The sequence below is a fragment of the Rhodococcus sp. R1101 genome, assembly GCF_000278445.1.
In the GTDB taxonomy this organism is placed as follows: domain Bacteria; phylum Actinomycetota; class Actinomycetes; order Mycobacteriales; family Mycobacteriaceae; genus Rhodococcus; species Rhodococcus gordoniae.
The window spans coordinates 1-42,424 of record NZ_AJVB01000004.1 but is presented as its reverse complement, the minus strand read 5'-3'; the positions used below and the strand labels follow the sequence as shown (position 1 = coordinate 42,424).

44 protein-coding genes and 1 pseudogene are annotated in these 42,424 nt (G+C 67.6%); 25 read left to right on the top strand and 20 right to left on the bottom strand.

Annotated features, from left to right (window positions below; genetic code table 11):
- The 10 genes from R1101_RS0101035 to R1101_RS0100990 form a co-directional block, all read left to right on the top strand.
- Window positions 1-1,923: CaiB/BaiF CoA-transferase family protein (locus tag R1101_RS0101035; RefSeq protein WP_016931633.1), on the top strand; the 1,923-nt coding region annotated here is incomplete at its 5' end.
- 2 nt (window positions 1,924-1,925) lie between these two features.
- Window positions 1,926-3,185, top strand: a complete 1,260-nt coding sequence (locus R1101_RS25620) for an acyl-CoA dehydrogenase family protein (RefSeq protein ID WP_037221872.1) — start codon at window positions 1,926-1,928, stop codon at window positions 3,183-3,185.
- A gap of 38 nt (window positions 3,186-3,223) precedes the next feature.
- On the top strand, window positions 3,224-4,327 hold the full coding sequence (locus R1101_RS0101025) for an acyl-CoA dehydrogenase family protein (protein WP_016931631.1): 1,104 nt from the start codon (window positions 3,224-3,226) through the stop codon (window positions 4,325-4,327).
- A gap of 22 nt (window positions 4,328-4,349) precedes the next feature.
- A complete protein-coding gene (locus tag R1101_RS0101020; protein WP_026002752.1) occupies window positions 4,350-5,135 on the top strand; it encodes an SDR family NAD(P)-dependent oxidoreductase in 786 nt (261 codons plus the stop codon).
- A gap of 154 nt (window positions 5,136-5,289) precedes the next feature.
- On the top strand, window positions 5,290-6,579 hold the full coding sequence (gene dctP / locus R1101_RS0101015; RefSeq protein WP_016931629.1) for a TRAP transporter substrate-binding protein DctP: 1,290 nt from the start codon (window positions 5,290-5,292) through the stop codon (window positions 6,577-6,579).
- Window positions 6,580-6,612: 33 nt separating this feature from the next.
- A complete protein-coding gene (locus R1101_RS0101010; protein WP_016931628.1) occupies window positions 6,613-7,500 on the top strand; it encodes a DUF6282 family protein in 888 nt (295 codons plus the stop codon).
- Between the two features lie 31 nt (window positions 7,501-7,531).
- Entirely contained in the window at window positions 7,532-8,371 is an 840-nt protein-coding gene (locus R1101_RS0101005) for a mycofactocin-coupled SDR family oxidoreductase (protein WP_016931627.1), read from the top strand.
- A gap of 20 nt (window positions 8,372-8,391) precedes the next feature.
- The gene (locus tag R1101_RS0101000; RefSeq protein WP_016931626.1) at window positions 8,392-9,150 is read left to right on the top strand and encodes an SDR family NAD(P)-dependent oxidoreductase; all 759 of its coding nucleotides are present in this window, start codon (window positions 8,392-8,394) and stop codon (window positions 9,148-9,150) included.
- Between the two features lie 152 nt (window positions 9,151-9,302).
- A complete protein-coding gene (locus tag R1101_RS0100995; protein ID WP_016931625.1) occupies window positions 9,303-10,523 on the top strand; it encodes a CaiB/BaiF CoA transferase family protein in 1,221 nt (406 codons plus the stop codon).
- A 202-nt stretch (window positions 10,524-10,725) separates the two neighbouring features.
- A complete protein-coding gene (locus R1101_RS0100990; RefSeq protein ID WP_037221878.1) occupies window positions 10,726-11,001 on the top strand; it encodes a WhiB family transcriptional regulator in 276 nt (91 codons plus the stop codon).
- Window positions 11,002-11,003: 2 nt separating this feature from the next.
- Here the strand turns inward: R1101_RS0100990 and R1101_RS0100985 are convergent, their stop codons facing one another.
- Window positions 11,004-11,696 carry an SDR family NAD(P)-dependent oxidoreductase gene (locus R1101_RS0100985; protein ID WP_016931623.1) on the bottom strand — a complete coding sequence of 231 codons (693 nt, stop codon included), beginning with the start codon at window positions 11,694-11,696 and terminating at the stop codon, window positions 11,004-11,006.
- A 114-nt stretch (window positions 11,697-11,810) separates the two neighbouring features.
- On the opposite strand from R1101_RS0100985, the gene R1101_RS0100980 reads away from it, so the two are divergent.
- Genes R1101_RS0100980 through R1101_RS0100970 form a run of 3 tightly spaced genes read left to right on the top strand, consistent with a single transcriptional unit; the run spans window position 11,811 to window position 15,583 of the window.
- The gene (locus tag R1101_RS0100980) at window positions 11,811-12,524 is read left to right on the top strand and encodes a dienelactone hydrolase family protein (RefSeq protein WP_016931622.1); all 714 of its coding nucleotides are present in this window, start codon (window positions 11,811-11,813) and stop codon (window positions 12,522-12,524) included.
- A 57-nt stretch (window positions 12,525-12,581) separates the two neighbouring features.
- The gene (locus R1101_RS0100975; RefSeq protein ID WP_016931621.1) at window positions 12,582-14,516 is read left to right on the top strand and encodes a 2-oxoacid:acceptor oxidoreductase subunit alpha; all 1,935 of its coding nucleotides are present in this window, start codon (window positions 12,582-12,584) and stop codon (window positions 14,514-14,516) included.
- Window positions 14,513-15,583, top strand: a complete 1,071-nt coding sequence (locus R1101_RS0100970; RefSeq protein WP_016931620.1) for a 2-oxoacid:ferredoxin oxidoreductase subunit beta — start codon at window positions 14,513-14,515, stop codon at window positions 15,581-15,583. The genes R1101_RS0100975 and R1101_RS0100970 overlap by 4 nt, the downstream gene beginning before the upstream one ends.
- 75 nt (window positions 15,584-15,658) lie before the next feature.
- Here the strand turns inward: R1101_RS0100970 and R1101_RS0100965 are convergent, their stop codons facing one another.
- The 4 genes from R1101_RS0100965 to R1101_RS0100950 form a co-directional block, all read right to left on the bottom strand.
- Window positions 15,659-16,129: a hotdog fold domain-containing protein gene (locus R1101_RS0100965; protein WP_016931619.1), complete on the bottom strand. Its 471-nt coding sequence runs from the start codon at window positions 16,127-16,129 to the stop codon at window positions 15,659-15,661.
- Between the two features lie 26 nt (window positions 16,130-16,155).
- Window positions 16,156-16,785, bottom strand: coding sequence for a TetR/AcrR family transcriptional regulator (locus R1101_RS0100960; RefSeq protein WP_016931618.1), 630 nt, complete (start codon window positions 16,783-16,785; stop codon window positions 16,156-16,158).
- A gap of 113 nt (window positions 16,786-16,898) precedes the next feature.
- Window positions 16,899-18,293: an amidohydrolase family protein gene (locus R1101_RS0100955; protein ID WP_016931617.1), complete on the bottom strand. Its 1,395-nt coding sequence runs from the start codon at window positions 18,291-18,293 to the stop codon at window positions 16,899-16,901.
- Entirely contained in the window at window positions 18,290-19,513 is a 1,224-nt protein-coding gene (locus tag R1101_RS0100950; protein WP_016931616.1) for a CoA transferase, read from the bottom strand. Before R1101_RS0100950 ends, R1101_RS0100955 begins: the two co-directional genes overlap by 4 nt.
- A 58-nt stretch (window positions 19,514-19,571) precedes the next feature.
- Here R1101_RS0100950 and R1101_RS0100945 point away from each other — a divergent pair, with 58 nt between their 5' ends.
- Both R1101_RS0100945 and R1101_RS0100940 read left to right on the top strand, forming a co-directional pair.
- Window positions 19,572-20,621 carry an enoyl-CoA hydratase/isomerase family protein gene (locus R1101_RS0100945; protein ID WP_026002749.1) on the top strand — a complete coding sequence of 350 codons (1,050 nt, stop codon included), beginning with the start codon at window positions 19,572-19,574 and terminating at the stop codon, window positions 20,619-20,621.
- 43 nt (window positions 20,622-20,664) lie between these two features.
- Window positions 20,665-21,078, top strand: a complete 414-nt coding sequence (locus tag R1101_RS0100940) for a hypothetical protein (RefSeq protein WP_016931614.1) — start codon at window positions 20,665-20,667, stop codon at window positions 21,076-21,078.
- Between the two features lie 69 nt (window positions 21,079-21,147).
- Here R1101_RS0100940 and R1101_RS25615 read toward each other — a convergent pair whose 3' ends face one another.
- On the bottom strand, window positions 21,148-22,215 hold the full coding sequence (locus R1101_RS25615) for a MaoC family dehydratase (RefSeq protein ID WP_016931613.1): 1,068 nt from the start codon (window positions 22,213-22,215) through the stop codon (window positions 21,148-21,150).
- A gap of 5 nt (window positions 22,216-22,220) precedes the next feature.
- On the bottom strand, window positions 22,221-23,072 hold the full coding sequence (locus R1101_RS0100930) for an HpcH/HpaI aldolase/citrate lyase family protein (RefSeq protein WP_016931612.1): 852 nt from the start codon (window positions 23,070-23,072) through the stop codon (window positions 22,221-22,223).
- Between the two features lie 240 nt (window positions 23,073-23,312).
- On the opposite strand from R1101_RS0100930, the gene R1101_RS0100925 reads away from it, so the two are divergent.
- Genes R1101_RS0100925 through R1101_RS0100915 form a run of 3 tightly spaced genes read left to right on the top strand, consistent with a single transcriptional unit; the run spans window position 23,313 to window position 25,718 of the window.
- Window positions 23,313-24,464 (top strand): acyl-CoA dehydrogenase family protein, encoded by a 1,152-nt coding sequence (locus tag R1101_RS0100925; RefSeq protein ID WP_016931611.1) that lies wholly within the window; start codon window positions 23,313-23,315, stop codon window positions 24,462-24,464.
- Between the two features lie 26 nt (window positions 24,465-24,490).
- Window positions 24,491-25,237 (top strand): GntR family transcriptional regulator, encoded by a 747-nt coding sequence (locus R1101_RS0100920; RefSeq protein ID WP_016931610.1) that lies wholly within the window; start codon window positions 24,491-24,493, stop codon window positions 25,235-25,237.
- A 28-nt stretch (window positions 25,238-25,265) separates the two neighbouring features.
- Window positions 25,266-25,718: a MaoC family dehydratase gene (locus R1101_RS0100915; protein ID WP_016931609.1), complete on the top strand. Its 453-nt coding sequence runs from the start codon at window positions 25,266-25,268 to the stop codon at window positions 25,716-25,718.
- Between the two features lie 3 nt (window positions 25,719-25,721).
- On the opposite strand, the gene R1101_RS0100910 is transcribed toward R1101_RS0100915, so the two are convergent.
- The 4 genes from R1101_RS0100910 to R1101_RS0100895 all read right to left on the bottom strand — a co-directional run bounded on the left by R1101_RS0100910 (window position 25,722) and on the right by R1101_RS0100895 (window position 28,920).
- Entirely contained in the window at window positions 25,722-26,831 is a 1,110-nt protein-coding gene (locus R1101_RS0100910) for a PQQ-dependent sugar dehydrogenase (protein WP_026002748.1), read from the bottom strand.
- Between the two features lie 56 nt (window positions 26,832-26,887).
- The gene (locus R1101_RS0100905; RefSeq protein ID WP_016931607.1) at window positions 26,888-27,325 is read right to left on the bottom strand and encodes a MaoC/PaaZ C-terminal domain-containing protein; all 438 of its coding nucleotides are present in this window, start codon (window positions 27,323-27,325) and stop codon (window positions 26,888-26,890) included.
- Window positions 27,322-27,768 (bottom strand): FAS1-like dehydratase domain-containing protein, encoded by a 447-nt coding sequence (locus R1101_RS0100900; RefSeq protein WP_016931606.1) that lies wholly within the window; start codon window positions 27,766-27,768, stop codon window positions 27,322-27,324. Before R1101_RS0100900 ends, R1101_RS0100905 begins: the two co-directional genes overlap by 4 nt.
- Window positions 27,769-27,858: 90 nt before the next feature.
- Window positions 27,859-28,920, bottom strand: a complete 1,062-nt coding sequence (locus R1101_RS0100895; RefSeq protein WP_016931605.1) for a D-TA family PLP-dependent enzyme — start codon at window positions 28,918-28,920, stop codon at window positions 27,859-27,861.
- 72 nt (window positions 28,921-28,992) lie between these two features.
- Between R1101_RS0100895 and R1101_RS0100890 the strand changes: the two genes are divergently transcribed.
- The 4 genes from R1101_RS0100890 to R1101_RS0100875 are packed head-to-tail and all read left to right on the top strand — an operon-like array spanning window position 28,993 to window position 32,815.
- Complete coding sequence (locus tag R1101_RS0100890) at window positions 28,993-30,837, top strand: N-acyl-D-amino-acid deacylase family protein (protein WP_037221869.1); 1,845 nt, start codon at window positions 28,993-28,995, stop codon at window positions 30,835-30,837.
- Window positions 30,834-31,475 (top strand): TetR/AcrR family transcriptional regulator, encoded by a 642-nt coding sequence (locus tag R1101_RS0100885; protein WP_016931603.1) that lies wholly within the window; start codon window positions 30,834-30,836, stop codon window positions 31,473-31,475. Before R1101_RS0100890 ends, R1101_RS0100885 begins: the two co-directional genes overlap by 4 nt.
- The gene (locus R1101_RS0100880) at window positions 31,462-32,337 is read left to right on the top strand and encodes an alpha/beta fold hydrolase (protein ID WP_026002747.1); all 876 of its coding nucleotides are present in this window, start codon (window positions 31,462-31,464) and stop codon (window positions 32,335-32,337) included. Before R1101_RS0100885 ends, R1101_RS0100880 begins: the two co-directional genes overlap by 14 nt.
- Before the next feature lie 4 nt (window positions 32,338-32,341).
- On the top strand, window positions 32,342-32,815 hold the full coding sequence (locus R1101_RS0100875) for a nitroreductase family deazaflavin-dependent oxidoreductase (RefSeq protein ID WP_016931601.1): 474 nt from the start codon (window positions 32,342-32,344) through the stop codon (window positions 32,813-32,815).
- A gap of 7 nt (window positions 32,816-32,822) precedes the next feature.
- Here the strand turns inward: R1101_RS0100875 and R1101_RS0100870 are convergent, their stop codons facing one another.
- From R1101_RS0100870 to R1101_RS31475, 6 genes are all read right to left on the bottom strand, one after another.
- Window positions 32,823-33,593, bottom strand: a complete 771-nt coding sequence (locus R1101_RS0100870; RefSeq protein ID WP_368500838.1) for an ABC transporter permease — start codon at window positions 33,591-33,593, stop codon at window positions 32,823-32,825.
- Window positions 33,594-33,640: 47 nt separating this feature from the next.
- Window positions 33,641-34,813, bottom strand: coding sequence for an ABC transporter substrate-binding protein (locus R1101_RS0100865; protein WP_016931599.1), 1,173 nt, complete (start codon window positions 34,811-34,813; stop codon window positions 33,641-33,643).
- A complete protein-coding gene (locus R1101_RS0100860; protein WP_026002746.1) occupies window positions 34,810-35,550 on the bottom strand; it encodes an ABC transporter ATP-binding protein in 741 nt (246 codons plus the stop codon). Before R1101_RS0100860 ends, R1101_RS0100865 begins: the two co-directional genes overlap by 4 nt.
- Window positions 35,526-36,575 (bottom strand): acyl-CoA dehydrogenase family protein, encoded by a 1,050-nt coding sequence (locus R1101_RS0100855; protein WP_016931597.1) that lies wholly within the window; start codon window positions 36,573-36,575, stop codon window positions 35,526-35,528. The genes R1101_RS0100860 and R1101_RS0100855 overlap by 25 nt, the downstream gene beginning before the upstream one ends.
- A gap of 7 nt (window positions 36,576-36,582) precedes the next feature.
- Window positions 36,583-37,098, bottom strand: a complete 516-nt coding sequence (locus R1101_RS0100850) for a DUF4242 domain-containing protein (RefSeq protein WP_016931596.1) — start codon at window positions 37,096-37,098, stop codon at window positions 36,583-36,585.
- 117 nt (window positions 37,099-37,215) lie between these two features.
- Window positions 37,216-37,266: a hypothetical protein gene (locus R1101_RS31475; RefSeq protein ID WP_425451625.1), complete on the bottom strand. Its 51-nt coding sequence runs from the start codon at window positions 37,264-37,266 to the stop codon at window positions 37,216-37,218.
- Between the two features lie 96 nt (window positions 37,267-37,362).
- Between R1101_RS31475 and R1101_RS0100845 the strand changes: the two genes are divergently transcribed.
- Window positions 37,363-37,980, top strand: coding sequence for a TetR/AcrR family transcriptional regulator (locus R1101_RS0100845; protein ID WP_016931595.1), 618 nt, complete (start codon window positions 37,363-37,365; stop codon window positions 37,978-37,980).
- Between the two features lie 26 nt (window positions 37,981-38,006).
- On the opposite strand, the gene R1101_RS0100840 is transcribed toward R1101_RS0100845, so the two are convergent.
- Window positions 38,007-39,125 carry an energy-coupling factor ABC transporter permease gene (locus R1101_RS0100840; RefSeq protein ID WP_016931594.1) on the bottom strand — a complete coding sequence of 373 codons (1,119 nt, stop codon included), beginning with the start codon at window positions 39,123-39,125 and terminating at the stop codon, window positions 38,007-38,009.
- Between the two features lie 134 nt (window positions 39,126-39,259).
- On the opposite strand from R1101_RS0100840, the gene R1101_RS0100835 reads away from it, so the two are divergent.
- Window positions 39,260-40,486 carry an acyl-CoA dehydrogenase family protein gene (locus R1101_RS0100835; RefSeq protein WP_016931593.1) on the top strand — a complete coding sequence of 409 codons (1,227 nt, stop codon included), beginning with the start codon at window positions 39,260-39,262 and terminating at the stop codon, window positions 40,484-40,486.
- 167 nt (window positions 40,487-40,653) lie between these two features.
- Complete coding sequence (locus tag R1101_RS0100830) at window positions 40,654-41,406, top strand: TetR/AcrR family transcriptional regulator (RefSeq protein WP_232284638.1); 753 nt, start codon at window positions 40,654-40,656, stop codon at window positions 41,404-41,406.
- A 16-nt stretch (window positions 41,407-41,422) separates the two neighbouring features.
- On the opposite strand, the gene R1101_RS0100825 is transcribed toward R1101_RS0100830, so the two are convergent.
- Both R1101_RS0100825 and R1101_RS25610 read right to left on the bottom strand, forming a co-directional pair.
- Window positions 41,423-42,220: an alpha/beta fold hydrolase gene (locus R1101_RS0100825; protein WP_016931591.1), complete on the bottom strand. Its 798-nt coding sequence runs from the start codon at window positions 42,218-42,220 to the stop codon at window positions 41,423-41,425.
- A gap of 22 nt (window positions 42,221-42,242) precedes the next feature.
- Window positions 42,243-42,424 (bottom strand): annotated as a pseudogene (locus R1101_RS25610) (ABC transporter ATP-binding protein); the annotation flags it as partial.

The following is a 42,424-nucleotide window of genomic DNA, read 5'->3' as shown; positions in this document are numbered from 1 at the left end:
GGTCCGATCTTCATGGGCCACCCCACCGTTTCGTACGGCACCGCCTTCGTCACCACAATCGGAATCCTGTCCGCACTGCGCGCGCGCAAGTTCAACGGCACCGGTCAGAAACTCGACACCTCGCTCCTCGACGGCATGCTCGCGATCTCGTCGATGAACTGGTGGTGGAACGAGAAGGACATCTCGTACCTCGCCCGCAGCGGCAACCAGAAGGGCTTCGGCAGTAAGCGCCTCATCACCGACCCCTTCGAATGCGCCGACGGCAAGTGGCTGATTCCGCACACCGGAGGCCCCGGGGCCTACAAGCGCATGATGGACCTCCTCGGTTTCGGTGAGCAGACCCGGACGGTCGACGGCCCTGAGATGGCCGTGCCACTCGACGACGTCGAACTCGACATCGCGCGCAACAAGGTGCCGCAGGCGTTCAAGCAGCGCAATCGCGACGAGTGGCTCGAACTGCTGCACGCGGCCGACATCGCCGCGCTGCCTCTCAACCGTCCCGAGGACGTCTTCGAGGACGATCAGGTGCAGCATGCCGGTGTGGCCATCGAACTGCCCGACGACGAACACGGCACGATCCGGCAGATCGGCCCCGTGATCCGCTTCGAGAAGTCGGCACCGGCCGTTCCGGCACCCGCACCGAAGGTCGGTGAACACAACGCGCGCATAAGTGAGATCACCCGTTCGCAGCTGTGGGCACCGAGGCCCGAGCGCGACGAGACGGTGACCACCCCTCTGCAAGGCGTGCGGATCCTCGACTTCAGTTCGTACTTCGCCACCGGATTCGGCGCCCGGTTGCTGTCGGATCTCGGTGCCGAGGTCGTCAAGGTCGAGCCACTGATCGGCGACCAGATGCGTCCTCTCGGAGACCTTTTCGAGGGTGCGAACCGTGGAAAGCGCAACATCGCTCTCGACCTGCGCAGCCCCGAAGGCCAGGAGATCGCCCACCGGCTGGTGGCGGGCGCGGATGTCGTCATGCACAACTACCGTCCGGGTAAGGCCGAAAAGATCGGCCTCGGCTACGAGCAGCTGAAGCAGATCAATCCCGATCTGATCTACGCATACCTGCCCGGATTCGGCTCCACGGGGCCGAAATCCGGACTGAAGTCGTTTGCCCCGCTGGTCTCCGGCATGGTCGGACTGAACTTCGAAGGCGCCGGCAAGGGCAATGCGCCGATCCGCCGGGTCATCGGCAATGAGGATCTGTACAACGGATTTCTCGGCGCCGTCACCGTACTGCTGGCGCTGCACCATCGGCTCAACACGGGTCAGCCCCAGTACGTCGAGAGCCCGCAACTGCATTCGAGTCTGTTCGTTGTCGGGGAGCACTCCGCCACGCTCGACGGACGCGCCGTTCCCGCACATGAACTGGATGCCGAGCAGACCGGCTGGTCGCCGCTCTACCGTCTCTACCGCACCTCCGACGGCTGGATCGCCATCGCGGTCTTCGGAGACGCCGCGTTCACCCGTCTCGCGGAGGCCTTCGGACACTCGACTCTGACGACCGACGCGCGTTTCGGCACGGAGGCCGGTCGCACCGCCCATGCGGACGACCTCGCGGCGATTCTGTCGTCGGTGTTCGCCGAACTCGACAGCGCCGCCGCATTCAAATTGCTCGACGAGAGCGATGTACCCGCAGAGATCCCGCTCGACTACCCGATCATGCCGGAGCTGCTGTGGGAGGAATGGGCTCTCGAATCGGGCCGCGTCGTCGAACATCATCACGCCGAGTACGGCTGGTGCAGGGAGGTCGGCATGGTTATGCACCTGTCCGACACCCCCGGCCGTTTCAAGGGCGGTAGCCCCGCCCTCGGTGAACACTCCGCCCGAATCCTGGCCGAACTCGGGTACAGCCCCGAGGAGGTCGACGCACTCATGGCGTCCGTGTGTGCGCTGCCCACGGCCGCAGCGAAGGAAGACTGATCATGGACATCACCTATCCGAAGGAAGCCGAGGAGTATCGGACATCCCTCCGGGCACTCCTCGAGTCGAACCTCCCGGACGATTGGAAGGGAATCGGATCGCTTCCCGACGCCGAACAGGAGGAGTTTCTCCGCTCGTGGCGAAAGGTGCTCTACGACAACGATCTCCTCGCAGTCTCGCTGCCCCGTGAATACGGTGGTGGTGGGCTCTCCGATCTCGAGCAGGTCGTGCTCAACGAGGAACTGATGCGTCTCGGCGTGCCCGAGGGCACGGAGAACGACACGCTCGGTATCAAGCTGCTGTGCAACACCCTGGCCGTTCTGGGCACCGAGGAACAGAAGGCATACTTCATCCCTCGCACCCTGACCGGGGAGATCGTCTGGTGCCAGGGGTACTCCGAACCCGAAGCCGGCTCGGATCTCGCCGGCATGCGCACGCGCGCCGTGCTCGACGGTGACGAGTGGGTCATCAACGGCCAGAAGACGTGGACATCCGCCGGCAGCAACGCCAACTGGATCTTCGCGATCTGCCGTACCGACCCCACCGTCGCAAAGCACAAGGGACTGTCGTTCCTGCTCGTTCCGATGGATCAGCCCGGCGTCGAAGTCCGCCCGATTCTCAATGCTGCGGGTTACACCGCCTTCAACGAGGTGTTCTTCACCGATGCACGTACCGCTGCTGAGAACGTCCTCGGTGAGGTGAACGGTGGATGGCACACGGCCAACACGCTTCTCGGATTCGAGCGGGGCGTGCGGGCGACGACCGACGCTGTGCGTTTCGGTCGCGAGGTGGACCGCCTGATCGAACTTGCGCGCGAGCGCGGATTGACGGACGACCCGCACATCCGCAGCGAACTCGCCTGGTGCTGGCAGCGTGTGCAGACGATGCGCTTCCGGGGATACCGGGCGCTGACGAAACTTCTCGAAGGGGGCCGGCCCGGTACCGATGGTTCGTTCTCGAAGATCTACTGGGCGGAATTCTTCCAGCGTTACACCGAGATCGGACTCGAGATCCTCGGACTCGAGGCGTTGACCCCCGAGGGGCAGGGCAACAACGGCATTCTCGTGACCCCACAACCCGGCACCGAGAACTCATCGCGTTGCTGGGACGACATCGCCCTCTACGCGCGCGCAGCCACGATCTACGGCGGCAGCTCCCAGATCCAGCGCAACATCATCGGTGAACAGTTGCTGGGACTTCCCCGGGAACCACGGCTCGACAGTGGGCCGTTCCAGGACATCGGGCGTCGCAAGAGCGCCTGACCTCAGCTCTCGCCGCCAGGCGGCAGAACGGAACCAACGTGTACTTCGAATTCGACGAGGATCAAGAGGAATTCCGGGCGTCGTTGCGACGGCTCCTGGCCGAACGCGCACCGATGACCCGGGTCCGGGAGATCGCTTCGGTCCGCGGATACGACGAGGCGACATGGCAGTTGCTCACCCGCGACATGGGAGTTCCCGGACTCCACATCTCCGAAGACCTCGGAGGAGGCGGCTTCAGCTTCCTCGAAACAGCCTTGGTGGCACAGGAACTGGGGCGCGCACTGACGCCGGTTCCGTTCGTCACGGTGGTCGGAGCCATGGAGGCGATCTGCAGGCTCGGATCGGCCGAGCAACGCGAGCGGCTCGTTCCGTGCCTGGCGAACGGGAGCGTCATCGGCGCCCTGGCCCTGCCCGGCAACCGGGAACTCGAGGCCGATGCCGCGACAGTGCGTGCATCGGGCGACGGTAGCGCCGTGCGGCTCACCGGCCGGCTCGACTACGTGGCGTTCGGTCACATCGCCGACCTGCTCGTGGTGCCTGCGCTCGGTCCCGATGGGGATGCCGTCGGGCTGTACGTGGTCGAGTCGTCCGCGGCCGGTGTGGAGGTCGAGGTGCGCGAGTCGTTGGACCTGACTCGGCCGCTCGCCACCGTCGTGCTCTCGGACGTGGCTGCGCAGCCGCTCGGGGCTGATCGGGACCGGATCGGGAGGGTCGTCGACATCGTCCGGATCCTTCTCGGCAACGAGGCGGTCGGTGCTTCGCAGGCCACCCTCGACATGGCGGTCGAGTACGCGAAACAGCGCGTGCAGTTCAACAGGCCGATCGGGTCGTTCCAGGCGATCAAGCACAAGTGCGCCGACATGGCCATCGCGATCGATTCGGCCGAGGCGACGGTGATGTACGCGTCGATGTGCGCAGCCGACGATTCCGCGGATCTGCGGGCAGCGGCTCTGATGGCCAAGGCGCAAGGCTCCGAATGTCTCACGCTGTGCGCGTCGCAGAACATCCAGGTGCACGGTGGTATCGGCTTCACGTGGGAGGCCGACCCGCACCTGTACTTCCGCCGCGCGAAGGCGATAGAGCCGCTCTTCGGAAATGCGGTGCACCACAACACCATGCTGGCCGACGTCGTCGGTATCTGAGATTTCGAACGGAGTCGGAACGATGACGACAACGATGCGTCGCCTGGACGGTGAGGTAGCTCTGGTGACCGGGGGAGGGTCCGGGATCGGGGCGGCGTCGGTCCTGCGATTGGCTCAGGAGGGTGCGGCGGTCGCCGTGATCGACGTGCACGGGGACGCGGCCGAGGCGACGGCCGCGGCGGTGCGCGACAGCGGTGGTAGCGCCGTCGCGTTCGCCGCGGACGTACGGGACGACGCGGCGATGGACGACATCGTTGCGCAGGCGGTGTCGCAGCTCGGTGAGATCGGTGTGGTGTTCACGGCCGCCGGCGTCAGCGGTGCGCGTCTCGACAGCCACGAGGTCTCCCGTGAGGATTGGTACGGCGTGCTCGACATCAATCTCTCGGGCACGTTCTTCACCATTCGAAGTGCTCTTCCGTCCCTGCTGCGACGCGGTGGTGGATCGATCGTGACCTGCGGGTCGACCTCGTCGTTCGTCGCGACTCAGGGCGGTCTGGCTCCGTACCGTGCGTCCAAGGGCGGGGTCAAGATGCTGACCCAGACCCTGGCGGTGGAGTATGCGCCGCACGGTATCCGGGTCAACAGTGTGTGCCCGGGCGCGGTGCGTACGAATCTGAGCAGTAATACGGCGGCGATCGTTCCCACGACCGGTACGGTGCGGAATCCGTCGAAGCCGCTGAGCGTTCCGCTGGGGCGCTACGGGGAGCCCGAGGAGATCGCGTCGGTCGTCGCATTCCTCGCGTCTTCCGATGCGTCCTACGTAACCGGACAGGCGATTCTCGTAGACGGTGGAGTCACTGCGGGATAGCGCAGCACGGTGGTCTTTTCGTCGTCGGCTCCGAGCCTTGACACACCAATAATTCAGGCGCATGATTAGCATATAACCGTGAGGTGAATCACTCCGGCCGAGGTGACAATCGGCAGCGGCACGTTCTCGCGGTCATCCCGATGAAGGAGTCTCAGTGACAATATTCTCCAAGGCGCGCGTGATCCCCCGCGCCGGTGTCCTCGTAGCAGCGAGCGCGCTCCTGCTGGCCGGCTGCGCGGAATCGTCCTCCGGTGGCGCCGGAGGCAACGGCGGCGGCGAGGGCGTCGAGTACGGCGCGACCATGGAGCAGTATCAGGCAGCATTCGAAGACGTGGACCCCATCGTCCTGAACACCCAGTCGCCCAGCACGAAGGGATCCACCGGGGGAGCATTCCTCGACGCCTACACCCAGGCCGTCGAAGAATGGTCCGGCGGCAAGATCACCTTCGACATCGCGTATTCCGACGCCATCGCGAAGTCCACCGAGATCGACAATGCGGTGGTCGACGGTCGCCTCGATATCGGCCAGGTTCTCGCGGTCTACGAGCCGCAGGAATTCCCGGCAACGTCCGCCCTGCTCGACGCCAGCGTCCTGTCGGATCAGAGCGTTGTGACCGGCGCGCTCCAGTCCAACGCGTGGCCCGCAGAAGTTGCCCTCTCGACCCCGGAAATCGTCTCGGAATTCGAGAACAAGGGCCTCAAGCTCATGCTCCCCGCCTACAACGCCGGAATGAACGCGCTGTTCTGCTCCGAGCCCAGAACGTCGCTGCCCGACTACGCGGGCCGCAGCGTCTCGGTCGGTAGCACCGCAGGCAACCAGCAGGTGTCGGCACTGGGATCGACCCCGACCTCGGTTGCGTACACCGAGGCGTACGAAGCGCTCCAGCGTGGCGTCATCGACTGCTCGATGCTCAGCCCTGCCGCAGCGCAGATCGGTGGCATCATCGAGGTTGCTCCACAGACGGTCATCGATCCCGATGCGGGCCTTGCGGTTCCGACCGGCAACATGGTGATGAACCTCGACGTGTGGGAGTCGCTGCCGCTCGTCGCGCAGCAGCTGATGTGGGATCGCCTCGACGCCTTCGTCACCGGCAGCATCCAGGGCAAGATCTGGCCCGTGACCGTCGAATCCGTTCGTGAGATCCAGCAGTACGGCGGCACGATCAAGCCGTTCGACGACGACGCACGTAAGTCGGTGCAGGATGCCAACGATCGAATCGTCGATGCGATCGCCGGCAACACCGGTATCGACGACGGTGATGCCTTCGTGACCACCATCCGTGAGAGCGCGGACAAGTGGAGCGCCATCGTCGAAGAACTCGGATACACCAACGAGACCGACTACAACGGCTTCGCCGACTGGTACAGCCCCGAGAAGCTCGACATCGAGCCGTACGTCCAGCGGGTCTACGAGGAGATCTTCCTCCAGTACCGCCCGTCCTGACCGAATCCGCGAGCCGAGACCGAAGGAAGTCGTATGAGCGAACGCCACTCGGGCACAGCGCCTGTCGCGCTCGACGGTGCCATCGACATGCATTGTCACTTCGGGCCCGAACCGCTCGTGGAGATGGCCGCCAAGGCTCCCCACAGCGTCGACCCCGTCGAAGCTGCACGGGAGGCCGCGCAACACGGAATGCGTGGACTGGTGCTCAAGGCGCACGAGTTCCCCTCCACCGTGGCCGCGCACCTCGCCAACGCGGCTGTGCCGGAAGTGCAGTCGATCGCCGGCATCTGTCTCGACCATCCGGTGGGAGGATTGAACCCGCACGCCGTCGAATGTGCGCTGCGTGCGGGAGCGAAGGTGGTGTGGCTGCCCACGCTGTCTTCACAACAGGATGCTCCCGCCAAGGTCAAGGCCTTCTTCGGGGAGAAGGAGGAGGGCATCCACGTCGTCGACGCAGACGGTGAACTCGTGCCGGAAGTACGTACGATCCTCGACCTGATCTCCGAATACGACGCGGTGCTGGCAACCGGTCACATCTCCACCGCCGAACACTTCGCCGTGGCCCGCACCTACGCGAGTCGCGGACGCGTGCTGGTTACGCACGCCATGCACGCCACGACCGGCCCGCACCTGACCGAGCAGGAGGTCGTCGAACTCGCCGACCTCGGTGCGAGCATCGAATTCGCTGCGCACACGTGCATGGGGGAGCCGTCGACCTTCTCGAACGTGATCTCGGCGCTGCGCCGACTCGACCCCGGCCGGGTCGTGCTGTCCACGGACTACGGCTGGAGCACGAAGATCCCGCATCCCGCGGCAGGGCTGCACTCCTACGTCAACGCCCTGTGGGACGAGGGGATCGAGGAAACCGACCTGCGCGTGATGACGTGCGACAACCCCGCGAGGCTATTGGGCCTGGCGTGACAAGTTACGACCGTACGAAGGAAGCTCTCCGATGACCGACACACAAGGACGGGTGGCCGGAAAGGTCGCCTTCATCACCGGTGCCGCACGGGGCCAAGGCCGTTCGCACGCAATACGGCTCGCGCGGGAAGGCGCCGACATCTACGCCACCGACGCGTGCGAGGACATCGCGTCGCTGACCTACGGCATGGCCACCGAAGCAGATTTCGCCGAAACCGCCCGGCTGGTCGAGGAGACCGGCCGTCGCATCATCACACGCAAGGTCGACGTCCGCGATCAGGCCGGTCTGGACGCTGCCGCCGCCGACTGCGTCGAGCAGTTCGGCCGCATCGACATCGTCAGCGCGAACGCGGGTGTCTGCGGCTGTCGCCCCACCGTCGAACTGACGGAGGACGAATGGCAGGACATGATCGATGTCAACCTCACCGGAGTGTGGAAGACGACCAAGGCGGTCATTCCGCAGATGCTGCTTACCGGCGGTGGGTCCATCGTGTTGACGAGTTCGGTCGTCACGTACAACGGTTCACGTAATGTGGGGCATTACAACGCATCCAAGCACGGTGTTGTCGGTCTCATGCAGACGCTCGCTGCGGAATACGGCGGACAGGGTATCCGCGTCAACGCGGTACATCCCGGCAATGTGGGGACCGACATGCTGTTCAGTGAATCGACCCTGCGGGTCTTCTGCCCGGACCTGGAGAACCCGACCATCGAGGATCTGCGCGAGCGGGCCCGTGGCCGCAACGTCATGGACACGGCATGGGTCGAACCCGAGGACATCACCAACGCAGTGCTGTGGCTGGCATCGGAGGAGGCCCGGTACGTCACGGGCATCTCGATTCCCGTCGACTGCGGTCTCCGTATCAGCTGATCAGCCGGAAGGAAGCAGACATGGGTGCACGCAACGAGGGACGTAAGGTTCTGGTCACCGGTGGTGCCGGCGGTATCGGTGCGGCAGCGGTTCGCCGCCTCGTCGAGGAAGGTGCTGCGGTCGCCATCCTCGATCTGGACGGTGCTGCGGCCGAAGCCCTCGCCGGAGAACTCCGCCGGTCGGGAGCTGTCGCGGTCGGGGTTGCCGCGGATGTATCCGATCCCGATTCCGTCGGGCCGGCCGTCGACGACGCTGCGGCACAGCTCGGTGGCCTCGACGGAGTCGTGACATGTGCCGGCATCGCGAAGTCGGCACTCGTCCACGAGATGACCGTGGAGGACTGGCATGCGGTCGTGGGAGTCAATCTCACCGGCTCGTTCCTCTCGGTGCGTGCTGCATTGCCGCACATGTTGAAGGCTCCGCGGTCGTCTGTGGTGACAATCGGATCCGTTGCCTCCGTCATCTCCGCGAACACCAACACCTGCAGCTACGATGCGTCGAAATCGGGTGTCCTCGGGTTGACGCGGTCGATCGCAGTCGGTTATGCCGACCGCGGGGTGCGGGCCAATGCATTGTGTCCGGGCGTTGTGGACACCCCGCTCGCTCGGAAAGCGCGCCAGGAAGGTGGCGTCACGAGTACCGCTCTGGCACAGACACCGTTGAAGCGCCGCGCGGAGGTCGAGGAGATGGCGACGATCATCGGTTTCCTCATTTCCGACGAATCCTCGTATATGACGGGTTCGACCGTCGCAGCGGACGGTGGCCTGACAGCGCAGTAACAGCAATCCGTCTCGCCCTAGGGAGATACCGACCGAAGGCGTGCCTCGACCGTGTCCGAGCCCACCGAAGCATCGATCCGGTCGCGGAGTCCTCGCCTGGTAGACATACAGCGACGCCGGATGGGGAAACCGCGAACGCGAAAGGACATCAGGTGACGAGCGACCGAACCGATCGGACCGAGGTGGAGGTTTCTGCCGGCCTGCCGCTGGAGGGCATCACCGTGGTGAGCCTCGAACAGGCGGTTGCCGCGCCCCTCGCGACGCGCCATCTCGCAGACCTCGGAGCCCGTGTCGTCAAGGTCGAACGTGTCGGCGACGGCGACTTCGCGCGCGCCTACGACGGTGCTGTGCACGGCCTGGCCGCACACTTCGTCTGGCTCAACCGCGGCAAGGAATCGTTCGCGGTGGATCTCAAGGCTCCCGAGGGCATCGATGCGGTGAAGGCGCTGATCCGCGGTGCGGACGTCTTCTTGCAGAATCTCGCCCCCGGCGCGGTGGAGCGACTCGGGCTCGGCGCCGAGGACCTGCGTGCGGACCAACCGGAACTGGTGGTGGTCAACATGTCCGGTTACGGCACCGACGGGCCGATGCGCGACCGCAAGGCCTACGACATGCTCGTGCAGTCGGAGACCGGCCTGTGCTCGATCACCGGTACGCCCGAGACTGCGGTGAAGACGGGCATCCCCACCTCGGACATCGCCGCGGGCATGTATGCGCTCACCTCCATCCAGGCGGCGCTGTTGCGCCGGCACCGCACGGGCGTCGGCGCGACGATCGACGTGTCGATGTTCGACGCGACCGCCGAATGGCTCGGTTATCCGATGTACCTGCAGATGTATCAGGGGCGGCAGGTGCCGCGGATGGGTCTGTCGCACACATCGATCGCGCCGTACGACAAGTACCCCACCGCGGACGGGGAGATCCTCATCGGCGTCCAGAACGATCGGGGCTGGCGCACGCTCACCGAGGTCCTCGGCATTCCCGAGCGGGGCGACGATCCGCGCTTCACCACCAATCTCGAGCGGGTGCGTCACCGTGAGGAGGTCGATGCGCTGGTCGCTCGGGCCACCAAGCAGTTCACCAGCGCGGAGCTCGACGAGAAGCTCGCCGACGCCGGGGTACCGGCCGCGCAGCTGCGGGATCTGCGCGGGCTCATCGAACATCCTCAACTCGCGGCGCGCGACCGCTGGCGCGAGGTGCAGACGGAGGCGGGTCCGGTGCGCGGCATCCTGCCGCCGATGAACTTCCGCGACGTCGAATTGCCGATGGGCGCGGTGCCGGGGCTCGGTCAGCACACCGAGGCGGTGCTCGCCGATCTCGGCCTCACGGACGAGCAGATCGCGGGCCTGAAGAGGGCCGGCATCGTCGGCTGATCCGCTCCACGTCGGCTGCTCGTCAAATGTGCGGCCATAGCTTCCGGTGCTTATAGGTATCCGAAGCGACTGCCATCGCCGATTCTGATGGATCCGCACTGCTCAACGATTGACGATCCCCGCCGGGTATCGAAAAATGGCCGTACAAATACTCGTTCGACGAGTGCGGGTCGGCGATGGCCCGATGGGCAAGGAGGCGGCGATGTACGGATCCGGCGACCGCGACTGGGTGGTCGCGGCGCGGTGCCGCGGGGTGGACACGGCGATGTTCTTCCCTCGGCCCGAGGACGGCCGCGGTGCGGTACTCCGGGCCGAGCGGCACGCGAAGGAGGTCTGTCGCTCCTGCCCGGTGATCGACGCGTGCCTGACGCACGCCGTGCGTACCGGAGAGACGCACGGCGTGTGGGGTGGCATGAACTACGCCGAACGGCGAGCGTTCGAACGCGCGGTGAAACTCGGTCGTCTCCAGTCGGTCTGAGCTCAGCCGACGTTGGTGACGGGGATCAGGGCGCCGGTGATCGAGGCACCCGCATCGGAGATCAGGAACTCGATGACCTTCGCGATGTCGGCCGGTTTCGACCAGCGGCTCGTGTCGGCGTCGGGCATCGCGGCGCGATTGGCGGGGGTGTCGATGACGACGGGCAGCAGCGCGTTGACGCGGATGTGGTTGTCGCGGTACTCGAGTGCCATCGTCTCGACGAGCGCCGAGACCGCAGCCTTCGAGGCGATGTAGGACGCGCCGCCCGGGAACGGGCTGAGCGTCGCGGCGGTGGAGATACAGACGATCGATCCACCGCCGCGGCCGATCAGGTGGGGCAGTGCGGCCCGGCTGACGGAATAGGCGGTGCGCAGGTTGAGATCGAGCTGGGAGTCGAGCACCTCGATCGGAGTCTCGTGCACCCGCGGGCCGGACGTGAATCCGCCGACGAGGTTGACGACGCCGAACAGGGGCGCGTCGGGGTCGTCGCACGCCAGGTTCAGGGCGTCCCCGAGCTGCTGCTCGTCGGAGAGGTCGGCCTGCACGAGCCGCAGGTTCGGATGCGTGCCCACGCGCTCGAGCTCGTCGCGGACCAGCCACGGCACCACGACCCGCCATCCGGTGTCGAGGAGATGTTTCGTCACGGCGCTGCCGAGGCCGCCGGTGCCACCACTGACCAATACGGTGCGAGCCATGTGCCTGTATCCCTTTCGAGCGTGCCGTCTGTCGTGCCCCGAGAACCCGCCGCACGAGAGACGGCTTCGTACGAAGATCATGACGAACAATCGGAGGAAGAGGAAGGACGGTCGATGGACGACATCGAGGCGGAATTCGTTCACATCGCAGGCCTGCGTGCCTATCTGGCCAGGCCGCTCGGCGGTGCCACCGGAGGAATGCTGCTGCTGCCCATGATCACCGGCATCGACGCCCAGGTCCGCGAATATGCGCACGACATCGCCGGAACCGGCGTGACCGCACTCGTCTGGGACCCGTGGCACGGACCGAGCGCCGACGACACCTCGCGCGAGGCGCTCGCGGAGTCGATGCGTGGTCTCGACGACGAGAAGAGCCTCGAGGAGATGGCGACCCTGCTCGGCCACGCCTTCGGTGAACTCCGACTGGAGAAGGTCGGCGTGATCGGATGGTGCCTCGGCGGACGCCTCGCCCTCATCCTCGGCGCCCGCGACACGCGGGTCGCGAACGTGGTGGCCTACCACCCGTCGATCGCGGTGCCGCCCGCCCCGAATCACACGATCGACGCCGTCGAGCAGGCAGGTCGCGTCGCGGCACCCGTCATGGTGCTGCACGCCGGCGCCGACACGATCATGAGCGCCGAGACCTTCGCGAATCTGCAGGCGACGCTGCAGCAGCGCGAGACCGGCGCGACCCTCACGCACGTCTATCCGGGCGCCGAACACGGCTTCTCCTCCCGTGGCCGGCACGGCAATCCCGTCAATGCCGATGCCTACGCCGTGTCGTGGCCCCAGGCGCTGAGCTTCATCGGAAATACCGTCCGCTCCTGACGCGAATGGGCAGAATTTTCGGGAGAAACGGTTGCACATGGGCGCGTGAGGGCCACGATGGAGCGCATGGCGTCGAGCGCGAAACTCGAACAGGTCGTCATCCGTATCGCCGGCGACTCCGGCGACGGCATGCAACTCGCCGGTGACCGGTTCACCGCCGAGGCGGCCGCCTTCGGCAACGACCTGGCCACCCAGCCCAACTTCCCCGCCGAGATCCGCGCACCCCGGGGCACTCTTCCCGGAGTCTCGAGCTTCCAGATCCAGATCGCCGACCACGACATCCTCACCGCCGGGGACAGGCCGGACGTGCTGGTCGCGATGAACCCGGCGGCCTTCGAGGCCAACGTCGGCGACCTGCCCCGGGGTGGCACCGTCATCGTCGACAGCGACGAATTCACCGAACGGAACCTGAACAAGGCGGGTTACGATGCCGATCCGCTCGGCACCGACGCTGTGGAGCATCTGACCGTCCATGCCCTGCCCATGAGCACGCTCACCGCCGGTGCCGTCGAACCCGCCGGCGTCGGCAAGAAGGACGCGCAGCGCTCGAAGAACATGTTCGCGCTCGGTCTCCTGTCGTGGATGTACGGGCGTCCGATCGCACCGGTCGAGACGTTTCTCGAGCGCAAGTTCGCGTCGAAACCCGACATCGCGCACGCGAACGTCCTCGCGCTGCGTGCCGGATGGAACTACGGGGAGACCACCGAGGCGTTCGCCACGACCTACGAGGTGGCGCGCGCGTCGCTGCCGTCCGGGACATACCGGCAGATCACCGGCAACACCGCGCTCGCCTACGGTCTCGTCGCGGCGGGTCGCGCGGCGGGGATGGACGTCTTCCTCGGCACCTATCCGATCACCCCGGCCTCCGACATCCTCCACGAACTGAGCAAGCTCGGACGCTTCGGTGTGCACACCTTCCAGGCCGAGGACGAGATCGCAGGCATCGGTGCCGCGATCGGTGCGTCCTACGGCGGGGCGCTCGGCGTCACCAGCACCTCCGGTCCGGGAATCGCGCTGCAATCCGAGGCCATCGGCCTGGCGGTGATGACCGAACTGCCGCTGATCGTCGTCGACGTCCAGCGCGGCGGACCGTCCACGGGACTGCCGACGAAAACCGAACAGGCCGACCTGATGCAGGCGATGTTCGGGCGCAACGGCGAATCGCCCGTCGCGATCGTCGCCCCGCAATCGCCCGCCGACTGCTTCGACGCGGCGCTCGAGGCCGCGCGCATCGCGATCACCTACCGCACCCCGGTCATGGTGTTGTCCGACGGCGCGATCGCCAACGGATCCGAACCGTGGCGGATCCCCGAGATCGACGATCTGCCGCGCATCGACCCGCGCTTCGCACAGTCGCCGGAGGACGACGACCCCGGCTACCTGCCCTACGCCCGCTGTGCCGACACCCTCGCCCGCGACTGGGCGATTCCCGGAACCGCAGGTCGTGAGCACCGGATCGGCGGTCTCGAGAAGGCCGACGGAACGGGCGACATCTCGTACCACCACACCAACCACGAGTTGATGACCCGGCTGCGGGTCGCGCGGGTGGCCGGCATCGACGTCCCGGATCTCGGGGTCGACGACCCCACCGGTGACGCCGAGGTGCTGGTGCTCGGCTGGGGATCGTCGTACGGGCCGATCGGGGAGGCGGTGCGCCGTGCCCGACGGGCCGGGCACCGGGTGGCCCGAGCGCACCTACGTCATCTGGCGCCGATGCCGAAGAATCTCGGTGACGTGCTCGGCCGCTACCGGCGCGTGCTCGTCCCGGAGATGAACCTGGGTCAGCTGTCGTTCCTGCTGCGGTCGCGGTTCGACGCCGACATCCAGCCGGTGACGAAGGTATCGGGCATGGCGTTCCGCGCCGACGAGCTCCACGACGCCATCGAAGCCGAATTCGCCGGAACGCTCGCCGACACCGAACGATCCCGGACGCCGGCCGCGGTCGCCTCGTCGATGAAACTCGACCCCACAGCAGAGAGGGCACGAGCATGACCGGACTCGTCGGCCACGATCTCGGACTCCGCCCGCACATCGACGCGCTCGACGGTGTGCCCCGCACCGACGATCCGCAGAAGGCGAAGGACTTCACGTCCGATCAGGAGGTGCGGTGGTGTCCGGGCTGCGGCGACTACGTCATCCTCGCGACGGTGCGGAGTCTGCTTCCCGAATTGGGTGTCCGGCGTGAGAATCTCGTGTTCGTCTCCGGCATCGGATGCTCGTCGCGGTTCCCCTATTATCTCGACACCTACGGTGTGCACTCGATCCACGGACGCGCGCCGACGCTCGCGACCGGACTCGCGGTCACCCGCCCGGATCTGTCGGTCTGGGTCGTGACCGGCGACGGCGACGCCCTGTCGATCGGCGGCAACCACCTCGTCCACGCCTTACGCCGCAACGTGAACATGCGGATCCTGTTGTTCAACAACCGGATCTACGGACTCACCAAGGGCCAGTACTCGCCGACCTCGGAGGTCGGCAAGGTCACCAAGTCGTCGCCCTCGGGCTCGGTCGACGCTCCGTTCAACACCTTGTCGCTCGCACTCGGTGCCGAGGCGAGCTTCGTGGCACGCGCCCTGGATTCCGATCGTGCCGGTCTGACGGACGTGCTGCGCGCGGCGGCACACCACCGCGGTGCGGCTTTCGTCGAGATCCTGCAGGACTGCCCGATCTTCAACGACGGATCGTTCGACGTGCTGCGCAAGGACGAAGCACGGTCGCACCTCATCCCGCTGCGACACGGCGAACCCATCATCTTCGGAACCGACGACGAGCTGTGCGTCGTCAGAAGAGGTTTCGGCGTGCGGGTGGCGCAGCGCGCCGAGGTCGCCGCCGACGACATCGTCGTGCACGACGCGCACACCGACGACCCCGAGTACGCGTACGCACTGTCGCGCCTGTCGGACCAGGGCCTTCGCCACGTCGTCACGGGAATCGTGCGGCAGGTCGGGCGGACGACCTACGACGACGCCGAGCGCGCCCGGGTGCGGGCCGCGCAGGAGTCCGGCACCGCCGACCTGCAGCAGTTGCTGCGGGGTGACAACACGTGGACCGTGCCCTGAGGCCTGTATCCGCTACCGTCCTGGTCATCCGCTACGGCAATTGTTGTAGCGGATGACCGACGTTGTAGCGGATGTCTATCGGCGGGGTTTCGGCGAGACGTTCATGGTGATGCGCGCCGTGACGAAGACCTTGCCGTCGGCATCCGAGACATCCACGGGGACGACGAGTTCGGTGGGCTCGTCGGGGAAGTCCGGGACGTCGTCGAGCCGGGCGACGGCGGTGACGGCGGTGGTCGCCTTCGACTTGTACTCCACGGTCATCCCGACGGGGATCCAGCGGTGGGTGGCGGGGACGGTGGCGTCGGTCATCATGCCGCCGGCGATCTCGGCCATGTTGCACGACGCGATCGCGTGATAGGTGCCGAGGTGGTTGTGCACGCTGCGCCGATTCGGTGCGGTGACCCGGCACAGGCCCGGCCGCAGTTCGTGGATGAGGGGATGGATGCTGCGGAAGTAGGGCGCCTTGAAACACACTGCCTGGGTGAACAGCCAGTTCCCGAACGGCACGCGCTGCAGTCTGTTCCAGATGTCGAGGTTGGTCGTCATGACGGATGTCCTTGTCGGTCGGGTGATCAGCGTGGTGCCGGATCGGGTGGGGTGAGGGCGAGAACGGCTCGGACGGCCGCGGCGAGGCGGTCGCGCACGGCGGGAGTGGGGTCCCGTCGTCCCCGCAGGAGCAGGGCGGCGGGGAGCTCGACGACGCAGTCGCGGATCACCGCCACCGCTTCGCGATCGGCGCGGTCCCATACGCCGCGGGTGAGTCGAACGAACAGGGTCGTGAGTGCGTCGTCGAGGGCGTTCAATTGTGTGGCGACGTCGTTCGGGACGTCGCCGGAACCGAGGACGTCCGCGCGACGTACGGCGAGGAGGAAGTGTCCGGAGACGGGGTAGCGGATCGAATACTCGGCGGGCGCATCCGCAGCGGCGACGACGGCCTCGACTGCGTTCTGCGGCGCCGACCCGGTTGCGAGTGCGCGGTCGACGGCGTCTCGTTGCAGATCGAGGAAGCGCCGGGCCGCGCGCAGCCAGACGTGCCCCATCAGTCCTGCTCGCGACCCGAAGGCGTGGTAGATCGCGCCGTTGGACACCGACGTCGCCTCGGAGAGTGCCCGGACGGTGACGGCTGTGGGGCCGGACTCCACCGCGAGTGCTTCGGCTGCATCCATCAGTCGGTCCAGGTCGTGAGTGCGTGTGCGCGCCATGATCGAGACAATAACAGAGCGCGCGCTCTGGAATAACGAGACAGGTGGATCCGCTACCGCCCTGGTCATCCGCTACGGCAATTGTTGTAGCGGATGACCGACGTTGTAGCTGGTCAGGCGTGGTGGACGACGCGACCGGCGATGACGGTCGCGCGGACCATCTCTGCGGTGGGTGCTGCGAGGACGTCGACCAGGGGGCGGGCGAGCAGGACGAGATCGGCCGGCGCGCCGACCCGCACGCGACGGGCAGCGCCACCGGGGTCGTCGAGCGGGGCCAGATACCGGTCGAGGGCGGTCGCGGCGGGGATGCGTTCGTCCACTCCGACGACGTCACCGGTCGGGCACGCGCGGGAGGCCGCGGCGGAGATCACCGTCCACGGGTCGACCGGGCCGTAGGGGGCGTCGCTGGACAGCGCGACCGGCACGTCGCCGTCGAGGAGGCTTCGGCAGCGATAGAGGTCGGGCAGGTCGACGGCGGGCACGTCGCGGAGATAGGCGTCGCCGCGGTCGGCGAGGAAGCCGGGTTGGGTGACCACCTGCAGGCCCAGGCGCCGCAGGTCGTCGATCGACTCGACCGGGATGAGGGCGCCGTGCTCGATGCGGTCGCCGGGGACGGTGCCCACCTCGGTGAGGACGGCGAGCAGGATCGCGAACGCCTCGCGACTGACGCAGTGCACCGCCACCGCGCGACCCGCATCGTGGGCGCGGCGGATCGTCGTCGCGAAGTCGTCGAGGTCGGGAAGTCCGGAGTCGGCGAGCACGATCTTGTACGGGCCCGCGGCGAACGTCGCGAAGCCGCCGAAATCGAATGGTGCACCGAGAAGTCGGATGTGTTGCGGGATTGATCCGTCGACGTGCGAAGTGTGAAGGTGCTCGAGGGTCGACGGGGTGAGGTCGGGCGTCGCGTCGGTGAGGCCCGTGATGCCGTAGGACGCCAGTTCGGCACCCATAGCGGCGAGTGACGGTGGGCCGGAGTCGGGTAGCCGGTCGCGGAGCCACGTGTCGGCGCGCCACACCCGTCCTGTCGGTCGCCCCCTCTCGTCGCGTTCGACGCCGGGGTGATCAGCCGTTGCGAGTCCCGTGAGTGCGGCGGCGGTGGAGTTCAGGAACCACACTGCGCCGCTTCGATGTTGGATGCGCACGGGACGCTCGGCGTGCAGTGCGTCGAGAGAATTCAGATCCAACAGACCCGCAACATCTTCCGAGTACCCGACACCCCGGATCCATCCGCCGCCGGCCGCGGTTGCGAGTGCGCGGGCGAGGTCGTCGGCAGTGCGGACAGCAGGAGGACCGCAGCGGACCGACGCGCGGTCGGCCGTGAGGGCGTGCAGGTGGATGTGATGGTCGTGCAGGCCCGGAAGCAGTGCGCCTCCACGACCGTCGATGACGTCCGCAGACACGGGCACCGGCACGTCCGTCCCGAGTGCTGTGACGACTCCGTCGCGGATGAGGACATCGATTCCACCGACGCCGTCGACCTCGAGGTCGCGTACGACGAGGACGCTCACGGCCGGATGCCCAGATCGGCGAGTACTCGCTGGGTATCGCGCCCGGATTCGGCGACCTCACCGGAGATTTCACGCTTCTGCGGTTCGGCGACCGCAACGACACCGTCCGCTGTCTGCAGCACCCACTGCTCGCCGTCGCGGATGGCGGGTTGCGAGATGGTCGCGGGTTCGTCGAGAGTCGCCGCGACGACAGCGGACATCGAGATGTCCCAGAGCTTTCCGCGTCCGTCGGGTGGTGTCGACATGGCCAGAGCTGCGGCGGTGAGACCCGTGAGGGGATCGGCGATCGCATCGCCGACGAAGGCGGGACCCTCCGCGTCGTACGCGATCAATCCGGCGGAGGCGGCGATGTCGTCGCCGAAACCCACTCGGTGCGAATCCCGTCCGTGTGCGGTGATCGAGACCCACGTGGTGCCGTCGTCCACGGCCTTCGCAGCATCGAGTCCGAAACCGGCGAGCGCCCGCGGTCGCGACGCCTCGACCACGATGTCGGCCGCTGCCACCAGGTCCGCGAGTTCGCGTCGCTGTGTGGCATCGTTCGGGTCGAGCACGACGGATTCGTGCCCGCCGTGCAGGAGTCGGTAGAAGTCGGCATTGCCGCGACGCGCACCGTCCGGCCGCGACGGCGTCTCGACCTTGACGACGCGCGCACCGGCAAGACCGAGCAGGTGCGCACACAGCGGGCCGGCCCACAACGCACTGAAGTCGACGACGAGCAACCCGTCGACCGCGCGGGGTTCCACCGGCGTCAGGGGAGCAGCCACACCGTGGACGACCGGGCCCGCCGCGATCCCGAGCAGTTCGGCTCGCTCGGCGAGCTCCGCCCCGGTGTGTTCGACGAGCCAGTCAGCGACAGCGGGCCACGGATCGTCGGGGATCTCCGCGCTGATCAGGGCGCCGAGCAGGAGCGGGTCATCGGGACGCGCGCACGAGACCGACGCCCAGCCGTCGATCGTCGGCAACAGGCGACACGCACCTCCGGCGGAGACCGCTCCGCCGCGACGATGACCGGTGAACGCTGCGCGTTCGGACAGCAGACGCGCGCCGTCGACATCGACGACCCCACCGGAGGCGGTGGCGATCCACGCGGAGCGTTCGCGGGCGACGGTGGCGGCGCGGCCAGGAGGGAGCAGTGGGGGACCGTCGACTCTGCCGGTCAGAGAGGCAATTCCGCTGTGGGCCCAGTCGCGTGCCGGGTCTGCGGCGAGGTCGGTGGCCACGACCGTGATGTTACATTTCGTGCCGGATGGGGCCTGGCGGAGTACAAGGACGGACCACATGGATACGGCACGAGCGATGCTTGTCTCTGCTGCGGACCTGACGAACGGCGTGGCGGGAGAGCCCCTTCTCGGTGAGGGCGGTGCCGTGTCCCGGCCGATGGTCGTCGTCGACCTCGACGCAGGCGTTCCCCTGATCGAACGTGCCGTCGAACAGGCCGCACTGGCCGATCGGATCCTCGTCGGCCGCGCGACCCGCAAGATCCCCGCCGAGGTTCGTCCGTTGATCGACGCGCTCGACCTCACCTACGCGCCGGTCGCGCAATCCCGTGGCGTGGTGGAGACACCGGACCCGGATGCGAGCATCGCCGCCTTTGCCGAGGCGGTCGCCGCGAACCCGCAGGCCGCGCTGGTGGCACGGCAGGTCGTGCGGGCGTCGGAGACGCTCGCGGTGCCGGAAGCGATCGACGTGGAGTCGCTCGCCTACTCGACGCTGCAGGGCGGGCCAGAGTTCGCCGCGTGGCTCGCCGGACGCGGCCCGCGTCCCCTGCCGCCGCCCTCGGACGAACCGGTGCTGATCGCGCGCGACGGCGACCTCTTGCACATCACGCTCAACCGGTCCGAGCGCCGCAACGCCTACGGAACGGTGCTGCGCGACGCCCTGGTCGACGCATTGCGACTCGCGACCCTCGACGACAGCATCGAACGGGTGGTGCTCGACGGGGCGGGATCGTCGTTCTGCGCCGGCGGTGATCTCGACGAGTTCGGTCGCACGCCCGACATCACGCTCGCGCACTTCGTCCGCACACGCGGGGGAGCGGGGCGTCTCGTCGCGCAGCTCGCCGGTCGCATCGAGGTGCGGTTGCACGGTCACTGCATCGGCGCGGGGATCGAGATCCCGGCCTTCGCGGGACGGGTGGTCGCGACTCCCGACACGGTCTTCCGCCTCCCGGAGGTCTCGATGGGCCTCATCCCCGGGGCCGGGGGAACGGTCAGCATTCCGCGACGGATCGGCAGGTGGCGGTCGCTGCACCTGTTCGTCACGGCTGCGCCCCTCGACGTCTCCCGTGCACTCGACTGGGGATTGGTGGACGAAATCCGCAGCATGTGAACAAATTGTTGACAATGAGTTGTTCACACGCCATCCTGGGTTCATGCCCGAGGACGGCTTCACCCCACCGGATCCGAGTCGCGAACGTGCGCACCGCGAATATGCGGGGTTGTTCCGGATCGCCGAACGGCACGGCGGCACGCCCGAACAACGCGCCCGGCAGGCTCATCCGGAGATGCTCGACCCGCTGGGTGCGATCCGCATCGTCGCGGCGCTGGCCGGGGGCGTGCACAGTCCCGGTCCCGACGAACCCGACGTCGACGATGCCGACGTCGTCGCCGCGCTGGGCCTCGTCCCCAAGGCGCGCGCCGAGATGGACCAACTCGAGGCACTGATCCTCCGCGTCGCGCGCGAACGCGGGATGACCTGGCAGGAGATTGCGTTCGGCCTCGGCCTGGGAAGCATCCAGGCTGCCCGGCAGCGCTACGAGCGCCTCGTCAAACGCGTCGATGCGTAACGACGACGCCGACGTGGTGTGCGATTTCCCGGAGGATTTCGCGCACGACGTCGGTCTCCACTGTGGCCCTCAGGCCATGAGCGCGGTGAACCGCCAATCCAGCACCGGTGCCGGTTCGGCACCGCCGCGGTCACCATTCGCGGCACCGCCGCGGTCGCGATTCGCGGCACCGCCGCGGTCACCATTCGCGGCACCGCCGCGGTGCGCGTAGACGAGCGACCGCAGGTTCAACACGCCACCACCCTCCGCGAGGGGCTCGGCGGATTCGACGTACAGGTCGCTGGTGAGGGTGTCGCCCTCCTGCACCGGCCCGGTGTGGTCGCACGACTTCCAGCCCAGCACCGTCACGAGATTCGGCAGGGCGCGCGTTGCCTGGGAGAACGCCAGGCCGATGGTGTGTCCGCCGTACACGAGACGACCCGACGCGCCGACCCGCTCGTCGTGGTGCGTTGCCGCGATGTTGAGGCTCAGGCGCGCGAGTTCCGGTGCGCTCGAGACGACGTCGCCGCTGGACTGCAGCACGGCGCCGGCGAAGGCCTTGTCGAAGTGCTCGCCCGGCACCTTCGACCGGTAGACGCCCAGATCCCAGTCGGCGGGTGCCGACCACTGCGGCTCGTCCTGGGGTCCGATGGCCGACAGGTCGTCGGAGTACACGACGCGGTCGGGGTCGGGATTCTCGCTCAGCGGCAACATCGCGCAGCGGTAGAAGTCGAGGACGGTGTTGCCGTCCTGGTCGACGGTGTTCATGCGCAGCGCCGCAAGACCTGTGGGCTTCCGACCGGGCTTCGCCGAATTCTCTTTCAGGCCCACGACTTCCGTGCTCGTGTAGAGGGTGTCGCCGATGTGGGGGAAGCGATGGAAACGCAGGCCGCGGTAGAAGAGGTTGGCCTTGACGTGGTGCGTGACGAGCGTTGACTGGCCGATCGCGATGTCGGTGACGAAGCCGGCGTGCGCGACCGGGCCGCCCGCGACGGCGGCCGAGAGATGCTTGTCGAGCGGAAGGCGCAGGCGGTCACCGAGGATGCTCTGATGCGCTGCGGCGAGACCGTCGGTGAGTGTCACGGCGGGGGCGGTGTCGAATACCTGGCCGACGGTCAGTTCGTCGAAACAGGGTCCGCCCACGTACGAGGTGGTCATGGCGTTCAGGCTCCGATCTTCGACAGGGTGCGGCGGGCGGCGACGGCGACGGCCTCGTCGAGCATCTGCCCGTCGAACTGGGCGGCTCCGGCGCCGCGGTTCTCGGCTTCCTCGAGTGCGGCGAGGACCTTGCGTGCCGCGTCCACCTGATCGTCCGTGGGAGTGAAGGTCGCTGCGGCGGAAGTGATCTGCGCCGGATGAATGACCCACTTGCCGTCGAACCCGAGATCGGCGACCCACTGCGCCGAACGACGGAAGGCGTCGTCGTCGGCGATGCCGAGAAACGGCCCGTCGATGGCCTGGACGCCGGCGGCACGCGCGGCGTGCAACACGCGGTCCTGCACGTACAGCCAATGCTCGGGGGCGACGGTACGGGCGCGGCCCAAGGAGGCGCCGAGGTCGGCGTAGCCGATGATCACGCCGGCCACCCGGGGTCCGGCGACGATCTCGTCGATGCGCTGGACACCGGCGGGTGTCTCGATGAGGGCCTGCACCGGGACGGCCGAATCGGTCCCGAGGATGCGGTCGGCCTCGGCGAGATCGTCGGCGCTCTCGACCTTGGGGATCACGATCGAGGAGAGGGCGTCGCCGAGCGCGGCGCAGGCGCGCAGATCGTCCTCGAACCAGGGGGTGCCGCGACCGTTGATGCGGACGGAGACGGTGCGCGCGGCACCGTGTTCGCGGACCAGTGGAGCCACGAGTTCGCGGGCGGCGTCCTTCTGCGCGGTGGTGACGGCGTCCTCGAGGTCGAGGACGACCTCGTCGGCGGCGGAGGCGAGGGCCTTACCGGCTTTGCGTTCGTCGGAGCCGGGGGCGACGAGAACGGCGCGCCGGCGGAGGTGTTGCTCGGAAGACACGGGGACCTCGGGGAAGTTCGGTCGGCAATGACGGCGCTAAATGTACGGCCATTTTTGGTGCCATGCCACCCCTCGGGAGGGTGCGGTCATAGGAAGGTGCAGTCGTTCGTATCACCGAAAACTCTGCAATCACGGCGTCGAATGGTGGCCTTCGCGTTGACAACACCGGAACGTCGTCCACAAAATGGCCGTACAAAGTTTCCCGGGTCCGCGTGGCCCGTCCCCAGCGAAGGATCGCCCGTGAGCTACCTGAACGACGAAGAGACTTTTCTGGTCGAGACCGTCCGCGACTTCATCGATCGGGAGGTCAAGCCGTCGGTGCAGGAGGTTGAGCACGCAGGCGAGTACCCCGAGAAGTGGATCGAGCAGATGAAGCAGATCGGCATCTACGGGCTCGCCGTGCCGGAGGAGTACGGCGGATCGCCGGTGTCGATGCCCTGCTACGTCCAGGTCACCGAGGAACTCGCCCGCGGATGGATGTCGCTGTCGGGTGCGATGGGCGGGCACACCGTCGTCGCCAAGCTGCTGACCCTGTTCGGCACCGAGGAGCAGAAGAGCAAGTACCTGCCCCGGCTCGCCACCGGCGAGATCCGCGCGACGATGGCGCTCACGGAGCCCGGCGGCGGTTCGGACCTGCAGGCGATGACCACCACCGCCAAGCGGGACGGCGACGAACTGGTGATCAACGGTGCGAAGACGTGGATCACCAATGCGCGTCGCTCGGGGCTGATCGCGTTGTTGTGCAAGACCGACCCGACCGCGCAGCCGCGCCACAAGGGCATCTCCGTCGTGCTCGTCGAGCACGGTCCGGGATTGATCGTCTCGCGCGATTTGCCCAAGCTCGGCTACAAGGGCGTCGAATCGTGCGAGCTGAGCTTCGACAACTACCGCATCTCCGCCGACGCGATCCTCGGCGGTGAGCCCGGCAGGGGCTTCGCCCACATGATGAAGGGCCTCGAGACCGGTCGCCTGCAGGTCGCCTCCCGCGCCCTCGGTGTCGCAACCGCCGCGCTCGAGGATTCGCTCGCCTACGCGCAGCAGCGCGAGAGCTTCGGCCGGCCGATCTGGAAGCACCAGTCCATCGGCAACTACCTGGCGGAGATGGCCACCAAGCTCACCGCCGCCCGGCAGCTGGCGCGTTACGCGGCGGAGAAGTACGACAGCGGCGAGCGCTGCGACATGGAAGCCGGTATGGCCAAGCTGTACTGCTCGGAGATCGCGATGGAGATCGCCCTGAACGCGGTACGCATCCACGGCGGTTACGGCTACTCCACCGAGTACGACGTCGAGCGCTACTTCCGCGACGCGCCGCTGATGATCGTCGGCGAGGGCACCAACGAGATCCAGCGCAACGTCATCGCCGGCCAGCTCGTAGCACGCGGCGGACTGTGACGACCGGCCGCTAGGATCGGTCCGTCATGGACTACAAGGTGCGGGAAACGGAACCGGCCTACGCGCAACTCGCGCGCCAGCTCCGGGAGGCCGTCGAGGCGGGACGGTACAGCGACGGCACGCGGCTGCCCACCGAGGCCGAACTCGCCGAGGAACACGGCGTGAGCCGACAGACGGTGCGTCGCGCCTTCCAGGATCTCGTGGCCGACGGCATCGTCTACCGCGTTCCCGGCCGCGGCACCTTCGCGAACGAGTCGGGCCGGCGCTACCGGCGCCAGCTCGGCTCGATCGAGGATCTGCTCGCGTTGTCGGCCGACACGGTCATGCAGATCGTCTCGCCGCTGCGACGCGGAGTCGACATCGACGCCGCGAGCCGGCTGCGCCTCGACACCGACGTGCTGTACACCGCGGTGTTCAAGCGTCTGCACGACGGAATCCCGTTCGTCCTCACCACCGTTCATCTGCCCGAGCACGTCGCGGCACACGTGCTCGATTCGCCCGAGTTGCACGCGGGCGCGTCGAGCCGGAACACGATGATCGGCCTGCTCGAACCCCATCTCGACAGCCCGATCGTCGAAGCCGCACAGTCCATCACGGTCGCCCTCGCCACCGAACAGGTGGCGACGGAATTGAACTGTGCCGTGGGGCATCCGCTGCTGCGCGTCGACCGGTTGTACTCGGACGACGCCGGGGCCCTCACCGAGCTGTCGGTGAGTTACTTTCTGCCCGAGCACTACACCTACCGCGTCACCCTCCGGCGAGCCGGTCTCTGATCGTCGCCGCACATCGACAGGAGCAACAATGCGGGTTTTCAACGGAATCGACGAGGTCGAGAAGGCCGTCGGCGAGCACCTGGGTCACAGCGACTGGCTCGAGATCGACCAGAAGCGGATCGACCTGTTCGCCGAAGCCACCGGCGATCACCAGTGGATCCACGTCGACCCGGAGCGTGCCGAGGACGGCCCGTACGGCAGGACCATCGCCCACGGCTACCTGACCCTGTCGCTGCTGCCGGTCCTCGGCACCCAGATCTTCTCGCTCGAAGGGCTGAAGATGAAGGTCAACTACGGCAGCAACAAGGTTCGTTACCCCGCGCCGGTCCCCGTCGGTTCGCGGATTCGTGCCGGTGCGGAGTTCACGTCGCTCGAGCGCACCACCAAGGGCGCGAACCTCGTGGTCGGATACACCATCGAGATCGAGGGAGGGGAGCGTCCGGCGCTGGTCGCCGAGACGGTGGTCGTTCTCGTTCCCTGATCGTCAGGGAATGTCGATCCGGAGGATGCGATCGTCGTCGTCGGCCGGGCTGCCGCGACCGTCCCGGTTGGACGTCGTCAGCCACAGAGAACCGTCCGGCGCGGCGACGACGGTCCGCAGCCTCCCGTATTCACCGCGGAGAAGGCTGGTGACGGTCTCTGCCCCGTCGTCTCCGACGCCGATCCGCCACAACCGTTCTCCCCGCAGACCCGCCATCCACAGACTGCCGTCGAACCACGCCAGCCCGGACGGGGATGCTTCCGAGACCGGCCAGGTGAGTACCGGGTCGACGAATTCGTCGGAGCCACCCGTTCCCTCGATCTCGGGCCAGCCGTAGTTCGCTCCGGCCGTCACGAGATTCAACTCGTCGACGTCGTTCTGCCCGAACTCCGACGCCCACAACCGTCCCCGGTCGTCGAACGCGAGTCCCTGCACGTTGCGGTGGCCGAGCGAGTGCACCGGCGACGCCGGATCGGGGTTGCCGGGTGCCGGCTCGCCGTCGCCGGTGATGCGAAGAATCTTGCCGCCCAGCGATTCCGGATCCTGGGCGAGTTCGCGCTCGCCCGCTTCGCCGGTGGCGACGTACAGCATCCCGTCGGGGCCGAAGATCATCCGCCCGCCGTCGTGGATCCGGCCGGCCGGGATGCCGTCGAGGATCACCTCCGGTTCTGCGAGGGCGGTGCCGTCGAAGGTGGTGCGCAGTACCCGGTTGTCGCTGTCGGTGGTGACATACAGGTACACGAATCGGTCGGTGTCGAAGGTCGGGGAGACCGCGATCCCCAGCAGTCCCGATTCGCCCTGTGCGAGCGTGTCGTCGATGCGGCCCACCTCGCGGGTCGCGCCCTCGCTGATCTCGACGATCCGGCCGGTGTTGCGTTCGGTCACCAGTGCAGAACCACCGGGAAGAAAAGCAACTCCCCACGGAGTGTCGAGACCGGACGCGACGATGCCGGTCACGCGCGGAGTGCCCGCCCCGGGCGTCGATGGCTCGGCGACGGTACGGCTCACCCGGGCGGTGCCCTCGTCGACGGACGGACTCGACGGGGACGCGCATGCCCCGAGATGCACGGCTGTTGCTGCGGCGACCAAGCTCGCGAGAAATGTCCGTGGCATGGGTCGATCCTCTCTTGCCGAGGTCCGTTCCGCCGGCGAATTCCCGGTGCTCGACGTCAGGACGAGAACGCGAGCCGGACCTGGGTCCGGCCGAGCACCCGCCTGTCGTCGACGGATACCGTGATATCGATGCGTGCGGTGCGCTCCGCCTCGTCGAGGTGGCCGACCTTCGCAGACACCGACAGGACGGCACCGTGCATCGGGTCGACCACCACGGGGCGCGTGAACCGTGTCTCGTAGGAGACGACCGCGGTGGGATCCCCGAGCCACTCCGTGACGGTCTGCAGGGCGAGGGCTGCGGTGAGCATTCCCTGACAGAGCACTCCGGGGAGCCCCTCACCGGCAGCGACGGCGTCGTCGTAGTGGATCGGGTTGAAGTCGCCCGAGGCTCCGGCGTAGCGAACCAGGTCGTTGCGGGTCACCGTCAGTTCGGTCTTCGCGATGATCGCACCGGCCTCGAGCTCGTCGAATCGTCGTGCGGTGCCGAGTGTCATGCGTCGTCTCCTCGGTGAAGCAATGTCGACGTGACCACCGCGACCAGATCGCCCGTGTGGTCCCGGATCTCGCAGACCGTGGACAGGATGTGGCTGCCGGCGCGTTCGGTGACCTCCGTGATGGTGAGCGTCGTGGTGAGATCGTCGCCGGCCACGATCGGGCGCCGGTGCTCGACCTTCTCCGATCCGTGCACCACCCGGTGCAGCTCGAGACCGGTACCCGGCGACTCCAGAAGCTGCGTCACCGAAGGGCTCTGGACGACGGTGGTGAAGGTCGTGGGAGCCACGACATCGGTGAAGCCGGCGGCTCGGGCTGCCTCCGGGTCGAGATGAATCGGATGCGTCGATCGGACGGCGCGGGCGAATTCCCGGATCTTCTCCCGGCCGACGAGATAGGACGTCGGCGGAAAAATGCGTCCGGCGAGGTCGGCGTTCAGCGGCATCAACGCAGCCTAACGGCGTGCGAGGCGGATCGGTGTCGTGTTCGTGACCTACACCGAATTCGAGGTGATCGTGTGGGGACCGCCCAGGAGTCACGTGTTGCACCCTCGTGCCGCGACCTTCCATCGCTCGACCACCGCGCCACCGGAGACCGTGATCAACTCGTCCGCGAGATTGACGGCATTGCACACGTGATTGGGAATCACCTGCACCCTCTGCCCGAGAGCAGGGCGGGTGGACGGGTTCGGCCACTGCACCGTCGCGTGATGCTCCGACATCGCCGTGATGCGGGCCTCGGGCTCGCCGAGGATGCGTCCGTACCCGGTGGCCCAGGCCGCCCGATCGGCGCCGAGCACCTTCGAACCCGCATCGAGGACGACGATTTCGTCGCGAGCCGAGACGACGGTGGCCAGGACGGTCAGCGCGATGTCCGTTTCGCTCACCACCCCGAGTTCGAGTTGCTGCGCATCGCCGAAGACGTACACGCCGGGGCGCAATTCGGTTGCGACCGTGGGTACCTCGAGCAGCGCCGTAGGGGAGGAGCCACCGCTGATCACGGACGGCTCGATTCCGGCAGCGCGGAGCGACGCGGCGGCGGTTGCCAGTGCGCCGGCCTCCTCCCGGGCGGCGCTGCCCGGCGCGTCGGGTGTGTACGAGTGGCCGGGGAAGGTGAAGACACCGCGCACGTCGAGACCCGCCTCGCGAGCCGCCTGTGCCACGGTTCCGGTCTGCTCGGGCAGCACGCCCGTGCGGTGGTGACCGCTGTCGATCTCGATCAGTACCCCGATCGTCGTGCCGGCATGTTCGACGAGCTGCCGGGCGCCGGTCTCGGAGTCGATCCCGACGGTGAGCCGCACCCGGCCGGCCAGCGCGCGCAAGCGGGCACCGCGAGCCGCGTCGACCCACAGCGGATACGCGACGAACAGATCGTCGAAACTCGCATCTGCGAAGACCTCGGCCTCGGAGACGGTCGCGACGGTCAGGCCGCGGGCTCCGGCATCGAGTTGGCGACGCGCGATCTCGACGCACTTGTGCGTCTTCGCATGCGGTCGCAGCGACAGGCCCCTCGCGCGGGCGGATTCCGCCATGCGCGCGAGGTTGCGATCGAGGATGTCGCGGTCGACGAGCAGTGTCGGAGTGGTGTCGGGATCCATGGCCGAACCGTAGACGTTCGGGACCGGACATTTGGAGAGTGCGCGACCTCTTTTTCGTGTTACCCTCCCCCCATGAGTGGTGTGGGTCACAATCCTGGGGATTTCGACGTCATCGTCCGGGGTGGTCTCTGGTTCGACGGGACGGGTGCGCCGGGCATCATCCGTAACCTCGGCATCCGCGACGGTGTCGTCGTCACCGCGACTCCCGACGACCTGCCGGCCGGACCGGACACCGAGGTGATCGACGCGCACGGACGCTGGGTGATGCCCGGCTTCGTCGACACCCACACTCACTACGACGCCGAAGTGCTCGTGGGTCCGGGCCTGCCCGAATCGGTGCGGCACGGTGTCACGACCGTGCTCATGGGCAACTGCTCGATCTCGACGGTGTTCGTGCCGCCGGTCGACGCCGCCGACCTGTTCAGCCGCGTCGAAGCGCTCCCGCGCGAGCACGTCCTCTCGGCACTCGAGAAGTCCCGGACCTGGAGGACGCCCCGCGAGTACATCGAGGCGCTGAACACGTTGCCGCTCGGGCCGAACGTGACTGCCTTCGTCGGGCATTCGGATATCCGGGCGTCGGTGATGGGACTCGGGCGCTCCACGGAGGCGGCGAACCGGTCCAACCGCGCCGAACTCGCCGACATCGACGCGCGGGTCGAGGACGCCCTCGACGCGGGCTTCCTCGGCGTGTCCACCATGACGAACCCGTGGGACAAGATGGACGGCGACCGCTACCGTTCGCGCACCCTGCCCTCGACCCATGCGTCGTGGTCGGAATTCCGCCGCCTGCACAAGATTCTGCGTCGGCGCGGTCGCACCCTGCAGGCCGTGCCGAACCTGAACACCAAGTACGACGTCGCCTTCTTCGCCCTCGCCAGCACCGGCATCGGACGCAAGCCGATGAAAACGTCGGTGCTCGCCGCGGCCGACACCAAGGCCGAACGGTGGGTCAACCGCATCTTCGGTCCGATCGCGTTCGCGGCCAACCGGATCGGTAAGGGCGCCTTCCGCTGGCAGCACCTGCCCACGACCTTCGAGGTGTACTCCGACGGCATCGACCTCGTCGTCTTCGAGGAGTTCGGATCGGGCCGTGCCGCACTCCATCTGCAGGACGAACTCGCCCGCAACGATCTGCTGAGCGACGAGGCCTACCGTCGCTGGTTCCGGCAGGACTTCGAGAAGAAGTTCTCACCCCGGGTGTGGCACCGCGACTTCGACGACACCCGGATCGTCGAATGCCCCGACACCTCGCTCGTCGGCCGGTCGATCGGCGACGTCGCGCGCGAGAGGAAACTGCACCCGGTCGACACCTTCCTCGACCTCGTCGTCGAGTACGGACGGAAGTTCCGGTGGCACACCGTGATCGCCAACGACCGCGCGAAGGTTGCGGACCGGCTCATCCGTACGCCCGGTGTCACCGTGGGATTCTCGGATGCCGGCGCCCATCTGCGGAACATGGCCTTCTACAACTTCGCGATCTGCCTGCTCCGCCGCGTCCACGACGCGGAGAAGAGGGGCGTCCACGACGCCGGGAAGAAGGGCAGGCCGTTCCTGACGCTGCCCGAGGCCGTCCGCAAACTCACCGGCGAACTGGGCGACTTCTACGGGATCGACGCCGGTTACCTGCGGGTGGGGGATCGCGCCGACTTCGTCGTCGTCGATCCTGCCGGGCTGAACGGCGACGTCGATGCCTATCACGAGGCTCCGCTCGCGGAGTTCGGTGGCATCCGCCGCATGGTCAACCGGAACGATCGCGCGGTGGCGGCGACGGCGGTCGCCGGGCGGGTGGTCTTCCGCGACGGCAGGTTCGTGCCCGGTTACGGACGCACAGTCGGCACCGGCCGGTTCCTGCGCGCAGGGGTGAAAGAGCGGGGACCCGCGCCGATCCGCACCCCGGCGGGCGAGCCTGTCGCGTGAGTGCACCCGCCGTACGACGTACCCAGCAGGAGCGCAGGGAGCAGACGATCGGTCGCATCCTCGACGCGACCATCGCCTCTCTCGCCGAGCTCGGCTACACCGCTACCACGATCGGCGAGGTGTGCCGGCGCTCGGGGGTGTCGTCCGGTGGGGTGTTCCGGCATTTCCCGACCCGGCTGGACCTGATGATCGCGGCGGCCGACGCCGTACGGGAACGACAGTTCGCGAACTTCCAGGCGGGACTCGCGGCGCTCGGTGACGAGCGGGCGGACGCCGTCGACTCGGTGCGGGTGTGCCTCGAACTGCTGCGCACCGCGTGCCGGGCACCGATGAACGCCGCCTGGTACGAACTGCTCGGTGCCGCGCGCACCGATGCGGCGCTGCGCGACCACCTGGCACCGATGGCGGAGCGATACCACGCCCAGATCGTGGATTTCGGCAGGTCGCTGCCGGTCGCGGCACGGTTCCCGTCCGACGTCTTCGACACCCTCCTGCTCTCGCTCGTCCACATGTTCGACGGTGAGGCACTCGCGTCGACGGTGCATCCGCAGCCGGAACTCGAGGAGCGACGGATCGACCTGATGGCCCGAATGTTGACGCTCGTCACATCTGACATAGGTTCGGATGATGAGCACTAATGGATCTGCTCCTCGGTGGTTCGTCGACGCCCTCGCTGCGCCCGTCGAGACGGGGAAGGTCGAGGTAGCCGGTGCGGCCATCGCCTACCGGGCGTGGGGCGAATCCGGCCGGGAAGGCGTCGTGCTGGTGCACGGCGGTATGGCGCATTCGGGATGGTGGGACCATATCGGCCCGCAGCTCGCGGCCGGTCGGCGCGTCGTCGCGCTCGACCTGAGCGGTCACGGCGACAGCGACCACCGCGAGCACTACACCCTGGAAGCGTGGACCGAGGAGGTCCTCGCGGCGGCCGAAGCCGGCGGGATCAGCGGCCCGCCGGTCCTGATCGGCCACAGCATGGGTGGGATCGTGTCGTTCGCGGCCTCGCACCTGCACGGCGACAGGCTCAGGGGCGTGGTGATCATCGACTCGCCGATCCGCGACATGACGCCCGAGGAACTCGAGATGCGTGCGAAGGCCGTCGCGAGCGCGAGGTCGCCGAAGGTGTACGCCGCGGTGGAGGACGCCGTCTCGAGGTTCCGTCTCGTGCCGCCGCAGGACGACGCCGAACCCTACGTGCTCGAGCACATCGCCCGCGGGGCGCTGAAGCAGGTGGACGGGGGCTGGTCGTGGAAATTCGACAATCTCCGGATGGGCCGCGAGGGACGCCGTAGCCTCGAGGTGATGAACCCGGGATGTGCTGTCGCCTACTTCCGTTGCGAACGCGGCATCATCGACGATGCGCTCTACGGGCGGATCGTCGACAACCTGGGCCCGGATGCACTTCTGATCGATCTTCCGGCCTCGGGACACCATCCGATGATCGATCAACCGCTCGCTGTCGTCGCTGCAGCACGCACGCTGCTGGGAGCCTGGGGGAGATAACCGCATGAATCTGCTCCGACCGGTCGCTGTCCGTATCGGAGCGTTGCCGTGGCTGCCACGGTATTCACGGCCGATCATCGTGGTGGACAAGACCATCCAGCGCGTCACACGCGGCAGGGTGACCCTGCTCGCGATCGCGGGGCTGCCGTCTCTCGTCCTCACCGTGAAAGGCCGGAAGACCGGCGAACCGCGGTCCACACCCCTGCTGTGTGTGCCGCACGAGGAGAAATGGCTCGTGGTGGGGTCGAACTGGGGGCACCCGAAAGCGCCGGCCTGGGTGGTCAACCTGCGCGCGGCCGACCGGGCCGAGGTGCTGTACGACGGGCACGAACATGCGGTGTCGGTGCGGGTCGCGGAAGGTGAGGAACGCGAGCGGCTGTGGCAGGTGCTGCTGCGGACGTGGCCGAACTACGCGCTGTACGCGAAGCGCACCGACCGGGTGCTCCCCGTGTTCGTTCTGACGCCGTTCGGATCCTGATCCGGGATCAGAAGGGGCGGTCGGCTTCCTCCACGCTCACCGGTCTGCGCCGTTCGCGCAACAGGTGCCGCGCCGCCCAGTCGAGCCAGAAACCGAGGAAACCGATCACGACGATCACGGCCATGACCTGGTCGTAGGCGAGCTGGTCGCGGGCGTTGAGGATCTGATAGCCCAGACCGGAACGCACACCGAGCATCTCGGCGGGGACGAGCACGACCCAGGCGATGCCGAGACCGACCCGCAGACCGGTCTGCACTTGCGCGCGGATGGCGGGCAGCACGACGGTGGTGAGCAGTTCGAGACGCGTCGCGCCGAACGAGCGGGCGACCATCGGATAACCCTGGTCGATGCCGTGCACGCCGGCCGCCGTGTTGATGACGATCGGCCAGATCGCCGCGGCGGCGATGAGGAAGAAGACCGGCTGGTGCCCGATACCGAACAGCGCCACCGCGATCGGCGCCCAGGACAGCGGCGAGATCATCCGCAGGAACTGCATGATGGGCATCGTTGCGCGCTCGACCAGCGGGTTGAGTCCGATCAACAGCCCGAGCGGAATGCCGAGCGTGGCGGCGATCAGCAGACCCACCAGCAGGCGCCACAGGCTCGCGAGAGCGTCGGGCAGCAGGACACCGCGCGCGAGCAGATCCACGATCGCCGGGAAGACGTACTGCGGGGCGAACTCCCGCACGAGCGAATCCGGTGCGACGAGCACCGTCGTGACGAACCACCACAGAGCGACGGCGATGACGATGGCGACGGCCTGGGGGACGAACGGCAACCGCCGGGCGGTGCGGGCGGCTTCCGGCGCCGTGCGGGTCGGGGCGCTCACGAAGGATCGACCTCCTCGGTGCGGGTGAGATCGGTGGGAAGGCCGAAGGCATCGGTGCCGTCGACGCGGGTGAGGGACGTGCGGACGAACCGGTCGTCGACGAGATCGCCGTGCACGGTCGCAGGATCGAGACGCGACAGGAAACGCGTGTCGCCGTCGACGACGGTGTCGTGCATCGCCTCGATCAGCGCCGCGGTGAAACTCGGGAACGGGAACGGTTGGTACCCGATACGCTGCGGCTGCCACTGCGGGTGCACAGTGCCGGCCTCGCGGTCGGGATAGGTGAGCGCCTCGGTGATCGCGGGCAGCGGCTGCGGCAGATAACCGGAGGACAGCATCGCGGCGGCGGCCCGACGGTCGGCACCGATCTGCACCTGGGCGGAGACCACCGAGTCGGTGAGGGCCTGGACGGCGACGGGGTCGCGTTCGATCAGATCCTCGTGCACGAGCAGAGCGCAGCACGCATGGTCGCGCCAGACGTCGCCGAGGAACCGGTGGATCCGGCCCACCCCGCGGACCTCGGCGGCGGCGTTGAACGGATCGGCGACGGTGAACGCGGCGATGGACCCGTTCGCCAGGGCCGGGATCATGTCGGACGGTCCCATGACGACGAGTCCGACGGTGCGGGCGGACTTCGACGGCGCCTCCCGCACGACCGGTGTCAATCCGTGCGCCCGCAACAGCTGCTGCAGGGCGATGTTGTGGATCGACCACCAGAACGGGATCGCCACCTGCTGCCCGGCGAGATCGCTGAGGTCGGTGATGTGCGGCGCGACCGTCAGCGCCGAGCCGTTGGTGTGGTTCCAGCCGAGGATCCGCACGGAACTGCCCAGGCTGTACCGCAACTGGACCGCCATGGGCATGAGCAGGTGCACGACGTCGACGCGGCGGCTGACGAACGCCTCGGCGAGCGACGCCCAGCTGCGGAAGAGCACCGGCTTCGCCGCATCGACCACACCGGCGGGATACAGGCTCGACCCGTGCGCGACGAGCAGCGGTGCGGCGTCGGTGATCGGGAGGTAGCCGATGCGCAGCCGTCCCGTGCGGTTGGTGCGGTCGGCGGTCGCGGTGCGCGCGAGATCGACGACCCCCGCGACACCACCGGCAGCCGCAAGCCCGAGCGCACCGCGCATCAGGGTGCGACGGCTGAACAGACCCGGATCGGTCATGTCGTGGACAGCGACGAATCGCGGTAGTGCGCAAGGATCGCCGGGCGCAGAGCATCGCGGTCGAGTGCCGACATGTCGCCGAGCGTCCATTCCTGGTGCACCACACCCGAACTCCCGAACAGTGCGATGCGGTCGGCGAGTTCGAGCGCCTCGTCGATGTCGTGGGTGACGAGGACCGTCGTGAAACCGAGATCGCGCGCGAGTTCGCCGAGCCACGACCGCAGGTCGGATCGGGTGGCCGGGTCGAGGGCACTGAACGGCTCGTCGAGCAGCAGCAGCCGCGGACGCACCGCGACGGCGCGGATGACGGCGATGCGCTGGGCCTGACCTCCGGACAGCTGATCGGGGTAGTAGCCGGCGAGCGAGGAGAGACCGAAGCGTTCGAGGAGCGAATCAGCGTAGGTGGTGTCGAACCGCTCGCGGTGAGCGGCGAACCGCCCACCGAAGGCGATGTTCTCGCGAACGGTCAGCCACGGCATCAGGAAGGGCTGCTGGAAGACCATTCCCGTGTGCGGACGATTGTCGCCCTCGGTGTCGGGCCAGTCGACGGAGCCGCGGTCGAGGTGATCGAGACCCGCGACGATCCGCAGCAGCGTCGACTTGCCGCTCCCGCTGCTGCCGAGCACGACGAGGAACTCGCCGGTCGCGATGTCCAGATCCACTCCCTGGAGGACCGGGGCGCGGCGACCGGCGAAGCTCTTGTACCCGTTCGTTATTCGTACTGCGACAGTTCCCACCGCAGCTGTCCTTCCGACGGCGATTGAATGGGCAGGAAGGCCGCCTCACGGAATCGGCGGTTGGTGGCGCTCGCCGTCGCGTATCCGGCACCGCCGCGCAGCGTCGCCTCGAGGCGGGTCGCGGCGACCGCGACGACCGAACCGTCGAGGCGCAGACGGATGAACTCTGCGGGAGCGATCGCGCCGGGGTCGGTGGCGAAGCGGTACAGCCGTTCGCGCAGCGAGTCGTATCGGGCCGAGAGTTCTTCGTACTCACCGGTGAATTGTTCGCCGAGTCCGTGCAGGCGGCCTGCGGCCTCGGTGAGCGACGCGCGTGCGATGCCCACGCAGAACGAGGTCTGCAGCATCATGAAAGTGGGCCGGATCGAGCCGCAGAAGCCGGCGAGGTTCTCGGTGAGGATGTGCGACCGAGGTATCCGCACACCGTCGAACTTCAGGGAGGTCGACGCCGTGGCACCCAGCGCGAGCAGTTCGGGTGAATCCGCGATGGTGATGCCGTCGGTGTCGGCGCGGACCACGGCGACGAGGCGATCCCCGTCCGCCGTGCGGGCCGGGAAGACGATCACCGAATCGGGAAAGACGTTGGACGCCCAATGGATCGGTCCGGTGACGGCGATCCCGTCGTCGGTCCGCTCGGCGACGAGGGGAAGTTCGCCGAGTCCGGCGAGGTGCTTGAGGGCCGCGGCCATGGCGGTGACGCCGATCGTGCGGCCGGACGCGAGATCGTCCCGATACCGGTCGCGCAGGAACTGCGGTGCGCGATCGATGTATTCGAGTGCCATGCGTTGTGCCCACAGCGAGAAGCCGACGGTGAGCGATGCGGCGGCGACCTCGTCGATGACCGCGACCATCTCGGAGAGACACTCCCCATCCAGCCCCTTGTGGAGCAGGCCCAGCTCGCCCGTGCGGGCGATGTCGGTGCGGATGTCGGTTTCTCCGCGATCGAGAGCAGCGGCGCGATCGCGTACGAATTCTGCGATCGCCGCGCGCTGGTGCTCGCTCGTTCGGTCAATGGCCGCGGTCATCGGGTGCTTATCCTTCGAGGGAGTGGAGACGGTCGATGGGGGTGCTGACGACCTCGCGGGCGCGGACGACCGCGGCCTCGTCGGGGGCGTTGTAGAAGCACAGGCACTTGTCCATGTCCTCGCGGACGTAGGTGCGCAGGAAGCTCACCTCGGGGACGTCGGCGTACTTCGGCGAGTTCGCCTTCTTGCGGGCGAGGTAGGTCTCCATGTCGATCGTGTCGGGGATGTCCCATTCGACGAGGTAACCGGCCTCGGGTCGGGTGGCCTTGATCTGATCGAGCTCGGCGCCGACGAGACGGACCTCGTTCGGCCCGACGATCTCCGCGACGTCGAGGGCGGCGGACTCGAGCTGGGCGGGGCGGCACGCGTCGAACTCGGCGATCGCGAACACGCGCGTGCCACCGGTGGTGACCTGCGATTCGATCAGTTCGCCGCCGGCGGCGACGACAGCCTCGCCGAAGGCCTTGATGGCGGCCTCGGCCCGGCCTTCGGTGGGGACGAGTTCGTAGAGATACAGCGACATGAGGTCACCTTCCGGGAAGTGGAATCGGAACTGTGACCGGTCCGGGCACGGCGGGTCGCCGTTCCGTCTTCGGACGAGGGGGCGACTACGGCATGCGGCACACGCGGGCGAGGCCGGTCAGAAAGGGGAGTGACAACACGCAGCAGTCGACACCCGCACGAGATCCACGTGCAGGCGTCGAGTCAGAAGGCTGTGTGTCACGTGCTCCACCGTACTGTGAATAGAACGGTCTGTCTATCGCGCCGTGTCCGTTACTCTGGGCTCGTGCGTACGTTTGCCGAGGATCGAGCGACCGGCACTCCGAAGGGGGCGGCCGAGCGAGCACCGTCCAAGCCCTCGCCCGCCACCCGTCTGCTCGACACCGCGAGCGCGCTCTTCGCCGAGCACGGTATCCGTGCGGTGGGGATCGACCGCATCCTCGCCGAGGCAGGCGTCGCCCGTGCGAGCCTCTACTCGTCGTTCGGGTCGAAGGACGCACTGGTGCTGGCGTATCTGGACGACCTCGACCGGCGCGACCGGCGGCGATGGCACGCCGCCGTCGAACCGCTCGACGATCCGATCACGAAGATCCTCACCTTCTTCGATCTCGCGATGCAGTCGGCGCCGAAGAAGAACTTCCGCGGATGCCAGTACGCCAACGCCGCGACGGAGTTTCCGCAAGAACTCCTCGAACCCGTACTCGCACACCGGGAATGGCTGAATTCGACGCTCGTCGACCTGCTGAATCTCGCCGGGGCGACCGAATCCGAGGTGGTGGCCGGGCGCGTGCAACTGATCTACGACGGTGCCTTGTCCGGCAGCAAGTTCGAGCACTCCGTCGAACCGATCCGGCTCGGCCGCGACATGGCTGCAGCGATCATCGAGACGCACCTCCCCCGCTGACCCGGGGTCCGCGTCGACCCGTGGACTCAGCCTGCCGAGTTGCTCCGCTGCTGTGTGCGGCGCTCCGTGGTCGCGGAGATTGCCGGCCGCGGCACGAGAGCGCGGAAACACACGCTCGCCAACACGAAGGTGCCGAGCGTTCCCAGCACCGCGGCAATGCCCGTCGAACCGGGCCGGCCGTCGATCGTGTAGTCGGCGAGCGCGCTGTCGGCGAGCCGGTGTTCCTCGACCTCCCGTGCCATGCAGTCGCCCGAGAGGGCCTCGGCGAGCGCGTCGATCTCGCAACCGCGCGTGGTGGCCACCTCGAGAGCGCCGGGAGTGTCGACGGCGAGCGGCGCCAGGATCCCGGCCACGACGAGCGTGGTGAACGCCAGCCCCACGAACAGCGTCCCGCGAGCGCGCGGATGCGGCGGTGGGGGCGGCGAGGCATTCGCGTCGAAAGGATCGACGGGCAGCCGCGTCAGATGGACCGATTCCGGGGAGACCCGCGCGACGGCGAGCACGACGGCGGCCGTCACCAGCCCTTCGACAACCCCGACCGGAACGTGGGTCGCATACAGGAATCCGATGTTCGACACCGGCACCGTGGAGGTGCCACCGAGTGCGTATTCGACGACGAAGCCCGTCACGGCGGCGAGGACCGAGACGAACCCGCCGACGAACGAGACCAGGCCGAGCGTGACGAACGGTCGAACGCCGCGGTGTTCACACAGTGCGCGCAGTGCCGTGGCGGTGAGAAAACCGGCGGCGACCGCGACGAGCACCATGTTGGTGACATTGGCGCCCAACGCCGACAGGCCGCCGTCGGCGAAGACGAAGGCCTGCACCACCAGGACGATCGTCAGCGCGACCGCGCCCACGAACGGGCCGAGCAGGATCGCCGCGAGTGCGCCCCCCACGACATGCCCGCTGACCGCGGGCAGGACGGGTACGTCGACCACCTGCAGGGCGAACAGCAGGGCGCAGACCGCCGCTGCCGTCGGCACCGTCCGCTTGGTCAGATCGTTGCGCGCGTACCAGGCGGCGATGCTGATCCCGATCACGGCGATGACGAAGAACCACGCGGATGCGCGGCCGGCGATCAGGCCGTCGCCCATGTGCAGGGCGAGGACGTCCGTGCCGGCGAACCCACTCGTATCGACCATCTCCGATGTCCCTCCCACCGACGGAGTGCTCTGCGGCGAAGGCTAGTACCGGCATCGGGGGAGGCGGAGCGTTTTCGAGAGCTCGGCGGGACGGGAGCCTGGGCAAAAAGTGAAACCCGTTCTATATTTGCGTCATGTACGAGTGGTCCGACACAGACCTCATGTTCCGCGATGCGCTTCGCGGTTTCATCGAGAAGGAAATCCGCCCGCACGTCGACAGTCTCGAATCGGGAGAACTGCCGCCGTACGACATCATCCGGAAGTTGTACGCGACTTTCGGCATCGACGAGATGGCCCGGGAGTCGCTCGACCATGCCCTCGCGAAAGAGGAACGCGGAGAGAAGTCTTCGGGATCGTCCGGTGGAACCGGCGGGTCGCCGGGGATGGCGGCGTTGCTCAATATCGAGATCGCCGGGGTGAGTCTCGGGCTCATCGCCTCGCTCGGCGTCAGCCTCGGCCTGACCGCGGGCACGATCCGCAGCCGCGGAACCCTCGCGCAGAAGAAGCGGTGGTTGCCGGAGTTGGTGACCTTCGAGAAGGTCGGCGCATGGGCTATCACCGAACCCGATTCGGGCTCCGATGCGTTCGGTGGGATGAAGACGACGGTGCGCCGCGACGGGGAGGATTACATCCTCAACGGGCAGAAGACCTTCATCACCAACGGTCCGTACGCCGATGTGATCATCGTGTACGCGAAACTCGACGAGGGGGATCCCTCGATCGATCGCCGCGACCGCAAAGTGCTCGCATTCGTGCTGGACAAGGGCATGGAGGGACTCATCCAGAGCCCGCCGTTCAAGAAGATGGGCATGAATTCCTCGCCGACGGGCGAATTGTTCTTCGACAATGTGCGCCTGACCCGCGACCGGTTGCTGGGGGAGACCGAGGAGGGTGGCCGTAGCGACGGCAAGGACAGCGCGCGGGAGTCGTTCGCCGCCGAGCGCATCGGTATCGCCTATCTGGCCCTGGGCATCATCGAGCAGTGCCTGAAGCTGTGTACCGAATATGCGAAGTCGCGGAAGCTGTGGGGCAAGGAGATCGCGCAGTTCCAGTTGATCCAGCTCAAGCTCGCCGAGATGGAGATCGCGCGGGTGAACGTCCGCAACATGGTCTTCAGTGCCATCGAACGCGCGCAGGCGGGAAAGCCGGTGAGTCTGTCGGAGGCCTCCGCGATGAAGCTGTACTCGTCGCGGGCGGCGACCGAGGTGGCGATGGAGGCCGTGCAGTTGTTCGGCGGGAACGGATACATGGCCGAATATCGCGTCGAACAACTCGCCCGGGATGCGAAATCACTGATGATCTACGCCGGTAGTAACGAAATTCAGGTAACACATATCGCGAAGGGATTGCTGGCGCAGTAACCTCCGGATGCAACCGCTCGAAATACGCAAAAAGGACAAATCTCGAGCGGGGGATGACAATTCACCCGATGTGTCGACTATTGTTCGCCATGAGCAAAGTTATGCCGGTCGCCGACGAGGGGAGCGACCGGTTCCAGAGGGGAATCCGAGCGGAAATCGGGGGAGCGATGTACGCGGAACGAAAGGGCGGCGAAAAGCCGTCGGTGACAACGGACGGCCGGAGCGCTCGTGCAGAGCGTACCCGGCAGGCCGTCATAGAGGCTCATATCGCGCTCATTCGAGCGGGAGAGCTCAAACCCACAGGGGCGCAGATCGCGTCGCGGGCCGGGGTGTCCCTGCGATCGTTGTGGGGACACTTCGGCGATCTCGAGACGTTGTTCGCCGCAACCGGAGCCGAACTGATGCGGCGCCAGGACGACGCCTACGAGCCGATCGATCCGGCGCTGCCGCTCGACGAACGGATCGATGCCTACTGCAGGCAGCGGGCAGAACTGCTCGAGTACATCGCGCCGTTCGCGCGGTCGTCCGAGATTCGCGCCCCGTTCTCGCGCGAGCTGCAACGCAACCGCATGCGCTATCTCGACAGGGCGCGATACGAGATCAGGGCGCTGTTCGCCGACCAGCTCGAGGGCGTCGACGAGGCCGTCCGCGCCGACATCGAGAACCTGCTGGGCGTGTCCACGACGTGGCCGACCTGGGTCTCGCTGCGGGACGTGCTGCGCCTGCCCGTGCCGGAAGCCGTCGAGGTCATGAAACGGGCGGTGTCGGCGCTGCTGATGGAGGCCTCCGGCGCCGCCCGGAAGCAGACGGTCGCCCGCGCTGCGCAGGAGAAGGCCGCGATGGCGGTGCACCGGATCGCTCCGCAGTCCCGGACTGCCGCGACGATGGCGCCGCGCGAACAGGTCGTCGTCCCGGCCTGAACGGGCAACGCGCCGGTCAGCTCCGGCGGGCGCGTGCCGAGAGGAAGGTCTCGACCGCAGGTAGTGCGGCCGAGACCGTCTCGGCATGATCCACCCCACGCAGGATCGCGAGTCGCGCACCGGGCACGGTGCGCGACAACGCGCGGGTGTCCTCCACCCGCAGGCGATCGTCCGACCCGACGACGGCGAGGACGGGCACGTCGATGCCGGCGAGCGTGTCGTCGTCGATCCCCGGTTCCCGATCCGACCGGCGGAAGTAGGCGGCGAGGGCACGCGCGTCGTTCTTCAGGAACGCCGAGCGTGTCGCAGGATCGACAGGCCTGCGACGTCGTTCCTCCCAGGCACGGACGAAACCGTCCATGCCGTCGCGTTCGAGCACGTCGACGGTGCCGGGGAAGAACATCGCGTCCATCGACCCCTCCTGGGGCCGGGCACTCCCACCGAGCAGGGTCAGGCTCGCGAGCCGCTCCGGCGCTGCGACGGCCAGTGCGAGACCCGCACGAGCACCGAAGGAATAGCCGACGTAGTGCGCTCGGTGGGCCCCTGCTGCGTCCAGGACGGCGAGTAGATCCCCGACGATCGCGTCCATGGCGTAGGCGTCCTCGTCGTGAGGGGTGTCGCTGCGGCCGTGTCCACGCAGATCGGGCATGATCAGCCGGAAATCCCTACCGAGCGCCGTCACGTAGCCGAATGCGCGCCATACCGCCGACGACAGGGCACTGCCGTGGACGAGCAGAACCGCCGGTGAATCCTCGGCGCCCGCCGTGGTGAACCGGATCCGGGTGCCGTCGGCGGGGTTCGTCGCGTGGCTCATTCCAGCAGTATGTCCGAACGGCTCACCCGCCGAGTTCGACCGACCGATCCACCTGCACCTCTTCGAGGAATCGCTCGTCGTGCGAGACCACCACGAGCGCACCGTTGTAGGCGCGCAGGGCCTGGGTCAGATGCGCGAGGCCGGCCAGGTCGAGGTTGTTGGTGGGCTCGTCCAGCAGGAGCAACTGCGGGCGGGATCGGCCGC

What these genes read in the sequence shown, in the direction of transcription:
- R1101_RS0100890 (WP_037221869.1), top strand. Translation starts at nt 28,993, where the DNA reads ATGAGTGGTGTGGGTCACAATCCTGGGGATTTCGACGTCATCGTCCGG.
- R1101_RS25620 (WP_037221872.1), top strand. Translation starts at nt 1,926, where the DNA reads ATGGACATCACCTATCCGAAGGAAGCCGAGGAGTATCGGACATCCCTC.
- R1101_RS0100965 (WP_016931619.1), bottom strand. Translation starts at nt 16,129, where the DNA reads ATGACGACCAACCTCGACATCTGGAACAGACTGCAGCGCGTGCCGTTC.
- R1101_RS0100945 (WP_026002749.1), top strand. Translation starts at nt 19,572, where the DNA reads ATGGATACGGCACGAGCGATGCTTGTCTCTGCTGCGGACCTGACGAAC.
- R1101_RS0100880 (WP_026002747.1), top strand. Translation starts at nt 31,462, where the DNA reads ATGATGAGCACTAATGGATCTGCTCCTCGGTGGTTCGTCGACGCCCTC.
- R1101_RS0100975 (WP_016931621.1), top strand. Translation starts at nt 12,582, where the DNA reads ATGGAGCGCATGGCGTCGAGCGCGAAACTCGAACAGGTCGTCATCCGT.
- R1101_RS0101020 (WP_026002752.1), top strand. Translation starts at nt 4,350, where the DNA reads ATGACGACAACGATGCGTCGCCTGGACGGTGAGGTAGCTCTGGTGACC.
- R1101_RS0101005 (WP_016931627.1), top strand. Translation starts at nt 7,532, where the DNA reads ATGACCGACACACAAGGACGGGTGGCCGGAAAGGTCGCCTTCATCACC.
- R1101_RS0101010 (WP_016931628.1), top strand. Translation starts at nt 6,613, where the DNA reads ATGAGCGAACGCCACTCGGGCACAGCGCCTGTCGCGCTCGACGGTGCC.
- R1101_RS0100905 (WP_016931607.1), bottom strand. Translation starts at nt 27,325, where the DNA reads ATGACACTCGGCACCGCACGACGATTCGACGAGCTCGAGGCCGGTGCG.
- R1101_RS0100850 (WP_016931596.1), bottom strand. Translation starts at nt 37,098, where the DNA reads ATGTCGCTGTATCTCTACGAACTCGTCCCCACCGAAGGCCGGGCCGAG.
- R1101_RS25615 (WP_016931613.1), bottom strand. Translation starts at nt 22,215, where the DNA reads ATGACCACCTCGTACGTGGGCGGACCCTGTTTCGACGAACTGACCGTC.
- R1101_RS0100835 (WP_016931593.1), top strand. Translation starts at nt 39,260, where the DNA reads ATGTACGAGTGGTCCGACACAGACCTCATGTTCCGCGATGCGCTTCGC.
- R1101_RS0100940 (WP_016931614.1), top strand. Translation starts at nt 20,665, where the DNA reads ATGCCCGAGGACGGCTTCACCCCACCGGATCCGAGTCGCGAACGTGCG.
- R1101_RS0100915 (WP_016931609.1), top strand. Translation starts at nt 25,266, where the DNA reads ATGCGGGTTTTCAACGGAATCGACGAGGTCGAGAAGGCCGTCGGCGAG.
- R1101_RS0101000 (WP_016931626.1), top strand. Translation starts at nt 8,392, where the DNA reads ATGGGTGCACGCAACGAGGGACGTAAGGTTCTGGTCACCGGTGGTGCC.
- R1101_RS0100865 (WP_016931599.1), bottom strand. Translation starts at nt 34,813, where the DNA reads ATGACCGATCCGGGTCTGTTCAGCCGTCGCACCCTGATGCGCGGTGCG.
- R1101_RS0100960 (WP_016931618.1), bottom strand. Translation starts at nt 16,785, where the DNA reads ATGGCGCGCACACGCACTCACGACCTGGACCGACTGATGGATGCAGCC.
- R1101_RS0100970 (WP_016931620.1), top strand. Translation starts at nt 14,513, where the DNA reads ATGACCGGACTCGTCGGCCACGATCTCGGACTCCGCCCGCACATCGAC.
- R1101_RS0100985 (WP_016931623.1), bottom strand. Translation starts at nt 11,696, where the DNA reads ATGGCTCGCACCGTATTGGTCAGTGGTGGCACCGGCGGCCTCGGCAGC.
- R1101_RS0100855 (WP_016931597.1), bottom strand. Translation starts at nt 36,575, where the DNA reads ATGACCGCGGCCATTGACCGAACGAGCGAGCACCAGCGCGCGGCGATC.
- R1101_RS0100900 (WP_016931606.1), bottom strand. Translation starts at nt 27,768, where the DNA reads ATGCCGCTGAACGCCGACCTCGCCGGACGCATTTTTCCGCCGACGTCC.
- R1101_RS0100980 (WP_016931622.1), top strand. Translation starts at nt 11,811, where the DNA reads ATGGACGACATCGAGGCGGAATTCGTTCACATCGCAGGCCTGCGTGCC.
- R1101_RS0100990 (WP_037221878.1), top strand. Translation starts at nt 10,726, where the DNA reads ATGTACGGATCCGGCGACCGCGACTGGGTGGTCGCGGCGCGGTGCCGC.
- R1101_RS0100875 (WP_016931601.1), top strand. Translation starts at nt 32,342, where the DNA reads ATGAATCTGCTCCGACCGGTCGCTGTCCGTATCGGAGCGTTGCCGTGG.
- R1101_RS0100920 (WP_016931610.1), top strand. Translation starts at nt 24,491, where the DNA reads ATGGACTACAAGGTGCGGGAAACGGAACCGGCCTACGCGCAACTCGCG.
- R1101_RS0100825 (WP_016931591.1), bottom strand. Translation starts at nt 42,220, where the DNA reads ATGAGCCACGCGACGAACCCCGCCGACGGCACCCGGATCCGGTTCACC.
- R1101_RS0100910 (WP_026002748.1), bottom strand. Translation starts at nt 26,831, where the DNA reads ATGCCACGGACATTTCTCGCGAGCTTGGTCGCCGCAGCAACAGCCGTG.
- R1101_RS0100895 (WP_016931605.1), bottom strand. Translation starts at nt 28,920, where the DNA reads ATGGATCCCGACACCACTCCGACACTGCTCGTCGACCGCGACATCCTC.
- R1101_RS0100830 (WP_232284638.1), top strand. Translation starts at nt 40,654, where the DNA reads ATGTACGCGGAACGAAAGGGCGGCGAAAAGCCGTCGGTGACAACGGAC.
- R1101_RS0100840 (WP_016931594.1), bottom strand. Translation starts at nt 39,125, where the DNA reads ATGGTCGATACGAGTGGGTTCGCCGGCACGGACGTCCTCGCCCTGCAC.